This window comes from Streptomyces sp. NPDC042102 (genome assembly GCF_055582305.1).
Genome location: NZ_JBVJDL010000010.1, coordinates 57672 through 112361 on the forward strand (window position 1 = coordinate 57672; position 54690 = coordinate 112361).

Annotated in this window: 54 protein-coding genes, 4 tRNA genes, 1 other RNA gene and 1 pseudogene (2 of these 60 running past the window's edge); 28 read left to right on the top strand and 32 right to left on the bottom strand. The window is 73.4% G+C overall.

The features are described from left to right. The 5 genes from ACZ6KO_RS28995 to ffs form a co-directional block, all read right to left on the bottom strand. Positions 1-775: the 5' portion of a N,N-dimethylformamidase beta subunit family domain-containing protein gene (locus ACZ6KO_RS28995; RefSeq protein ID WP_469306969.1), read on the bottom strand. Its footprint begins 692 nt before the window's first position; 775 of the gene's 1467 nt are visible here — the first part of the coding sequence; it begins with the start codon at positions 773-775; the stop codon falls past the left edge of the window. 397 nt (positions 776-1172) lie between these two features. Further along, positions 1173-2795 carry a M48 family metalloprotease gene (locus ACZ6KO_RS29000; protein WP_469306970.1) on the bottom strand — a complete coding sequence of 541 codons (1623 nt, stop codon included), beginning with the start codon at positions 2793-2795 and terminating at the stop codon, positions 1173-1175. A 346-nt stretch (positions 2796-3141) separates the two neighbouring features. Beyond that, positions 3142-4404 (bottom strand): phosphoribosylamine--glycine ligase, encoded by a 1263-nt coding sequence (purD, locus tag ACZ6KO_RS29005; protein WP_469306971.1) that lies wholly within the window; start codon positions 4402-4404, stop codon positions 3142-3144. A gap of 60 nt (positions 4405-4464) precedes the next feature. Further along, the gene (locus ACZ6KO_RS29010; protein ID WP_469306972.1) at positions 4465-6708 is read right to left on the bottom strand and encodes a DNA polymerase III subunit gamma and tau; all 2244 of its coding nucleotides are present in this window, start codon (positions 6706-6708) and stop codon (positions 4465-4467) included. Positions 6709-6751: 43 nt separating this feature from the next. Next, an RNA gene (gene ffs, locus ACZ6KO_RS29015) (signal recognition particle sRNA small type) lies at positions 6752-6850 on the bottom strand. A gap of 97 nt (positions 6851-6947) precedes the next feature. Between ffs and ACZ6KO_RS29020 the strand changes: the two genes are divergently transcribed. After that, a tRNA-Ser gene (locus ACZ6KO_RS29020) sits at positions 6948-7035 on the top strand. Positions 7036-7156: 121 nt separating this feature from the next. Here the strand turns inward: ACZ6KO_RS29020 and ACZ6KO_RS29025 are convergent. From ACZ6KO_RS29025 to ACZ6KO_RS29035, 3 genes are all read right to left on the bottom strand, one after another. Next, complete coding sequence (locus tag ACZ6KO_RS29025) at positions 7157-7423, bottom strand: SCO5918 family protein (protein WP_469306973.1); 267 nt, start codon at positions 7421-7423, stop codon at positions 7157-7159. Positions 7424-7572: 149 nt separating this feature from the next. Beyond that, entirely contained in the window at positions 7573-7776 is a 204-nt protein-coding gene (locus ACZ6KO_RS29030; protein ID WP_401444454.1) for a cold-shock protein, read from the bottom strand. Positions 7777-8046: 270 nt separating this feature from the next. Further along, positions 8047-8376 carry a MerR family transcriptional regulator gene (locus ACZ6KO_RS29035; protein ID WP_469306974.1) on the bottom strand — a complete coding sequence of 110 codons (330 nt, stop codon included), beginning with the start codon at positions 8374-8376 and terminating at the stop codon, positions 8047-8049. Between the two features lie 229 nt (positions 8377-8605). Between ACZ6KO_RS29035 and ACZ6KO_RS29040 the strand changes: the two genes are divergently transcribed. From ACZ6KO_RS29040 to ACZ6KO_RS29050, 3 genes are all read left to right on the top strand, one after another. After that, positions 8606-8959: a YciI family protein gene (locus ACZ6KO_RS29040; RefSeq protein ID WP_469306975.1), complete on the top strand. Its 354-nt coding sequence runs from the start codon at positions 8606-8608 to the stop codon at positions 8957-8959. Between the two features lie 65 nt (positions 8960-9024). Continuing rightward, the gene (locus tag ACZ6KO_RS29045) at positions 9025-10269 is read left to right on the top strand and encodes an RNA polymerase sigma factor (protein ID WP_469306976.1); all 1245 of its coding nucleotides are present in this window, start codon (positions 9025-9027) and stop codon (positions 10267-10269) included. A 75-nt stretch (positions 10270-10344) separates the two neighbouring features. Then, positions 10345-10743: a TOBE domain-containing protein gene (locus tag ACZ6KO_RS29050; protein WP_469306977.1), complete on the top strand. Its 399-nt coding sequence runs from the start codon at positions 10345-10347 to the stop codon at positions 10741-10743. Positions 10744-10783: 40 nt separating this feature from the next. Here the strand turns inward: ACZ6KO_RS29050 and ACZ6KO_RS29055 are convergent, their stop codons facing one another. Next, complete coding sequence (locus tag ACZ6KO_RS29055; protein WP_469306978.1) at positions 10784-12307, bottom strand: helix-turn-helix domain-containing protein; 1524 nt, start codon at positions 12305-12307, stop codon at positions 10784-10786. A 244-nt stretch (positions 12308-12551) separates the two neighbouring features. Between ACZ6KO_RS29055 and ACZ6KO_RS29060 the strand changes: the two genes are divergently transcribed. From ACZ6KO_RS29060 to ACZ6KO_RS29070, 3 genes are all read left to right on the top strand, one after another. After that, positions 12552-13382 carry an FAD binding domain-containing protein gene (locus ACZ6KO_RS29060; RefSeq protein ID WP_469306979.1) on the top strand — a complete coding sequence of 277 codons (831 nt, stop codon included), beginning with the start codon at positions 12552-12554 and terminating at the stop codon, positions 13380-13382. Further along, positions 13379-16150, top strand: a complete 2772-nt coding sequence (locus tag ACZ6KO_RS29065) for a molybdopterin-dependent oxidoreductase (protein ID WP_469306980.1) — start codon at positions 13379-13381, stop codon at positions 16148-16150. Before ACZ6KO_RS29060 ends, ACZ6KO_RS29065 begins: the two co-directional genes overlap by 4 nt. 83 nt (positions 16151-16233) lie before the next feature. Next, complete coding sequence (locus ACZ6KO_RS29070; RefSeq protein ID WP_469306981.1) at positions 16234-16743, top strand: molybdopterin-dependent oxidoreductase; 510 nt, start codon at positions 16234-16236, stop codon at positions 16741-16743. On the opposite strand, the gene ACZ6KO_RS29075 is transcribed toward ACZ6KO_RS29070, so the two are convergent. Continuing rightward, positions 16709-17128 (bottom strand): TOBE domain-containing protein, encoded by a 420-nt coding sequence (locus ACZ6KO_RS29075; protein ID WP_469306982.1) that lies wholly within the window; start codon positions 17126-17128, stop codon positions 16709-16711. The genes ACZ6KO_RS29070 and ACZ6KO_RS29075 overlap by 35 nt on opposite strands. A 167-nt stretch (positions 17129-17295) precedes the next feature. Continuing rightward, positions 17296-17763, bottom strand: coding sequence for a DUF2000 family protein (locus tag ACZ6KO_RS29080; protein ID WP_469307070.1), 468 nt, complete (start codon positions 17761-17763; stop codon positions 17296-17298). 49 nt (positions 17764-17812) lie between these two features. On the opposite strand from ACZ6KO_RS29080, the gene ACZ6KO_RS29085 reads away from it, so the two are divergent. After that, positions 17813-18655, top strand: coding sequence for a helix-turn-helix transcriptional regulator (locus ACZ6KO_RS29085; protein WP_469306983.1), 843 nt, complete (start codon positions 17813-17815; stop codon positions 18653-18655). Here the strand turns inward: ACZ6KO_RS29085 and ACZ6KO_RS29090 are convergent. After that, positions 18612-19433, bottom strand: coding sequence for a VOC family protein (locus ACZ6KO_RS29090; protein ID WP_469306984.1), 822 nt, complete (start codon positions 19431-19433; stop codon positions 18612-18614). The genes ACZ6KO_RS29085 and ACZ6KO_RS29090 overlap by 44 nt on opposite strands. A gap of 87 nt (positions 19434-19520) precedes the next feature. Between ACZ6KO_RS29090 and ACZ6KO_RS29095 the strand changes: the two genes are divergently transcribed. Continuing rightward, positions 19521-20111, top strand: a complete 591-nt coding sequence (locus tag ACZ6KO_RS29095) for an HhH-GPD-type base excision DNA repair protein (RefSeq protein ID WP_469306985.1) — start codon at positions 19521-19523, stop codon at positions 20109-20111. Positions 20112-20207: 96 nt separating this feature from the next. Further along, positions 20208-20693: a cupin domain-containing protein gene (locus tag ACZ6KO_RS29100; RefSeq protein ID WP_469306986.1), complete on the top strand. Its 486-nt coding sequence runs from the start codon at positions 20208-20210 to the stop codon at positions 20691-20693. Here ACZ6KO_RS29100 and opcA read toward each other — a convergent pair. Together opcA and ACZ6KO_RS29110 are read right to left on the bottom strand one after the other, a co-directional pair. After that, the gene (opcA, locus tag ACZ6KO_RS29105; protein ID WP_469306987.1) at positions 20642-21574 is read right to left on the bottom strand and encodes a glucose-6-phosphate dehydrogenase assembly protein OpcA; all 933 of its coding nucleotides are present in this window, start codon (positions 21572-21574) and stop codon (positions 20642-20644) included. The genes ACZ6KO_RS29100 and opcA overlap by 52 nt on opposite strands. Before the next feature lie 99 nt (positions 21575-21673). Further along, positions 21674-23242: a helicase HerA-like domain-containing protein gene (locus tag ACZ6KO_RS29110; protein WP_469306988.1), complete on the bottom strand. Its 1569-nt coding sequence runs from the start codon at positions 23240-23242 to the stop codon at positions 21674-21676. Between the two features lie 88 nt (positions 23243-23330). Here ACZ6KO_RS29110 and ACZ6KO_RS29115 point away from each other — a divergent pair, with 88 nt between their 5' ends. Both ACZ6KO_RS29115 and ACZ6KO_RS29120 read left to right on the top strand, forming a co-directional pair. Next, the gene (locus tag ACZ6KO_RS29115; RefSeq protein WP_003955420.1) at positions 23331-23627 is read left to right on the top strand and encodes a type II toxin-antitoxin system VapB family antitoxin; all 297 of its coding nucleotides are present in this window, start codon (positions 23331-23333) and stop codon (positions 23625-23627) included. Positions 23628-23742: 115 nt separating this feature from the next. Beyond that, complete coding sequence (locus tag ACZ6KO_RS29120; protein WP_469306989.1) at positions 23743-24384, top strand: LytR C-terminal domain-containing protein; 642 nt, start codon at positions 23743-23745, stop codon at positions 24382-24384. Between the two features lie 69 nt (positions 24385-24453). On the opposite strand, the gene upp is transcribed toward ACZ6KO_RS29120, so the two are convergent. Further along, positions 24454-25089 carry a uracil phosphoribosyltransferase gene (gene upp, locus ACZ6KO_RS29125; RefSeq protein WP_401444492.1) on the bottom strand — a complete coding sequence of 212 codons (636 nt, stop codon included), beginning with the start codon at positions 25087-25089 and terminating at the stop codon, positions 24454-24456. Positions 25090-25241: 152 nt separating this feature from the next. Here upp and ACZ6KO_RS29130 point away from each other — a divergent pair, with 152 nt between their 5' ends. The 11 genes and pseudogenes from ACZ6KO_RS29130 to ACZ6KO_RS29180 form a co-directional block, all read left to right on the top strand. Next, complete coding sequence (locus tag ACZ6KO_RS29130; RefSeq protein WP_469306990.1) at positions 25242-26234, top strand: universal stress protein; 993 nt, start codon at positions 25242-25244, stop codon at positions 26232-26234. 110 nt (positions 26235-26344) lie between these two features. Then, a complete protein-coding gene (locus tag ACZ6KO_RS29135; protein ID WP_469306991.1) occupies positions 26345-26530 on the top strand; it encodes a hypothetical protein in 186 nt (61 codons plus the stop codon). Positions 26531-26777: 247 nt separating this feature from the next. Further along, positions 26778-27326 carry a tRNA adenosine deaminase-associated protein gene (locus ACZ6KO_RS29140; RefSeq protein WP_469307071.1) on the top strand — a complete coding sequence of 183 codons (549 nt, stop codon included), beginning with the start codon at positions 26778-26780 and terminating at the stop codon, positions 27324-27326. A gap of 77 nt (positions 27327-27403) precedes the next feature. Continuing rightward, positions 27404-27832 (top strand): tRNA adenosine(34) deaminase TadA, encoded by a 429-nt coding sequence (tadA, locus tag ACZ6KO_RS29145; protein ID WP_469307072.1) that lies wholly within the window; start codon positions 27404-27406, stop codon positions 27830-27832. 65 nt (positions 27833-27897) lie between these two features. Continuing rightward, positions 27898-27984 (top strand) — tRNA-Ser (locus ACZ6KO_RS29150). Between the two features lie 133 nt (positions 27985-28117). After that, complete coding sequence (locus ACZ6KO_RS29155) at positions 28118-28411, top strand: hypothetical protein (protein WP_469306992.1); 294 nt, start codon at positions 28118-28120, stop codon at positions 28409-28411. A 377-nt stretch (positions 28412-28788) separates the two neighbouring features. Next, positions 28789-28950, top strand: a complete 162-nt coding sequence (locus tag ACZ6KO_RS29160; protein WP_469306993.1) for a hypothetical protein — start codon at positions 28789-28791, stop codon at positions 28948-28950. Positions 28951-29180: 230 nt separating this feature from the next. Continuing rightward, positions 29181-30023: an RNA polymerase sigma factor SigF gene (locus tag ACZ6KO_RS29165; protein ID WP_469306994.1), complete on the top strand. Its 843-nt coding sequence runs from the start codon at positions 29181-29183 to the stop codon at positions 30021-30023. A 221-nt stretch (positions 30024-30244) separates the two neighbouring features. Next, the gene (locus tag ACZ6KO_RS29170) at positions 30245-31084 is read left to right on the top strand and encodes an RNA polymerase sigma factor SigF (RefSeq protein WP_401444507.1); all 840 of its coding nucleotides are present in this window, start codon (positions 30245-30247) and stop codon (positions 31082-31084) included. 46 nt (positions 31085-31130) lie between these two features. Further along, positions 31131-31943 (top strand): hypothetical protein, encoded by an 813-nt coding sequence (locus ACZ6KO_RS29175; protein WP_469306995.1) that lies wholly within the window; start codon positions 31131-31133, stop codon positions 31941-31943. 173 nt (positions 31944-32116) lie between these two features. Then, positions 32117-33688, top strand: a pseudogene (locus ACZ6KO_RS29180) (MDR family MFS transporter); the annotation flags it as partial. Between the two features lie 18 nt (positions 33689-33706). On the opposite strand, the gene ACZ6KO_RS29185 reads toward ACZ6KO_RS29180, so the two are convergent. The 9 genes from ACZ6KO_RS29185 to ACZ6KO_RS29225 form a co-directional block, all read right to left on the bottom strand. Further along, positions 33707-34366, bottom strand: coding sequence for a TetR/AcrR family transcriptional regulator (locus ACZ6KO_RS29185; protein WP_469306996.1), 660 nt, complete (start codon positions 34364-34366; stop codon positions 33707-33709). A gap of 89 nt (positions 34367-34455) precedes the next feature. Beyond that, the gene (locus tag ACZ6KO_RS29190) at positions 34456-36576 is read right to left on the bottom strand and encodes an ArnT family glycosyltransferase (protein ID WP_469306997.1); all 2121 of its coding nucleotides are present in this window, start codon (positions 36574-36576) and stop codon (positions 34456-34458) included. Beyond that, on the bottom strand, positions 36573-37850 hold the full coding sequence (locus tag ACZ6KO_RS29195; RefSeq protein WP_469306998.1) for a bifunctional glycosyltransferase family 2/GtrA family protein: 1278 nt from the start codon (positions 37848-37850) through the stop codon (positions 36573-36575). Before ACZ6KO_RS29195 ends, ACZ6KO_RS29190 begins: the two co-directional genes overlap by 4 nt. A gap of 25 nt (positions 37851-37875) precedes the next feature. After that, complete coding sequence (locus tag ACZ6KO_RS29200) at positions 37876-39414, bottom strand: sensor histidine kinase (protein ID WP_469306999.1); 1539 nt, start codon at positions 39412-39414, stop codon at positions 37876-37878. Between the two features lie 59 nt (positions 39415-39473). Then, a complete protein-coding gene (locus tag ACZ6KO_RS29205) occupies positions 39474-40220 on the bottom strand; it encodes a response regulator transcription factor (protein ID WP_469307073.1) in 747 nt (248 codons plus the stop codon). A gap of 170 nt (positions 40221-40390) precedes the next feature. Continuing rightward, positions 40391-41284: an amidohydrolase family protein gene (locus ACZ6KO_RS29210; protein ID WP_469307000.1), complete on the bottom strand. Its 894-nt coding sequence runs from the start codon at positions 41282-41284 to the stop codon at positions 40391-40393. Then, positions 41268-41606, bottom strand: coding sequence for an antibiotic biosynthesis monooxygenase family protein (locus ACZ6KO_RS29215; RefSeq protein WP_469307001.1), 339 nt, complete (start codon positions 41604-41606; stop codon positions 41268-41270). Before ACZ6KO_RS29215 ends, ACZ6KO_RS29210 begins: the two co-directional genes overlap by 17 nt. A 128-nt stretch (positions 41607-41734) precedes the next feature. Next, positions 41735-42619, bottom strand: coding sequence for a DUF2797 domain-containing protein (locus ACZ6KO_RS29220; RefSeq protein WP_469307002.1), 885 nt, complete (start codon positions 42617-42619; stop codon positions 41735-41737). Continuing rightward, positions 42616-43050: an Lrp/AsnC family transcriptional regulator gene (locus tag ACZ6KO_RS29225; RefSeq protein ID WP_469307003.1), complete on the bottom strand. Its 435-nt coding sequence runs from the start codon at positions 43048-43050 to the stop codon at positions 42616-42618. Before ACZ6KO_RS29225 ends, ACZ6KO_RS29220 begins: the two co-directional genes overlap by 4 nt. A 108-nt stretch (positions 43051-43158) precedes the next feature. Between ACZ6KO_RS29225 and ACZ6KO_RS29230 the strand changes: the two genes are divergently transcribed. After that, positions 43159-44073 carry an SMP-30/gluconolactonase/LRE family protein gene (locus ACZ6KO_RS29230; protein ID WP_469307004.1) on the top strand — a complete coding sequence of 305 codons (915 nt, stop codon included), beginning with the start codon at positions 43159-43161 and terminating at the stop codon, positions 44071-44073. Between the two features lie 41 nt (positions 44074-44114). Here ACZ6KO_RS29230 and ACZ6KO_RS29235 read toward each other — a convergent pair whose 3' ends face one another. From ACZ6KO_RS29235 to ACZ6KO_RS29245, 3 genes are all read right to left on the bottom strand, one after another. Next, positions 44115-44480, bottom strand: coding sequence for a PH domain-containing protein (locus ACZ6KO_RS29235; RefSeq protein ID WP_401444530.1), 366 nt, complete (start codon positions 44478-44480; stop codon positions 44115-44117). 112 nt (positions 44481-44592) lie between these two features. Beyond that, positions 44593-44665, bottom strand: a tRNA-Arg gene (locus tag ACZ6KO_RS29240). A 229-nt stretch (positions 44666-44894) separates the two neighbouring features. Further along, a tRNA-Ser gene (locus ACZ6KO_RS29245) sits at positions 44895-44985 on the bottom strand. A 180-nt stretch (positions 44986-45165) separates the two neighbouring features. Here ACZ6KO_RS29245 and ACZ6KO_RS29250 point away from each other — a divergent pair. The 3 genes from ACZ6KO_RS29250 (at position 45166) to ACZ6KO_RS29260 (ending at position 49884) form a co-directional block, all read left to right on the top strand. Continuing rightward, complete coding sequence (locus ACZ6KO_RS29250) at positions 45166-45588, top strand: SSI family serine proteinase inhibitor (protein WP_469307005.1); 423 nt, start codon at positions 45166-45168, stop codon at positions 45586-45588. A gap of 119 nt (positions 45589-45707) precedes the next feature. Then, positions 45708-49265 (top strand): response regulator, encoded by a 3558-nt coding sequence (locus ACZ6KO_RS29255; RefSeq protein WP_469307006.1) that lies wholly within the window; start codon positions 45708-45710, stop codon positions 49263-49265. A gap of 13 nt (positions 49266-49278) precedes the next feature. Continuing rightward, on the top strand, positions 49279-49884 hold the full coding sequence (locus ACZ6KO_RS29260; RefSeq protein ID WP_469307007.1) for an antibiotic biosynthesis monooxygenase: 606 nt from the start codon (positions 49279-49281) through the stop codon (positions 49882-49884). A 23-nt stretch (positions 49885-49907) separates the two neighbouring features. Here the strand turns inward: ACZ6KO_RS29260 and ACZ6KO_RS29265 are convergent, their stop codons facing one another. Continuing rightward, a complete protein-coding gene (locus tag ACZ6KO_RS29265; RefSeq protein WP_469307008.1) occupies positions 49908-51569 on the bottom strand; it encodes a long-chain fatty acid--CoA ligase in 1662 nt (553 codons plus the stop codon). On the opposite strand from ACZ6KO_RS29265, the gene ACZ6KO_RS29270 reads away from it, so the two are divergent. Further along, complete coding sequence (locus tag ACZ6KO_RS29270; RefSeq protein ID WP_469307074.1) at positions 51516-51710, top strand: hypothetical protein; 195 nt, start codon at positions 51516-51518, stop codon at positions 51708-51710. The genes ACZ6KO_RS29265 and ACZ6KO_RS29270 overlap by 54 nt on opposite strands. On the opposite strand, the gene ACZ6KO_RS29275 is transcribed toward ACZ6KO_RS29270, so the two are convergent. From ACZ6KO_RS29275 to ACZ6KO_RS29290, 4 genes are all read right to left on the bottom strand, one after another. Continuing rightward, complete coding sequence (locus tag ACZ6KO_RS29275; protein WP_469307009.1) at positions 51700-52233, bottom strand: SigE family RNA polymerase sigma factor; 534 nt, start codon at positions 52231-52233, stop codon at positions 51700-51702. The two genes, ACZ6KO_RS29270 and ACZ6KO_RS29275, sit on opposite strands and share 11 nt — an antisense overlap. A 135-nt stretch (positions 52234-52368) precedes the next feature. Further along, positions 52369-53535 carry a lipid-transfer protein gene (locus ACZ6KO_RS29280; RefSeq protein WP_469307010.1) on the bottom strand — a complete coding sequence of 389 codons (1167 nt, stop codon included), beginning with the start codon at positions 53533-53535 and terminating at the stop codon, positions 52369-52371. Continuing rightward, positions 53532-54038 (bottom strand): MaoC family dehydratase, encoded by a 507-nt coding sequence (locus tag ACZ6KO_RS29285; protein WP_469307011.1) that lies wholly within the window; start codon positions 54036-54038, stop codon positions 53532-53534. The genes ACZ6KO_RS29280 and ACZ6KO_RS29285 overlap by 4 nt, the downstream gene beginning before the upstream one ends. Further along, positions 54035-54690, bottom strand: partial view of an acyl-CoA dehydrogenase family protein gene (locus ACZ6KO_RS29290; RefSeq protein WP_469307012.1) — the 3' portion only. 376 nt of this gene lie beyond the right edge of the window; only the last 656 of its 1032 coding nucleotides appear in the window; its start codon lies beyond the right edge, outside the window; its stop codon occupies positions 54035-54037. The genes ACZ6KO_RS29285 and ACZ6KO_RS29290 overlap by 4 nt, the downstream gene beginning before the upstream one ends.

Consider the following 54690-nt stretch of genomic DNA (forward strand, 5'->3'; position numbering starts at 1 on the left):
AGCGCTCGGCCCAGCGGATGAAGTCGTAGGCGTGCCCGACGTGCAGGGGGAGGCCGGCACCGGCGTAGGGGCGGTCGAAGGACACGGTGATGGCCGCGTCCTTCTCGCCGAGGAGCCGGCCGTCCTCGTCCCAGGCGTGGTACAGGCTGGCGCCGGTGCGGCCGTCCTCGGGATAGAGGTTGTACGCCTGCCAGGTGATGTCGGGCAGGAGGAGCAGGAGGTCGGCGGGGTGGTCGTCGCGGACCGTGAAGGGGATGTGCGAGCGGTAGCCGTCGGCGGTGGTGAGGACGGCGACGTAGGCGCCGAGGTTCCAGTACGAGGGGACCTGGAGCCGCCAGGACAGCCACCAGTGGTGGCAGGAGACGGTCCGGTCGGCGGTGAGGGGGGCGGGCTGGACGATGCCGCTGAGCCGGGGGCTGGAGTGGATCTTGCTGGCGCCGTCGCCGCCGTAGTGGCCGATGCGGTAGACGTCGACGGAGAACTGCTGGGGCGGGTCGACGGTGACGTGGAAGTCGATGGCCTCGCCGGGGGCCACGGCGCCGGTGGAGGCGAAGCCCTTGATCTGGCGGTGCACGTCGTCGGCGGTCCGCGGGCCGCCGGAGTTGCGGTCGGCGCGGGGGCCGGGGATGTCGACGTACCAGGGCACGACCTGGCCGGTGTCGTCGAAGTACAGCTCGCTGCCCCGGAACCACGGCAGGGGGCCCTGCCCGAAGGGATCGCTCACCGCGTGGGCGAGCGCGCCCGACTCCCACCGCCGGATCTGGTCGGCACCCATACCGCTCTCCCCTCCCTGTCCCGGGCTCACCCGAACGCGGCCCGTCCGCGACCGGTCCCAGCACATCACATAACGCACGCAGTCCGTCACCGTTCGTCGCGAATTGACGCGACTGGCTCCACGGGTGCGGGGGGACGGGGCGCCCGCCGGGCGGGGGCAGGGGCTGCCCGGGGGGGGGCCGCCCCTGCCGGGTGGGGCGGCCCCTGCCGGGGCGAGGCGGATCGACCTGAGGGGCCGCAGCGGCCTGCCGGCCCGGCACGGCATGCCTCCGGACGGGCCGGCCGACGGCCCGGTGAAGGCCCTCCCCGCGCCTGGGGAGCGCGCGGCTGCCTGGGCCGGCTCGGCCGGGTGGGTGGGTGGGTCCCCGTGGGGGAGGTGGTGGGTCGGTCGGGGGCGGTCAGACCAGGCGGACCGGTTTTTCCGGGCGGACGCCGATTTCGGTCAGCCAGTCGCGCAGGGGGCCCGCGTCGCCGTCCTCGACCAGGGACAGGACGCGTGGGGCGAGGTCGGCGCGGCGTTCGCCGGCGACCAGGAGGACCGGGCCGTCCAGCCAGTCCAGGCCCGGCGCGGCGCCCGCCGAGTCGACCGCGGCACAGCACACCATCGCCGTGACGTGGTCGGCCAGCAGGTCCCGGCCGCTCCTGGGCGGCTGGAGGGGGAACAGCGGCACCGCGTCCGCCCCGCGCGCGTGCGCCTGCCCGGCACCGCCGGACCGCTCCTCACGCGCCAGGTCACCGCTCAGCCGCCCGGCGAGCGCGTCGCACTCCCCGCTCGTGGCCAGGTAGTCCAGCACCCGATCCAGCGTCGGCCCCGCGAACCCGTCCGCCGCCGACGGCGGCGCCGGCACCGGCGCGGCACCCGCCGGCACGGCCAGCGCGTCCAGCGCGTGGTGCAGCCGCGCCGCCTCCGTGCGCCACTTGCGGTCCACGACCTCCTCCGGGTACGCCGACCAGGCCACCGGCGACCAGTCCGGCCCCGGCTGGGCCGGGCCGCCGTGGAAGAGCCGTGCCGCCAGCAGCGACGCCGCCTCGTCCACCACGCCCGGTTCCTCCAGCAGGTCGCACGCCGGCCGCTCGCCGAGCCGGGAGGTGAACCCCTCGGCCAGGCGGTCCCGCCGGGACAGCTCGGTCAGCGCCGAGACCACGCCCGCGTCCAGGTGGGCCGGCCAGCGGCCCATCCGCCACGCGGGCAGCGCGACCCGGGTCAGCAGCCGGTCCCAGCCCGCGTAGGCCAGACCCACCTGCTCCTGGGCGACGATGCGCAGCCCGTAGTCCACGCTCTGCGCCCGCTCCGAGGCGGCCGCGGCCACCCCGCGCTCCATCTCGGCGGCGTCCGCGCGGCACAGCCGCAGCAGCAGCCGGGCCGGCCGGGCGATCCAGCCCAGCCCCCGCCCGTTGCCCACGTCCACCGCGGCGTCGAGCCCGCGGACGAAGCGCCGGGCATCGGCTATGTCGGGGTGCGCGGAAGGACCCGTACCGGCGACGACCGGGGCGAGGACCGCCCGCAGCTCGCCGACCCGCATCCACCACAGGAACGGGGAACCGATGACCAGCACCGGCGCGGCTCCCGGGTCCGCGGCATCCGATATGCCCCGGCGCCGGTGCGCGGCGTGCGTACGGTCCTCCAGCCAGCTGTCGCAGTCGGGCGTCAGCGCTATCGCGGACGGCGCCGGGACCTCCAGCCGCTCGGCCAGGTCACGCACCAGGCGGTAGAGGTCGGGGGCGGCCGCCTCGGACAGCGGCACCGTGGGTGTCACGGCCGGGCTCGCCCGCACCACCACCGCGGCGAAGATCCCGCCGGTCAGCAGCACCACGGCGCCGACGGCACAGACCACCAGGGTCACGACCGGCCAGGGATCCCCGGTCAGCCGTCCCGTCATACGCGCGGTGACCAGCACCACCGCGACGGCGGCCGGCAGCAGCACGAAGGCCAGCGCCGTGCTGCGCACCCGCAGCACGGCGAGGGCCCGCGAGCGCGCGGACCGCGCGCCCGCCTCCATGAACGAACCGGTTCCGGACACGACCGGACCTCACCCCCTCTGCCCTGCGGCGGCTTTGCTCACTCCCCCACTGTGACACCCGCCACCGACATCGCAATGCCGGTGGGCCAAGTGCCGGAATGCTTGCGCCGCACCCTAGTTGGGGTGTGCCCGGCCGTCAGGCGGACCGTGCATCGATCACCCGATGGAATGGCTTTGGGTAAAGCTGGCCGCGTCCGGCCCGCGGCCGGGCGCACCCGCCCGAGCACGCACGCGCGCGGGCCCGGGCGCACTGTCGGCGCTCCGGGCCCGCGGGGCTCGTTCCTGCACGTTCGTCCGGACCGGCCGCTCACACGGCCGCTCGCACGGCCGGTCCTGCGGCCGCCGCTCAGCGGCCGGCGGCCGCCTGAGCCGCCTGGGCGGCGATGTCGGTGCGGTGCTGCGAGCCGGCCAGCCGGATCCGCGCGACCGCCTTATACGCCCTCTCCCGCGCCTGTGCCAGGTCCGGACCGGTCGCCGTCACCGACAGCACCCGTCCGCCCGCACTGACGACGGCGTCACCCTCGCGCCGGGTCCCGGCGTGCAGGACGTACGCCTCGGGGGCGTCCTGCTCCGCGATCGCGTCCAGGCCCTCGATCGGGTCGCCGGTGCGCGGCGTACCGGGGTAGTTGTGGCTGGCCACGACCACCGTGACGGCCGCGTCGTCGCGCCAGTTCAGCGGCGGCTCGGCGTCCAGCGTGCCGTTGGCGGCGTTCAGCAGGACGCTGGCCAGCGGGGTGCGCAGCCGGGCGAGGACGACCTGGGTCTCGGGGTCGCCGAAGCGCGCGTTGAACTCGATCACGCGCACGCCGCGCGAGGTGATCGCCAGTCCGGCGTAGAGCAGGCCGGAGAACGGCGTGCCGCGGCGGCGCAGCTCGTCGACGGTGGGCTGCAGGACGGTGGCCATGACCTCGTCGACCAGCTTCGGGTCCGCCCACGGCAGCGGCGAGTACGCGCCCATGCCGCCGGTGTTGGGGCCCTGGTCCCCGTCGAGCGCGCGCTTGAAGTCCTGGGCGGGCTGCAGGGGCAGGACGGTGATGCCGTCGGTGATGGCGAAGAGGGAGACCTCGGGGCCGTCGAGGTACTCCTCGATGACGACGCGGTCGCAGGCCAGCGCGTGCGCGCGGGCCGCCTCGCGGTCCTCGGTCACCACGACGCCCTTGCCCGCGGCCAGGCCGTCGTCCTTGACGACGTACGGGGCGCCGAAGGCGTCGAGGGCCTCGTCGACCTCCTCGGGGTTGGTGCAGACGTACGAGCGGGCCGTCGGGACGCCGGCCGCCGCCATGACGTCCTTGGCGAAGGCCTTGGAGCCCTCCAGCCGGGCCGCCTCGGCGGACGGGCCGAAGACGGGTACGCCGGCCGCGCGGACGGCGTCGGCGACCCCGGCGACCAGCGGCGCCTCCGGGCCGACGACGACGAGGCCGGCGCCGAGCTCGGTGGCCAGGCGCGCGACGGCGTCGCCGTCGAGCTGGTCGACCTCCCGCAGCTCGGCCACGTCCGCGATCCCGGCGTTACCGGGGGCGCAGTACAGCGCGGTGACGTCGGGATCGAGGGACAGAGAGCGGCACAGGGCGTGTTCGCGGGCGCCGCCGCCGATGACGAGGACCTTCACGCCGCTCAGCCTAGCCCGCGCGGCAGGGTTCCCTTCGTGCGGGCACCCAACTCGGCGCCGCTACTCGTTCGTATATTCCTCCACCACGGTGGCTCCGAGCTCGCGCACGATCAGGTCGTGACCGCTGAGCGCGCTCTCGACCAGGTCCGGGTCGTCGTCCTCCGGTACGTCGTCCTCGGGGGCGACCGGCGGCGGGGCCGCGGCCTGCGGCGGCGGGGTCCGGTCGGGGGCGGGGGCCGCCTGGGGGGCCTGCGGGGCCGGGGACGCCGGCGTGTACGCCGGGGCGGCCGGCGCCGGCGGGGGGGTGTGGGCGGGGGCCGCGGGGGCGCCGTACGCGGGCGCCCCGCCGTACCCGGACGGGGCGGCCGGCGCGGGGCCGCCACCGCCCACGACGGCGTCGATCTTCCAGTTGACCTGGAACTGCTCGGCCAGGACCGCCTTGAGCACGTCCTCGCTGCCGCTGCTGGAGAAGTTGTCCCGGGCGCCGGGGTTGGGGAAGCCCAGCTGGAGGGTCGTGCCGTCGAAGCCGGTGACCTGGGCGTTCTGGCTGAGCAGGATCCAGGTGAAACGGCGGCGGTTCTTGACGGCCTCCAGGATCCCGGGCCACATGGCCTGCACCTGGCCGGCCCCGGCGGCCATGCCGGGGGACGCGGCCGCGGCCGCGGCGGGCCGGTCGGGCGCGGGGGCCGCCGGCTGCGGCGCCGGGGCCGGGGCGGCGGCGGGGACGGACCCGGGCGCTGCGGCGCTCGGCCACGCACCGGCCGCGGCGGGGGCGGCGGACCCGGGCGTCGCCGCACCCGGCCAGGCGCCGGGGGCAGGGGCGGGCGCGGAGGCAGGGGCGGGCGCGGGCGCGGCACCGGGCTGAGCGGCACCGGGCCAGGCGCCGGGGGCGGGGGCGGCCGGGGCGGCGGGCGCGGCGGCGACCGGCTCGTCCCGGACTGGGGCGGGCGCGGGTGCCGGTGCCGGCGCCGGAGCGGGCGGGGCGGCGGGCGCACCGGGGGCCCCGGTCCCCCGTACGGCGGCACGCGCCCCGGCCGGACCGTCAGCGGCCGCAACGGGACCGGCGGGCGGGACGGGAGCCATGCCGTGGGCCTCCGGCCCCGGGACGTACCCCATGACGGGCGCGCCCTGGGCGGCCATCACCACGCCGCCGCGCTCGAGCCGGTCGAGGCGGGCCTGGAAGGACCGCTCGTCGTCGAAGGCGGCCGGCAGCAGCACCCGCGCACAGATCAGTTCGAGCTGGAGCCGGGGCGAGGTCGCCCCGCGCATCTCCGTGAGGCCGGCGTTGACGAGGTCGGCCGCCCGCGACAGCTCGGCGGCGCCGAACACCGAGGCCTGCGCCTGCATCCGTTCGACCACGTCGGCCGGGGCGTCGATCAGGCCCTTCTCCCCGGCATCGGGCACGGCGGCCAGGATCACCAGGTCGCGCAGCCGCTCCAGCAGGTCGGCGACGAAACGGCGCGGGTCGTTGCCGCCCTCGACGACGCGGTCCACGACCTCGAAGGCGGCCGCCCCGTCCCCGGCGGCGAACGCGTCCACGACGGAGTCGAGCAGCGAGCCGTCCGTGTACCCGAGGAGGGAGGTGGCCATGGCATACGTCACACCGTCGTCGGCCGCGCCCGCCAGCAGCTGGTCCATGACGGACATCGAGTCACGCACGGACCCGGCGCCGGCCCGCACGACCAGCGGCAGCACCCCGTCCTCGACGGGGATGCCCTCGCGGCCGCAGACCTCACCGAGGTACTCGCGCAGCGTGCCGGGGGGCACCAGCCGGAACGGATAGTGGTGCGTGCGGGACCGGATGGTCCCGATGACCTTCTCCGGCTCGGTCGTGGCGAAGATGAACTTGAGGTGCTCCGGCGGCTCCTCGACGACCTTCAGCAGGGCGTTGAACCCCGCCGAGGTGACCATGTGGGCCTCGTCGATGATGTAGATCTTGTACCGGCTGCTCGCCGGGCCGAAGAACGCCTTCTCGCGCAGGTCGCGGGCATCGTCCACGCCACCGTGCGACGCGGCGTCGATCTCGATGACGTCGATGGAACCCGGCCCGTTGCGCGCGAGGTCCCGGCAGGACTGGCACTCCCCGCAGGGCGTGGGGGTGGGACCTTGCTCACAGTTCAGACAGCGGGCGAGGATGCGCGCACTCGTGGTCTTGCCGCATCCGCGCGGCCCACTGAACAGGTACGCGTGATTGACCCGGTTGTTGCGCAGGGCCTGCATGAGCGGAGCGGTGACATGCTCCTGCCCGATGACCTCGGCGAACGACTCAGGGCGGTAGCGGCGGTACAGCGCAAGGGACGACACGCTTACGAGCGTATCCGGGCCCACCGACAACGACGGCCACCGAACGCAAAGCGCCCCCCACGCACCCGCCAGAGCCCACTTACCCTTGCTGCCTTCCGGCCCTGGGGGAGTTGGGTGAGATAGCGCCACGTGAGGGGCTGGCCCCAGCGTAGCCGATGGACGGCCCCGGAATCGACCCGCTCCCCCACCCCGCGGATCACGTTCGCTAGCACCCCTCAGCGTCTTGTATTGTTTGCGGCGGAGGATTCGCCTAGAGGCCTAGGGCGCACGCTTGGAAAGCGTGTTGGGGGCAACCCCTCACGAGTTCGAATCTCGTATCCTCCGCCAGTGCCTCACCGGGCACGTTGTAGAAGGGCCCCGCTGCTTGCAGCGGGGCCCTTCTACGTATGCGGTGCGGCGCACGCACCAGGAGCAGAGCGGCCGACATGGACCACGTCACATCGTGGCGTCAGGCCTGGGAGAGGCCGGACGGGTCGGCGGTGGGCGTGGCGCGGCAGGTGAAGCCCAGGCGGACCAGGGCGCGGTAGACCTCGCCTGCGGTGAAGTCGCGGGGGTCCTGGCCGGTGATGATGCGGCCGACCTGCTTGACGGGGTAGACGCGGCCGTCGATGGTCGCGGACGCGTCGATGACGGGCTCGGGCACGACGCCCTTCATGGACGCCTCTACTCCGCCTTTGGTCAGTTCGAAGGGAAAGCGGGCGATCACGCAGCGCATGAGGGTTCCTCCGTGGCGAACGGGAACCCGCCGCCGGCCAGCGACGGGTAGAGGTCCATGGGGCGGCAGCCGGGCCGTGGGCCCTGGGGGAACGCGAACCGGGGCCCGCACCCCAAGGTGCGGGCCCCGGCCGGGCGTGCGTCCTGTGATCAGGCGGAGACGATGTTCTCAGCCTGGGGGCCCTTCGGGCCCTGGGTGACGTCGAACGACACCTTCTGGCCCTCCTGGAGCTCACGGAAGCCGTTGGAGACGATGTTGGAGTAGTGGGCGAAGACGTCGGCGCCGCCGCCGTCCTGCGCGATGAAGCCGAAGCCCTTTTCGGCGTTGAACCACTTCACGATGCCAGTAGCCATGAAAGATCTCCTCTAACGGGGCAGGTCCCGGGGTGGGCACTGTGCACACCCCGCGTCGCCGCGATGATTGCCCCGCCGGAAAAGACCGGTAATGCTCGACGCACTGGGAACCACAACTGCAACTTCTTTCGAAACTACCACAGCACCCCCGCGCCGCCCCGGAAACCATGGACAGGAAGACCGAATTCCTTCGAAGGAGGTTATTTCCCCTGCCGCGATTGCCGTAATTCTGTATCGGTCGGCATAGGGTTTCACCGGCTCCGGCGGGCGTCAGCGGCTTCGCAGGTCCCGCCGCAGTTCCTCGTTGTCCCGCAGGGCCTGGGCCAGCTGCCCCTCCAGGAGGACGATCCGGCAGGCCGCCTCGACCGGGGTGCCCTGGCCCACCAGCTCGCGCGCGCGGGCCGCGACGCGCAGCTGGTGGCGGGAATAGCGGCGGTGTCCGCCCTCCGACCGCAGGGGTGTGATCAGCCCCGCCTCACCCAGCGCCCGCAGGAACGCGGGGGTCGCGTCGATCATTTCCGCAGCCCGGCCCATCGTGTACGCCGGATAGTCGTCGTCGTCGAAACGGTCGGGGGTGCGGGCCGGGGATTTCGGGGTCACACAGACCTCTCACTTCAGCGGCAGAACACCGCGAAGTGTACTCCGGCCGCAGCAGATTTTCTCCGGGTGAGAGTACGGGGACGCGGGCGTACGGGACACGGGCGTACGGGGGCGGCTCCGGAGGATTCCCGGAAAGATTTCCGGGGGAGGTGTCGATCCGGCCGTCTCCCGTTCGACGCAGGGGTGAGAGACGGGGAACGAGCCCCGTCCTCCTGACCGAGGAGCCACCATGCCGCGCTACCTGACGCTGATCCGCATCGACGAGCAGAACCCGCCCGCCGACGCCCCCGGGCCCGACTTCGACGCACGCATGGGAGCGCTGTTCGAGGAGATCACCAAGGCCGGGGTCATGCTGGACACGGCCGGCCTGAAGCCGACCGCCGAGGCCACCCGGGTGACCTGGGCCGACGGGAAGGTCGGCTACACCGACGGCCCGTTCACCGAGACCAAGGAGGTCATCGGCGGCTACTCCCTCATCCAGGCCAAGGACAAGGCCGAGGCGGTCGAGTGGGCCCGGCGGTTCCTGGAGATCCACCCGCCGCACTGGACCGTGACGTGCGAGGTCCGCGAGATCGAGGGCTGAGCGAGGTCGGCCGTCCGTGCCGCCGGGTCGCGCTTGCCCGGCGGGACGGGCGGCTGCTCTGATGGGTGGCCGTGACGGCAGCGAGCGTGGCCCGGACGGTCGAAGCGGTGTTCAGGATCGAGTCCGCCCGGATCATCGCGGGCGTCACCCGTATCGTGCGCGACGTCGGCATCGCCGAGGAGATCGCGCAGGACGCGCTGGTCGCGGCGCTGGAACAGTGGCCGGCGGCAGGCGTCCCGGACCGGCCCGGCGCCTGGCTCATGGCCACCGCCAAGCACCGCGCGATCGACCTCGTCCGCCGCAAGGAGACGTACGCGCGCAAGCTGGCGGAGGTCGGGCGCGCGCAGCCGGACGCGGTCGCGCCGCCGCCCGAGCCCGCCGACGCGGACGACATCGACGACGACCTGCTGCGGCTGATCTTCACGGCGTGCCATCCGGTCCTGTCGACGCAAGGCAGGATCGCGCTCACGCTGCGCCTGCTGGGCGGGCTGACGACGGAGGAGATCGCGCGGGCGTTCCTCACGTCCGAGCCGACGGTCGCGCAGCGGATCGTCCGGGCGAAGCGGACGCTGGCGAAGGCCGACGTGCCCTTCGAGGTGCCGTACGGCGCGGACCGCGAGGCCCGGCTCGGTTCCGTCCTGGAGGTCATCTACCTGATCTTCAACGAGGGCTACGCCGCCACCGCCGGCGACGACCTGGTCCGGCCGGCCCTGTGCGAGGACGCCCTGCGGCTGGCCCGGGTGCTGGCGGGCCTGATGCCCGGGGAGGGCGAGGTGCACGCGCTGGCGGCGCTCCTGGAGTTCCAGGCCTCGCGGATCCCGGCCCGCACCGGGCCCGACGGCGCGCCGGTGCTCCTCGCCGACCAGGACCGCTCGAAGTGGAACCGGCTGCTCGTCCTGCGCGGGCTCGAGGCGCTGCAGCACGCGGGCCACGGGCCGTACGCCGTCCAGGCCACGATCGCGGCGTACCACGCGCAGCCGGTCCGGTACGAGGACACCGACTGGCCGGCGATCGCGGCCCTGTACGGCCGGCTGATGGCGCTGACCCCGTCCCCGGTCGTGGAGCTGAACCGGGCGGTCGCCGTGTCGATGGCCGAGGGCCCGGCGGCGGGGCTGGCGCTGGTGGACGCGCTGGCGGCCGAACCGGCCCTGAAGGACTACCACCTGCTGCCGAGCGTGCGCGGGGACCTGCTGGAGCGGCTGGGGCGCAGCGCCGAGGCACGGGCGGAGTTCGAACGGGCGGCCGCGCTCACCCGGAACGCCAGCGAGCGCCGGCTGCTGCTGGCACGGGCGGCCCGCGCCGGGTCCTGAGCGCACGTCGGCTCCTGAGCGCACGCCGGTCCCGCAGGGGCGCCCGACGGGGCGGGCACCCCCTAGAGTGCCTACGTGCCGCAGTACACCATCGGGCAGGCCGCCGGCCTGCTGGGCGTGAGTCCGGAGACCGTCCGGCGCTGGACGGACGCCGGGCGGCTGCCCGCCGTCCGGCAGGACGACGGGGTCCGCAGCATCGACGGCGCGGCGCTCGCCGCGTTCGCCCAGGAACGGGCGGCCGGGATGCACCCGGTTCCCGAGAACAGCCCGGCCACCTCCGTGCGCAACGCCTTCGCCGGCATCGTGACCGGCGTGAGGGTGGACGACGTGGCGGCGCAGGTGGAGATCCAGTCGGGCCCGCACCGCATCGTGTCCCTGGTGACGCGCGAGTCGGTCGAGGAACTCGGCATCGAGGTCGGCGTGACGGTCACCGCGCGGGTGAAGTCCACCAACGTGCACATCGACCTGGGCTGAGGCTTCGGCCGAGGCGCATGCCCCGGCAGCGCGCCGGGGGTCACAGGCAGCGCAGCGCCGCGTACAGGTCCAGCTTGTGGTCCAGGCGGGAGAGGTCACGGCCCGTCAGGGACTCCACGCGCTCGATCCGGTAGTGGACCGTGTTCACGTGCAGGTGCAGTGCCTCGGCCGTACGGGTCCAGGAGCAGTTGTTCGCCAGGAACACCTCCAGCGTCTCGCGCAGCATCCCGTCCCCGAGCGCTCCCAGCACCCGGGTCCGGTACACCGTGCGCACCTCGGCCGGCACCCCCGCCAGCAGCTCCGCCAGGGTGCCCAGTTCCGCCACCTCCCGTACGGGTGCCCGCTCGTCGGTCGCGGCGCGGGCGAACAGGGCCCGGGTGAGCGCCGCCCGCAGCCCGGCGGGGCCGGCCGCCGGGCCGCCGATGCCCACCCGCAGGTCGGCCTCCGGCCGGCAGGCCCGCAGCAGCGGCCACAGCGCGCGCAGCCCGGCGCCGAGCCGCGCCTCCGGTACGCCGCCGCGGTCGCCCGCACAGTCGCCGGCATCGCCCACGGAGCCGCCGGCATCACCCGCGTCGCCCGCGAGGGCCACGACCGCCACCGTCTCCCCGACGGCCGCGGCGGTCACGTCCGTCCCCGCGGCCTCCGCGTGCCGCAGCGCCTCCACCAGCGCGTCCCCCGAGGTCGCCGCCAGCACCAGGTACCGTCCGGCCGCCGGCAGGCCGGCCGCGACCAGGGCCTCCTCCAGGACGCCCGGTTCCACCGCGGGCGCCTCCAGCAGGCCGGCCAGCCGTTCCCCGGCCGCCCGCGCCGCCGCCGCCCGCCGCGCCTGCCCGTCCCGGTACTGCGCCAAGACCTCGGCGATCTCGTGCAGGACCCGCGGCGGCGCCGCGTCCGCGTCCGGCACGTGCAGCTGCCACGCGTCGTACGGGGAGCTCTCGGCCTCGATCCGCAGCGTCAGCCCGGTCAGCACGCCCGCCGCCCGCTGCGCCGGGATCGCGGGCGCCGACGGGGTACGGGCCACCGTGCGGCCGCTCGTGGTCAGCAGGTAGCAGGGCACCCGGCCCAGGTGCGCGCACGCCCGGTCCAGCAGTTCGGCCGGGCCGGCGTCGTCCTCCAGCAGCCGGCTGAGCTCGCTGCGCACGTTCTCCGGCAGCGCGAAGAGCCGGGTCGGGCGGCGGCTCAGGTCGCCCCACTGCCGCAGGTAGACCGCCTCGGTCACCGCGCGGAAGCTGGTCCGTGCCGGCACCGCGATCACCGGCACCCGGTACGCGCGGCAGGCCGCGACGAGCTCCTGCGGGACCCGCCCGTGGGTCTCCTCGCCTGCCAGCAGCGCGGTGGCCCCGGCGTCGGCGAGCGCCGCGACGAACCGGTCCGCCTTCGCCAGGTCGCCGTCCGTCCACCACACCAGCCCGCTGAGCACGATCTCCCCGGGGCCCAGGAACCGGCGCGGGTCCTCCAGGTCGGTGGCGGTGACCCCGCTGACCTCCTGGCCGAGAAGGGACGGTTCGCCCCACAGCAGGGTGAGGCCCAGGCTCTCGGTCTGGAGCAGGTCGAGGACGTGCATGGCGGGGACTCCTTGCGGTGGGTGGCGGCCCGGCAGCCCGGGGCAGGGCCGCGATCACGCCCACATTCGCGAGGCGGATGCGAGATGTTCCATCGTAAATGCAAGGCGAACCGGCTGGGCAGGGTCTTGGATGATCCACCAGGGGCGGCTGCCGCGCGCCGGGGCTTTTCCGTGTCCGGGACCAGTCGATCCGCCCCGGCCCCCGTTGCTTCACTGGCCGTACCCGACCGAGGAAGTGGCGGAAATGGATCTCAACACGGTGCTCGACGTGCGCGATGCGCGCCGCCGTGAGCCCTGGCGGCCCGGCGATGCCTACCTCGGCGGCGGCACGTACCTCTTCTCCGAGCCGCAGCCCCGCATACGCCGTCTGATCGACCTCTCCCGGATGGGCTGGGCGCCCCTGTCCTGGCAGGACGACGGCTCCCTCGACATCGCCGCGACCTGCACCATCACCGAGCTCTCGCGCTTCGGCCGGAGCCTGTCCGCCCTCGCCGCCCCGCTGTTCGAGCAGTGCTGCCGCGCCTTCCTCGCCTCGTTCAAGATCTGGAACATGGCGACGGTCGGCGGGAACCTCTGCAACGGTCTGCCCGCCGGGCCGGTCATCTCGCTGACCGCCGCCCTCGACGGCGTCTGCCTGCTGCTGGGCCAGGACGGCGGCACCCGGCGCGTGCCCGTCACCGACTTCATCCGCGGCGCCGGCGTCAAGGACCTGCGCGAGGGCGACCTGCTGCGCTCGGTCACCCTGCCCGCCCGCGCGCTGGGCTGCCGTACCGCCTTCCGGCAGGCGTCCCTGTACGGACTCGGCCGCTCCGGCGCGCTGGTCATCGGCACCTCCGACCCGCAGGACGGCTCCTTCGCCCTCACGGTCACGGCCGCCACCACCCGCCCGTTCCGCTTCTGGTTCCCGCTGCCGCCGACCGCGGCCGAGCTGCGCGACGCCATCGACACCACCGTCCCGGCCGCGGACTGGTTCGACGACATCCACGGCCTCCCCGCCTGGCGCCGCCACATGGCGCTGCGCCTGGCCGAGGAGATCCGCCGCGAACTCACCCTCACCCAGGAGGCCGCGCGATGAGCTACGAGATCGAGATCAACCGGCAGCGCTTCGACACCGAGCCGCGCCCCGGCCAGTGCCTGCGCACCTACCTGCGCGACCGCGGCTGGTTCGGTGTGAAGAAGGGCTGCGACCAGGGCGACTGCGGGGCCTGCACCGTCCACGTCGACGGCAGCCCGGTGCACAGCTGCCTCTACCCCGCCGTACGGGCCGGCGGCCGCAGCGTGACCACGGTCGAGGGCCTGGCCCGCCCGGACGGCGAACTGCACCCCGTCCAGCAGAAGTTCCTCCAGGCCCAGGGCTTCCAGTGCGGCTTCTGCACGGCCGGGTTCCTGATGACCACCGCCGCCCTGGAGGCCGAGCGGGGCACCGCCCACGACGACGGCAAGCTGGCGGACCTGCCGCGCGCCTTCAAGGGCAACATCTGCCGCTGCACGGGCTACCGCGCCATCGAGGACGCCGTCCGCGGCGTCCAGCACGTCGAACGCCCCTGCGCCGGCGAGGCCGTGGGCCGCAGCCTGGGCGCGCCGGCCGGCCCCCAGGTCGTCACCGGCACCGCCCGCTACACCTTCGACGTCGAGGTCCCGGGGCTGCTGCACATGAAGCTGCTGCGCTCCCCGCACCCGCACGCCCGGATCGTGGGCATCGACACCTCCGAGGCCCTGGCCGTGCCCGGCGTGCACGCCGTCCTCACCCACGAGGACGCCCCGGACGTGCTGTACTCCTCCGCCCGCCACGAACACCCCACCGAGGACCCCGACGACACCCGGGTCCTGGACAGCGTCGTGCGGTACGTCGGCCAGCGCGTCGCCGCCGTCGTCGCCGACACCGAGGGCGCGGCCGAGGAGGGCTGCCGCCGGATCCGGGTCACGTACGAGGAACTGCCGTACGTCATCGACCCCGAGGAGGCGATGGCCGAGGGCGCGCCCGTCATCCACGCCGGAAAGGGTCCCGAGTCGCGGATCGCGCGGGTCGGGAACAACGTGGCCGGCGAGGTGCACGGCGAGATCGGCTGCGTCGCCGACGGCTTCGCCGAGGCCTCGGTGATCCACGAGGAGACGTACCGCACCCAGCGCGTGCAGCACGCCAGCCTGGAGACGCACGGCTGCGTGGCCTACTTCGAGCCGAAGGAGGACGGCACGGGGGAACGGATCACCGTCCGGTCCTCCACCCAGACCCCGTTCCTGACCCGCCGCGCGCTGTGCGCCCTGTACGGCCTGCCCGAGGACGAGGTCCGCGTGGTCGCGGGCCGGGTGGGCGGCGGGTTCGGCGGCAAGCAGGAGATGCTGACCGAGGACATCGTGGTCCTGGCCGCGCTCAAGCTGCGGCGGCCGGTGAAGCTGGAGTACACCCGCGCCGAGCAGTTCTACGGCGCGACCACCCGCCACCCGTTCACGATCACCATCAAGCTGGGAGCCCGCGCCGACGGCACCCTGACGGCGATTCAGATGCGGGTGGTCTCCAACACCGGCGCGTACGGCAACCACGGCCCGGCCGTGATGTTCCACAGCGTCGGCGAGTCCTTCGCCGTCTACCGGGCCCCGCACAAGAAGGTCGACGCCTTCTCCGTCTACACCAACGCCGTGCCGGCGGGTGCCTTCCGCGGGTACGGCCTGGGCCAGGTCACCTTCGCCGTCGAGTCCGCCATGGACGAGACGGCCCGGCAGCTGGGGATGGACCCGCTGGTGTTCCGGGAGAGGAACATCATCGGCGCGGGCGAGCCCCTGGAGACCCCGATCGGGCACGAGGAGGACCTGTTCATCGCCTCCTACGGCCTGGCGCAGTGCCTGGCGGTGGTCCGCAGGGCCATCGAGGAGGACACCAGCGCCGAGCAGGTCCCGCCGGGCTGGCTCACCGGCCAGGGCACCGCCATGTCGATGATCGCCACCGGCCCGCCCGGGGGCCACTACGCGGACGCGACCGTCAGTCTGATGTCGGACGGCACGTACGACATCGCGGTCGGCACCGCCGAGTTCGGCAACGGCACCACGACCGTCCACAAACAGATCACGGCGGGCGCGCTGGCCACGACCGCCGACCGGATCGCGATCCGCCAGTCCGACACCGACGTCGTACGGCACGACACCGGCGCGTTCGGCTCGGCGGGCACCGTGGTCGCGGGCAAGGCGGTGCTGCTGGCGGCGACCTCGCTGGCGGAGCGCCTGAAGACGTTCGCCGCCCGGCACACGGGCGTGGCCCGCCACCTGTGCACGCTCGGCGCCGAGGCCTTCGACTGCGCGGGCCGGGTCGTCACGCTCAAGGAGCTGTACGAGGCCGCCCACGCGTCGGGCCGCGCCGCCGAGATCAGCGCGGAGGGGCACTGGGGCGGCAGCCCGCGCTCGGTGGCCTTCAACGCGCAGTGGTTCCGGGTGGCCGTCGACCCCGGCACGGGAGAGATGAAGATCCTGCGCAGTGTGCACGCGGCGGACGCGGGCAAGGTCATGAACCCGATGCAGTGCCTGGGGCAGGTCGAGGGCGGTGTCGCGCAGGCGCTGGGGGCCACGCTCTTCGAGACCGTACGCGTCGACGAGCGCGGCGAGGTCACGACGGCGGCCTTCCGCCGCTACCGGCTGCCGCAGTACGCCGACGTCCCGCGCACCGAGGTGCACTTCATGGAGACGTCGGACGCGATCGGGCCGCTGGGCGCGAAGTCGATGAGCGAGAGCCCCTTCAACCCGGTGGCGCCGGCGTTCGCGAACGCGCTGCGGGACGCGACGGGCGTGCGGTTCACGGAGCTGCCGGTGACCCGGGACGTGGTCTGGCAGAAGATGCAAGCCGACGTGTCGTAACGCTCACACATCTGCCAGCCACATCGTGAGATGTGGCTGGCAGATACGTTTCCGGCCGGGAGGTGTCCGGGCATGCCCTGGTCATGGCCACACTGATGCTGCACGGCGACCTCGACCACCCGGCCTCGCTCAGCGTCGCCGACCTGCGGGAATGGCGGTGCCACCGGGCCGCGGTGACGTTCGACTGCGCGACGAACGGGCCGCAGGAGCACGTCTTCGAGGGCCCGCTGCTGCGCGAGGTGGTGGCGGACGCGGGCCCGGCCTTCGACGCCCGCCGCCGCAAGGACCGCTCGCGGTTCCTGCTGGCGGTGACCGGGGCGGACGGCCACCACACCGTGCTGTCGTGGGCGGAGCTGGACGCCGACTTCGGCGGCAGCCCGGTCCTGCTGGCCACCCGGCTCGACGGGGCGGACCTCGACGAGGCGGGCAGCCAGCTGGTGGTGCCGTCCGACCGCTGCGGGGCGCGCTACATCAGCGCGGTCACGCACGTCTGGTTCGGCGCGCTGGCGGCGCCGGCGCGGGAGCCGGAGAGCGCCCCGGCCCGCACGCCCTACGCCGTCACGCGGACCGGAGGGACACCTCGGTCGACTTGATCAGGGCGACGACCGAGGACCCGGCGGTCAGGCCGAGCGCCTCGACGGCGTCCTTGGTGATGGCGGCGGTCAGCCCGCCGCCGTTCACGTCCACCTTGACCGAAGCCATCGCGCCGCCGGCGGCCACGTCGACGACGGTGCCGGCGATCTGGTTGCGGATCGACAGCCCCTCGACGGGCCCGGTGGCCAGCGCCACCTCGGTGGCCTTGACCAGCGCGGTCACGGCGGAACCGGAGGTGATGCCGAGCTCCTTGACGGCGTCGGCGGTGATGGCGGCGGTGATGTCCTGACCGCCCTCCAGACGGACCTTGACGGTCGCCATGGCCTCACCGGTCGTCACACCCGTGACGGTGCCGGGGATCTGGTTGCGGATGCTCAGGCTCATGCAGGTCAACCTCTTACGTAGATCTCGGCACGGCCCGGACACGGACCGCACGGGACCGAACGTAATCCGCTTTCCGGCGGCGCGTGTTCGACCCGTCGCATCCGCCACCCGCTGTCCCCCGACCGGCTGGCCCCTGCGGCCGGATTGACCTGACCGGCCCCGGAACGTCACGGGTGCATCCGCGCCCCCTTGAGCACTTTGTCCACCGCGTTGCGCGGCCCGTACACGGCCAGCCCCACCAGGTCCAGGGAGTCCCGGCCCACGGCGGCGACCGCCGCCCGGTTGTCCCGGTCGTTGCCCGTGGTGAAGAGCTCCGACGTGAAGACCGACAGGGGCAGCGACCGGGCCAGGGCGCGGGTGTGGGCCGCGGTCAGCGTCTCCTCGGTGCCTTCGAAGACCAGGACGGGCTGGCGGAACATCGGCAGGTACGCGGTGCCGTCCGCGTCCGCGTACGGGGCGCCGATCACCTCGGGTTCCGCCGCCCCGAGGCCGCTGACCAGGAACGCGGTCACGTTCAGCCGCTGCCACGTCTCCAGGTCCGCGCGCAGCAGGACGGCGATCTTGGTGTCGAAACGGACGGGGGCGGCGTCCGCGGGGGCGTGCGGCGCGATGCCGGCGGTGGTGTCGGTGTTCATGATCCGAGACTGCCGGTCCGGCCCGGCGGCGGTCTTGTACATTCCTTGCATGGTGGACGGGCAGCAGGTTTCCGCGTGGCGCCCGCCCGTCCCCGGGGTCGTGGAGGTCTTCCACGCCCACTTCACCGAGCACGCCTACCCGATGCACGTCCACGACGTGTGGACCCTGCTCATCGTCGACGACGGCGCGATCCGCTACGACCTCGACCGCCACCGGCGCGGCACACCCGGCGACACGGTGTCCCTGCTCCCGCCGCAGGTGCCGCACAACGGCTCGCCCGCCACCGCGTCCGGCTTCCGCAAACGGGTCCTCTACCTCGACCTGACCCAGCTGGACGAGACGTTCATCGGCCCGGCGGTGGACGGCCCTGACCTCCTCGACCCGCTCCTGCGCCGGCGCGTGGCACAGCTGCACACCGCGCTGGCGGCCCCCGGTGACGAACTGGAGGCGCAGAGCCGCCTCGCCCTGGTCCGCGAGCGCCTGCGCACCCGGCTGCGGCCCCGGGTGCTCCCGCCCGGCCCCCGGGTCCCCGACCGCGGTGTGGCCCACGACCTGCGCGAACTCCTCGACGCCCGGCTGGTCCGGGGGGTGACCCTGGACGAGGCCGCCACACTGCTGCACGCCCATCCCACGCACCTGGTACGGGCGTTCAGCGCGGCGTTCGGCATCGCCCCGCACCAGTACCTGATGGCCCGCCGGGTCGAGCGCGCCCGCCGCCTGCTGCTCGACGGGCAACCGCCCGGCCAGGTGGCGGCCACAGCCGGTTTCTACGACCAGTCGCACCTGGCCCGCCACTTCAAGCGCCTCGTGGGCACCACACCGGGCCGCTTCGCCCGCCCGCCCGGGATCAGGCGGGCGTCGTCGGGGGCACCTCGCCCGTCGTCCGGCTGAGGTCGATGACCGCGAACGCCGCTCCCTGCTGGTCGGTGAGGGCGGCGAACCGCCCGAACGGGCTGTCCATCGGGCCGAAGTGCAGCGTGCCGCCGTGCCCCCGCGCCTTGGCGACGGCGTCGTCGCAGTCGGGGACGGCGAAGTAGATCTGGACGTACGCCGGCAGGTCCGGCGGGAAGTCGTCGTCCATCTTCATCCGGCCCAGGACCGGGTGCTCGGGGCCGCCGAGACTGAAGATCTTGAAGTCCATCGCGGACGGCCCGCCCTCGTCACCCGCCTCCATCCGCTCCACCCGGTAGGGGAAGACCCGCTTGAGGAAGTCGTCGGCCCTGTCCGGCTCGCGGGTGAAGATCTCGGCCCAGCAGTACGCGCCGTTCTCGCCCATCTTCTCGAAGCCCTTGTGCTCGCCCGGCTGCCAGACCCCGAACACCGCACCGCTGGGCTCCTTGGCGATGGCCATCGAGCCGAAGGGACCGACCTGCATCGGCTCCATCAGGAGCGCCCCGCCCGCCTCCTTGATCTTCTCGGCGGTCCGGTTCACGTCGTCCGACGCGAAGTACAGGCACCAGGCGGACGGCGCCTGCTCCGCGCCCGGCATGGGAGGGACGACGGCGGCGACGGCCTTGCCGCCGGAGTAGGCCTGCGTGTAGTCGCCGTACTCGGTGGACGCCTCACCGAAGGTCCAGCCCAGCACGTCCCCGTAGAAGGTCTTCGCCCCTTCGACGTCCTTGAACATGGCGTCCGCCCAGCAGGGCGCGCCTTCCGCGAAATCTGTCATGGTATGACTCACTCCTTCCCACTCCTCACGCTAGGCGCGCGGTGTGCCGGGCGCGCGGGGAACGCGGTGGCGCGGCAGGCTGGGTGCATGGAACACACGATGCGGCTGGCCCAGGATCCGGAGGCGGACGCGCTGCTCGGGCGCAGCCCGCTGGCGCTGCTGGTGGGAATGCTGCTGGACCAGCAGGTGCCGATGGAATGGGCGTTCTCGGGGCCGTGGACCATCGCGCGCCGGATGGACTCCGACGACCTCGACGCGCACGCCATCGCGGCGTACGACCCGGAGGCCTTCGCGGCGCTGCTCTCGCAGAAGCCGGCCGTGCACCGCTACCCGGGGGCGATGGCCAAGCGGGTGCAGCAGCTGTGCGCATACCTGGTGGAGCACTACGGAGGGGACGCCTCCGCGCTGTGGAGCGAGGTGGGGACCGGCGCCGAACTGCTGGCGCGGCTCAAGGCCCTGCCGGGGTTCGGCGAGCAGAAGGCGAAGATCTTCCTGGCCCTGCTGGGCAAGCAGTGGGACGTGCGCCCCACGGGCTGGCGGGAGGCCGCGGGCGCGTACGGCGAGGCCGGCGCCCACCGCTCGGCGGCGGACATCACCGGCCCGGAGTCCCTGGCCCGGGTACGGGCGTACAAGCAGGAGGCGAAGGCGGCGGCCAAGGCCGCGAAGCGGGGCGGGTAGCCCGGGAACGGACGTCCCGCGCAGCTGAATTGACCGGGAAAGCTGCCATGAAAATGACTTCTGAAACCGGTCGATCATCGCCATAGGATGGGGGACATGAAGACGAACGAGAGCGCGCACCTCACCCGGAACGCCACCGCCGAGACCATCTCCGACGCCCCCGGCAGCCTGATCACCCTGCTCGCCGACCAGGCCGGACTGACCTGCAACACCGCCACCTTCGAGGAGGGCGCGGCCGGGGCGCCGGTGCACTTCCACACCCGGGCCACCGAGTTCTTCTTCGTCGTCGACGGGCAGCTGGACGTGCTGGTGGACGACGAGGTCACCACGCTCGGCAAGGGCGACTTCCTCGCCGTACCGCCCGGCGTGAAGCACGCCTTCGCGCCCGCCGCGGGCCACACCGCCCAGGTGTTCGTCGGGTTCGCGCCCGGCATGGAGCGCTTCGACTACTACCGGCTGCTGGGCCGGGTGAACGCGGGCGAGGCCACCGTCCAGGACATCAAGGACTCCTCACCCGTCTACGACAACCACTACGCCGAGAGCGCCGTCTGGAGCGGCCGCCGGCGCAGCGCCGAGCCGTAGATCACGTCCGCGTCGAGCCGGCGCAGCTCCTCCGCGATCAGCTCCGCGTTCGTACGGATCTTCAGCGCGACGGGCCGGTCCGGCCGGCCCGGCACGGAGAGCGTCGCGACCGCCCCCGCCGGGCGGTCGATACGGATCTCCCCGTCCGCGGTCTCCAGCCGGACCCGCGTGATCACCGGACCCTGCGTGGCGACCCGCTCCACCGGTACCCCGAGCCGGTCCTCCAGCCAGCGGGCGAGCAGCTCGGCACTCGGGTTCCCGGCCTCGCTCTCCACCCCGGCCCCCGTCACCGGGAGCCCGCTCTGGTCCAGGGCCGCCGCCAGCAGCGCCCGCCAGGGCGTCAGCCGCGTCCACGCCAGGTCGGTGTCACCGGGCGTGTAGGCGGCGGACCGCTCGTCCAGCACGGCGACCGGGTCGGGCGCGGACTGCGCGTCCGTGATGCGGCGCTGGGCCAGCGCGCCCAGCTCGTCGTGGGCCGGCCGGTCCGGCGCGTCGGCCGGCCACCAGGCGACCACCGGCGCGTCCGGGGCCAGCAGCGGCAACACCACCGAACCCGTGTGACCGGTCAGCTCCCCGTGCAGGCGCAGGATCACGATCTCGCCGGTCCCGGCGTCCGACCCCACGCGCAGCTCCGCGTCCAGCCGCGTCTCGCGCAGCGTGTGCGGACCGCGCGAGGTCCGCTTGATGACGACGATGATCCGGCACGGGTGCTCGCGCGCGGCCTCGGTCGCCGCCCGCACCGCGTCGTACGCGTTCTCCTCGTCGGTGGCCACGATCAGGGTCAGCACCAGCCCCGTGGTGTGACTGCCGACGGCGCGGCGGGCGGCGAGGAGCGCCCGGTCGATCTTGCTGGACGTGGTGTCGGTGAGTTCGGTCCGCATGGCATGAGTCTGTCAGCCGATGGCCTGACGGGGGACGGTGGTTGCCTGGATTTCCCCTCGATCCCGGTCCCGCGTCCGCCTCGTCCCTCTCATCGCCGCCTACCTCCGCCGCCGCGCCGTACCGAAGACCGACCGGGAGATCTCCCGGCCGAGCTGGGTGCCGATCGAGCGGGCCAGGGAGCGGAACAGCCCGCTGCCCACGACCTGTTCGGCCAGCGACTGGTCCTTCGGGGCCGCCTTCGCCGTCCGCGCCTCCGCCCTCGCCTGCTTCTCCGCCTCGGCCTCGGCCGCCGCCTGCTCCGCCGCCGCCTCCGCGGCCGCCTGCTCGGCGCTGATCTTCTCGTACGCCGACTCCCGGTCGACCGCCTGCGCGTACCGCCCGTACAGCAGTGAGGACTTCACCGCCGTCTCCAGCGCCACCGCGTCGATCGGGCCCATCAGCGAGCCCGGCGCGCGCAGCCGGGTCGCCGCGACCGGCGTCGGCGCGCCGTTCTCGCTCAGCACCGTCACGACGGCCTCGCCGGTGCCCAGTCGGGTCAGCAGCTCCTCCAGGTCGTAGTCCGAACGGGGGAAGGTCCGCACCGTCGCCTTCAGCGCCTTCGCGTCGTCCGGGGTGAAGGCGCGCAGCGCGTGCTGGACCCGGTTGCCGAGCTGCGCGAGCACGTCCGCCGGCACGTCCTTCGGGGTCTGCGTGACGAAGAAGACGCCGATGCCCTTGGACCGGATCAGCCGCACCGTCTGCGTGATCGCCTCCAGGAACGCCTTCGACGCGTCGTTGAAGAGCAGGTGCGCCTCGTCGAAGAAGAAGACGAGCTTGGGCCGCTCCAGATCGCCGACCTCCGGCAGGCCGGTGTAGAGGTCGGCCAGCAGCCACATCAGGAAGGTGGAGAAGAGCTGCGGCTTGTCCTGTACGGCGGGCAGTTCCAGTACGGAGACCAGTCCGCGCCCGTCCGGCGCGGTCCGCAGGAATTCGCTGGTGTCGAACTCCGGCTCGCCGAAGAATTCCCCGGCGCCCTGCTGCTCGAATGCGGTGAGCGCGCGCAGAATGACGCCCGCCGTGACCGTCGACAGCCCGCCGATTCCCTTCAGCTCCGCCTTTCCCCGGTCGGAGACGAGAAAGGCGACGACCGCCCGCAGGTCCTTGAGGTCGATCAGCTCCAGGCCCTTGGAATCGGCGTAGTGGAAGATGAGCCCGAGCGACTGCTCCTGCGTCTGGTTGAGCTGGAGCACCTTCGACATCAGCACCGGCCCGAAACTCGTCACCGTCGCCCGCAGCGGAATACCGGGCCCGATGCCGCCCAGCGCGTAGAACTCCGCGGGGAATCCGGCGGGCTCCCACTCCTGGCCCACCTCCCGGGCCCGGCCGCCGACCTTGTCGTTCGCCGCGCCCGGCGCCGAGATGCCGGAGACGTCGCCTTTGATGTCCGCGAGGAACACCGGCACGCCGGCTCCCGACAGCTGCTCGGCGACGAGCTGGAGGGTCTTGGTCTTTCCGGTGCCGGTCGCGCCCGCGACCAGTCCGTGCCGGTTGAGCATCGACAGCGGGATGCGGATCTGCCGGTCCGGCAAGCAGGTTCCGTCCCACAGCAGCGCCCCCAGGTCGAGCGCGGGGCCGGTGAAGGCGTACCCGGCGGCGATCTCGTCGGCCGCGGCGGTGCTGTCGCTCATCTCTCACTCCCGGAATAGACCTGTTTGTCACCTTTCCATCAACACCACGAGGCTGCGCCCGCAGGCACGGGACCGGTAGGCTTTCCGTGTGATCTTCAAGCGCATCGGAAACGGGCGGCCGTACCCCGACCACGGCCGGGAAAGCACCCGGCAGTGGGCGGACGTCGCGCCGCGCCCGGTCCGGCTCGACCAGCTGGTGACGACCAAGGGCCAGCTGGACCTCGAGACGCTGCTCGCGGAGGACTCGACCTTCTACGGCGACCTCTTCGCCCACGTCGTGAAATGGCAGGGCGACCTCTACCTGGAGGACGGGCTGCACCGCGCCGTGCGCGCGGCCCTGCAGCAGCGCCAGGTGCTGCACGCCCGCGTCCTCGAACTGGGCTGATCGGCCGGCCGGTCAAAACAGCTGATCAAGGGCCGGTTGCGCCTTTCGGGTCAGGCTTGCCCGATCAGCAGATCATTTAGTAGGCATCGTCACCGGGCCGCACTACGCTGCGCCCATGAGCATGCTCACTCCCCCCGGCATGGGCGGAAAGTACCGCGTCACGGGAGCCGCGTACCCGCGCATGAGCCGCCGCCGCAGTCGTCGCCGCCTGGTGTTCACCGCCCTCGGTTCGGTCCTGGTCCTCGCCCTGCTCGGCTATGGAACCTTGCAGCTCATCGACGTTTTCGGCGGTGACAAGGACAAGCGCGACGCCGTCGCGACCAAGAACTGCGGCACCAAGGGCAGGCCGGCCTCGGCCAGCACCGCCGCGCAGCCGCCGGTGCAGCTCCCCCAGCCCGGCACGATCACCGTCAACGTCTACAACGCGACCCCGCGCTCGGGGCTCGCCAAGGCCGTCGGCGACGAGCTCAAGAAACGCGGCTTCACCGTCGCCAACGTGGGCAACGCCCCCGCGGACTTCGACAAGAAGGTGCCCGGCACCGGGATACTGCTGGGCTCCCCCAAGACCGACAAGGCCGCCTACTCCGTGCTCGCCACGCACCTGGCCGGCACCACCCAGCAGGCCGACGCCCGCGAGGGCGCGGACATCGACCTGATCCTGGGTGACGCGTTCAAGGAGCTCAGCACGGTGCAGGAGGCGGAGAAGGCGCTGGCCGCCCTGACCAGCCCGCAGCCCCTGCCCGCGGCCACCTGCTGAACCGGTGGCCGCGCGGCGGCTGACGGCGCGTGAAGGCGTGACGGCGCCTGACGGGGGTACGGCTCGGGCCTACTCGGCCGAGCCGTACATGCGGTCGCCCGCGTCGCCCAGGCCCGGCACGATGTAGCCGTGCTCGTTGAGGCGCTCGTCGACCGCCGCCGTGACGACGGTCACCGGCGTGCCCGCCAGCTCGCGCTCCATGACCTCGACGCCCTCGGGGGCGGCCAGCAGCACCACGGCCGTCACGTCGTCGGCGCCGCGCTTGATCAGCTCCTGGATCGCCGCGACCAGCGTGCCGCCGGTGGCCAGCATCGGGTCGACGACGTAGACCTGGCGGCCGGAGAGGTCCTCGGGCATGCGCGTGGCGTACGTGGAGGCCTCCAGGGTCTCCTCGTTGCGGACCATGCCCAGGAAGCCCACCTCGGCGGTCGGCAGCAGCCGCACCATGCCGTCGAGCATGCCCAGACCCGCGCGCAGGATCGGTACGACCAGCGGGCGCGGGTGGGAGAGCTTCACACCGGTCGTCGGGGCGACCGGCGTCTCGATGTCGGCCTGCTCGGTGCGGACGTCGCGGGTGGCCTCGTACGCGAGCAGGGTCACCAGCTCGTCGGCCAGCCGGCGGAAGGTGGGGGAGTCCGTGCGCTTGTCGCGCAGGGTGGTCAGTTTGTGCGCCACCAGGGGGTGATCGACGACCTGCAAACGCACAACATCCTCCAAGGCTCAGCTTCAGGGTTTTGACCTGCGACAACGGACGCAAGACGCGACCCGCGCCCAAAAGGCTACGCGGTACGGGCCACGCACGCGGCAACCCCGGGCGCGCGGCTGCGGGAAGCCGTCGCCGATGCCACCCTGGAACCATGATCGATGGACCTGTCGTGGCGGCGGTCGACGGATCGGACCACAGCCTGAAGGCGCTGGAATGGGCCGTGGCGGCCGCCGGACGGCACCACGCGGAACTCGTCGTCGCCCACGTCCTTCCCGATCACGTCCAGTTGTACGCCGGCCGCCGCGAGGCGCTGGGCGGCGCCACCGAGCCGCCGGACCCCATCCGCGCCCTGGTGCCCGAGGGCGCCCGGTACCGGGCGCTGGAGGGCTCGGTCCCCGTCGCGCTGCGCGGCGCGGCCGAGGGCGCGGGGATGCTGGTCATGGGCTCGCGCGGCCGCGGCGGCTTCGCCAGCCTGCTGCTGGGCTCCACCAGCCGGGCGGTGTCGACGACCGCCGCCTGCCCCGTGGTGGTCGTCCCGCACGACGCCCGCACGGAGGGACACGGCGGGGCCGATCCGGGCGCCGGCCCGGCGGCCGACCGCGACGCCGACGCCACGGCCGCCCACGACACCGACGCCGACGCCGCGGCCGACGCCGACCGGGTCGTGCTCGGACTGCACGCCGCCGAGACCGCCGACGAGGTGATCGCGTTCGCCTTCGCGGAGGCCGCGGCGCGCCGCGCCGCCGGCCGGCCGGCCTCCCTGCGGGTGGTCTCCGCGTACGCCGTCCCGCCCTCGCCGCTGCTGCTGATCGACGCCCCCTTCGGCGTCGTACCGCCCGAGGCGCTGCCCGACGTCCTCGCCGACACGGACCGGGCGCCGGCCGAGCGGGAGATGCTGCGGACCCAGGGCGAACGGCTGGCGCCGTACCGCACGCGGTACCCGGACCTCCCCGTGGACCAGGTCGCCTCACCCGGTGACGCGGCCGGGCTGCTCGTGCAGGCCGGCGCGCACAGCGCCCTGGTGGTCGTCGGCCGGCACCACCGGCGGCTGGGACGTGCGTTGCTGATGGGGTCGGTGGCCAACGCCGTCCTGACCCACACCCCCTGCGCGGTGGCCGTCGTACCAGCTCAGGAAGGTGAATGACGCGAGCCGGAGGGGTGGCATCAAGTGACCGTGAGGGGGGAAGGTGGGGAGCGGGGGGACTGCTTCGCGACGCGGAGGAGGACGAGCGGACCAGCCTGGGACGGTGGCCGATGCCCGACGACCAGCCGACAGCGGAAGACGACTCGGCGGAAACGGCGGCGCAGCGCAGAGCGCGGCGCGCGCAGTTCCTGCGCGACCTGAACGAGGCCCGCGAGCTGCGCGACCGGGTCCAGCCCCGACGCGCCCGTGCGGCCCGGATGCGCCAGCAGATGCGGATGCGTACCTTCCGCTGGTGACGGATGCCGTGCGCGGGCCCCTCCGAGGGCCTCTCCGAGGGCCCCCGAGCAGCACCCGTTCAGCCAGCGCGGCGCACGGCGCGGCACGACGCAAGCGCGGAAGACCTCTCGCAAAGCCGCTGTTTCTGCCACGATGCCGATGGGGAGGGGCTTGAGCGGCCAGCAGCACAGCCGTTCCACCCCCCACCCCAACCTCCGGCCGGGGGGACCTCCAACCGGCACGCCTATGACCAGTGGGAGAGTCACGGTGTACTTCGCCGCACTGCTCGCGCGCACCGAAGACGGGTGGGAAGCGAGCGACATGGAACTCGACGGAGTCGAGTCGCTGACGGATCTGACCGATCTCGCCCGTGCCGCCGCTGTCGAAGACGACACGGTGGTCGCCCTCATCGAGCAGGAGGACGCCTGGTTCGGCGTCGTCCGCGTGGACGGCGAGGAGGACCCGCGGATCTTCGTCTCGAACGCGGTCCTGGCCTCGCGCAGCTCCTACGGCTCGATGCTGACCGACGAGCTGCTGGGCAGCGACGACGAGGAGGACAACGAACTCGACGAGCTCGACCTGGACGGCACCGAGGACGGCGAGGAGGACGCGGTCGCGGCGTTCGCCGACGCCGCTGACGAGGACGACGAGGGCGCGGGCGGGGCCGAGCCGGTGCCGTCGGGGCCGCTCGGCGACGCCCGGCTGCTGGACGACCTCGGAGTGAACCACCGGGAGCTGCTGGCCCTGGACGGGGACGCCCTCGCGGAGATCGCCGACGCCCTCGGCGCCACCGAGGTCCTGGAGGCCGTCCGCTAGTGATCGCCACGCACGACCCCGGGCGCGTACCCGGGACCGTACGGACGGATCCCGTGCGCGACCCGTGGCAGGAGGCCATGCGCCGGGCGCTGGCGGAGGCGGCCCGGGCGGTGCCGGCCGGCGACGTACCGGTCGGCGCCGTCCTGCTCGGCCCGGCCGGCGACGTCCTGTCGACCGGGTACAACGAGCGCGAGGCGACCGGTGATCCGACGGCGCACGCCGAAGTGCTGGCCGTCCGGCGGGCGGCGGCCGCCCTCGGCGAATGGCGGCTTCCGGGGTGCACCCTCGTGGTCACCCTGGAGCCGTGCGTGATGTGCGCGGGGGTGCTCGTGCAGTCGCGCCTCGCCCGGGTGGTCTACGGGGCGCGCGACGAGAAGGCGGGCGCCGCCGGTTCGCTGTGGGACCTCGTACGGGACCGCAGGCTCAACCACCGGCCCGAGGTGATCCAGGGCGTGCTGGAGGAGGAGTGCGCCCGGCAGCTGACCGAGTTCTTCCGCGCGCTGTGACGGATCGCGTGCCGTGACGGATACGGATTTCAGAGCACGGGCATCTGTGGGCTAAGCTCTCTCTCGGTAGCGTGTCCGAGCGGCCGAAGGAGCACGCCTCGAAAGCGTGTGAGGGGGCAACTCCTCCGTGGGTTCAAATCCCACCGCTACCGCTCTGATCGAGAGCCCCGCCCCGCAAGGGTCGGGGCTCTCGGCGTTTGCGGCGTATGCGGGGGCCGCCGCAGCGGCTACTCCGATCAGAACTCGCGCCGTGACCGCCCCGGGCGCAGGCCCGTTGAGCACGGCATGACCAAGACCCAGCGCCTGCTGGCCGCCGTCGCCCTCGCGGGTGCCGCCGCCGGCTTCGCCGCCCCCGCCGCCTCCGCCGCCGTCCTGCCGCAGGGCCCGCTGACCCTGCCCGACCTGCCGTCGGCCGCGCCGGGGATGCCCGAGGGCGCGACGCCCGGCTCGGTGCAGGAGATCGGCGCCAAGCTGAACGAACTGAACCAGCTCAACCAGCTGACGGCGCTGCCGGACCACCTCGCGCCGGTGATCGCCCCGGTCGAGCCGGTGCTGGGCCTGGCGGGCGCCGTCCAGTAACCACGGCCACCGGGTCCGTCCCGGACACGGCGAAGGCCCCGACCGAGGTCGGGGCCTTCGTCCACCCGGGACGGGGGAAGCGGCAACGGGGGGACAAGCCGCTTCCCCCGGGGAGGACGGGACCGTCCGGTCCGGCCGCATTCAGGGGGGAAGCATGCGGCCGGACCCCGCAGTGAGGCCCTGTCCCTGCGCCCTCCGGTTTCCTGCCAGAACCGGTGGGCTCGTCATCAATTCTGCTCTCCCCGCAACCGGGGCGGCCCCGGCGAAGGGCCCCTCGTGCCGGGTCATTGGTCCATAAAGGACAGGTGAGAGCCACCGGCCGACCGGCTAGACTCACGCGAGTTTGCACGTACCGGCAGGGGAGGCCGAAAGCGCTCGTGGACACCAAGAAGATCGTCGTGGGCGCGCTCGTCGTGTTCGTGCTCTTCACGATCATCACCCAGCCGGTCAAAGCAGCGGAGATCGTCCAAATTGGCTTCCAGGGCATCTCGGATGCCGCCAACGGAATCGGCGAGTTCATGACCGAACTGGTGCGCTGAACCCGTACGCCGAAGCGGTTCCACGCCTTTCCGGCCCCCTGCTCCGAGGAGCGGGGGGCCTTCTGTGTATCAGGCGCGCCCACCACGGCCCGGCCTCCCTCGGACCACCCTCGTCAAATGTCCAACTTGCCCTCAACACGGCGATATACGGTGCTTGCACACAGTGCACATCTCTTGTGATGCTATGACCGCTTTTAATGAATGCATTGACATGAAGGGGTGGCGTGACCGTGCCGGCCAGTACTGCGCCTCAGGTGCCACCCCAGCAGGATCCCCAGAACGACCCCGCACCCGCCGCCCGGCCCCAGAACCGGGGCGCGGACACCCGGGCGCTCACCCAGGTCCTCTTCGCCCGCCTCAAGGGCCTGGAACCGGGCAGCGGCGAGCACGCGCGGGTGCGGGGGGCGCTGATCGAGGCCAACCTCCCGCTCGTACGCTACGCGGCCGCCCGCTTCCGCAGCCGCAACGAGCCGATGGAGGACGTGGTCCAGGTCGGCACCATCGGCCTCATCAACGCGATCGACCGGTTCGACCCGGACCGCGGGGTGCAGTTCCCGACCTTCGCCATGCCGACGGTGGTGGGCGAGATCAAGCGGTACTTCCGCGACAACGTCCGCACCGTCCACGTACCGCGCCGGCTGCACGAGCTGTGGGTCCAGGTCAACGCGGCCACCGAGGACCTCACCACGCTGCACGGGCGCACGCCCACCACCCCGGAGATCGCCGAACGGCTGCGGATCACCGAGGAGGAGGTGCTCTCCTGCATCGAGGCCGGCCGGTCCTACCACGCGACCTCGCTGGAGGCCGCCCAGGAGGGCGACGGACTGCCCGGCCTGCTCGACCGGCTCGGGTACGAGGATCCGGCGCTGGCCGGGGTCGAACACCGCGACCTCGTGCGCCATCTGCTCGTACAACTGCCCGAGCGCGAACAGCGGATCCTGCTGCTGCGCTACTACAGCAATCTGACGCAGTCGCAGATCAGCGCGGAGCTCGGGGTGTCCCAGATGCACGTCTCCCGGCTGCTCGCCCGGAGCTTCGCCCGGCTCCGGTCCGCAAACAGGATCGAGGCGTAACCGGATCGGGTGGAGATCGCTCCCCGCGTTTCCCGACAGATCAGGCTCATTCCGGTCTGTCGCTGGAGTTATATGTCGACTTGGCGCTACAGCGCGTTGCCGACATGTGACATTCTGCTGGAACCGCGTTTGCCGCAGCCCCGCCTCCGGTATTCAGGTGGAGGCTGCGTTCCTCCGACGGGCGCGCCGTACGCGACCGTCCGCGACCTCAAGGGGGTGGCATGTCCGAAGACCAGGGCAGCTCCAAGGTGCTCACGCTCGAGAAGAGCGAGGCGCCGGCTGTGGCCGACCGCTCGGAAGCCATCGACACCCGCACCCTCTCCCGCTCCCTCTTCCAGCGTCTCGCCGCCCTGGACGCGGACAGCCCCGAACGGGCGTATGTACGCGACACCCTGATCGAGCTGAACCTGCCGCTGGTGCGCTACGCGGCGGCCCGGTTCCGCAGCCGCAACGAGCCGATGGAGGACATCGTCCAGGTCGGCACGATCGGCCTGATCAAGGCGATCGACCGGTTCGACTGCGAACGCGGCGTGGAGTTCCCGACGTTCGCGATGCCGACCGTCGTGGGCGAGATCAAACGATTCTTTCGCGACACGTCCTGGTCGGTGCGGGTCCCGCGGCGGCTCCAGGAACTACGGCTGGCGCTGACCAAGGCGAGCGACGAGCTGGCGCAGAAGCTCGACCGCTCCCCGACCGTGCCCGAACTCGCGGCCGTGCTCGGGGTGTCGGAGGAGGAGGTCGTGGACGGCCTCGCCGTCGGCAACGCGTACACCGCCTCCTCGCTCGACTCGCCCTCCCCGGAGGACGAGGGCGGCGAGGGCTCGCTCGCGGACCGGCTCGGCTACGAGGACAGCGCCCTGGAGGGCGTCGAGTACCGGGAGTCGCTCAAGCCGCTGCTCGCCAAACTCCCGCCCCGGGAACGGCAGATCATCATGCTGCGATTTTTCGCCAACATGACGCAGTCGCAGATCGGCGAGGAGGTCGGCATCTCGCAGATGCACGTCTCGCGGCTGCTGACGCGCACGCTGGCGCAGCTGCGGCAGGGGCTCATCGGCGAGTAGCCGCCATCCCCTGGTGATTTGACGCAGCGTCAGGAACACTGGCGCGATGCGAAAGGGATCGCTCACGCTGCTCGCCCTGTGCGCGGCCGCCGCCCTGACGTCCGGATGCGGCGGCCCCGCGCGGGACGGCTACGTGGCCGTGGGCGCCGCGGCGGCGGGCCCGGAGCGGGGCGCGGGCGAGCTCGTGCCGCCGAAGGGCGCGGTGGAGCTCCAGCCGCTGCCGCCGGGGCCGTCGGCGGCCGGAGCCGCCGGCTCCGCACCCGGCGGCACGGCGAGCGCGTCGACGACACCCGTGGCAGGCACGGCCGAGACCCCTGGCGCTCCCGGTTCCGGCGGCGCCGCCGGCGCTTCCGGTTCCGGCGGCCCTTCCGGATCCGCCAGCACTTCCGGCGCCTCCGGCACTCCCGTCCCGCCCGGCGCGCCCGTCCCGCCCGGCGCCTCCGGCGGTCCCGGTGCTCCGCAGCCCCCCGGCGGTACGCCGCCCTCCGATACGCCGTCCACGGGCGGCCCGGGTACGCCGTCCAGGCCGCCCGGTACGACGCCCCCCGCCACCCCGGCCGCACTGCTGCTGAGCAACCCGACCCGGGCGGCAGCGGCCGAGCGCTGGTGCGAGCAGGTCACGGTGACCTTCGCCAACACGGGCGGCACGGCGGCCCGTTCGGGCACGGTGACCTTCTCCACCCACATCATCGGCGCCCTCGGCGTGGACTGGGCCACGGTCACCACGACCCAGCCACTGCCCGCCCCGATCGCGGGCCTGTCGGCGAAGACGCACGTCTACACGGTGTGCGTGGAGGCCTGGCGGGTCCCCTTGGGCATGCACGTCGAGACCCAGAAGGTCACCGCCACCTGGAGCTGAGGGCCGCCGGCGCCCGGCGGGAGGCCGGGGCTGCACGGTTTTCCGATTCCTTTACCGCCCAAACGTCCCGATTCGTTTGCCTGTAGCAACCACCCACTCCTATGGTTGCCCTAAGCAACAAGATGGGGAGGGCTTCCGTGCCGGCCACCACGACCACGTCCGACGGCGCACCCATGACACACCCGCAGATCATGAAGGCGCTGTCGGGGCTCATGCTCGGCATGTTCGTGGCGATCCTGTCCTCGACGATCGTCTCCAACGCGCTGCCGCAGATCATCAGCGAGCTCGGCGGCACCCAGTCCTCCTACACGTGGGTGGTCACCGCCGCCCTGCTGTCGATGACCGCCGCGACACCGCTGTGGGGCAAGCTGGCCGACCTCTTCAGCAAGAAGCTCCTGGTCCAGATAGCCCTCGTCATCTACGTCCTCGGTTCGGTCGTGGCGGGCATGTCCCAGAACACCGGCACGCTCATCGCCTGCCGCGTCGTCCAGGGCATCGGCGTCGGCGGCCTCTCCGCGCTGGCGCAGATCGTGATGGCCGCGATGATCTCCCCGCGCGAGCGCGGCCGCTACAGCGGCTACCTCGGTGCCGTGTTCGCCGTCGCCACCGTCGGCGGCCCGCTGCTGGGCGGTGTCATCACCGACACCGCGTGGCTGGGCTGGCGCTGGTGCTTCTACGTCGGCGTGCCGTTCGCCGTCATCGCGCTGATCGTGCTCCAGCGCACGCTGAAGCTCCCCGTCGTACGCCGGGACGTCAAGGTCGACTGGCTGGGCGCCTTCCTGATCAGCGCCGCGGTCTCGCTGCTGCTGATCTGGGTCACCCAGGCCGGCGACTCCTACGACTGGGTCTCCTGGCAGACGTACGCGATGGTCGGCGGCGCGGTGGTGCTCGGCGTGCTGTTCGTGCTCGCCGAGGCGCGGGCGAGCGACCCGATCATCCCGCTGCGGCTGTTCCGCAACCCGACCATCAGCCTGGCCTCGGCCGCCTCGCTCTTCGTGGGCATCGCGATGTTCTCGGGCACGGTGTTCTTCAGCCAGTTCTTCCAGCTGGCCCGGGGCGAGTCCCCGACCATGTCCGGAATCCTCACCATCCCGATGATCGGCGGACTCTTCGTCTCCTCCACCGTCTCCGGGCAGGTCATCACCAGGACCGGCAGGTGGAAGGCGTGGCTGGTCTCCGGCGGTGTGCTGCTGACGGCGGGCCTGGGCCTGCTCGGCACCCTGCGCCACGACACCCCGTACGGGAGGATCGCCCTCTTCATGGCGCTGACCGGTCTCGGCCTCGGCATGATGATGCAGAACCTCGTCCTCGCCACCCAGAACCAGGTGGCCCCCGAGGACCTGGGCGCGGCCAGTTCGGTGGTCACCTTCTTCCGTTCGCTCGGCGGCGCGATGGGCGTCTCCGCGCTCGGCGCACTGATGGCGCACCAGGTCACCGGCTACGTCACGGACGGCCTGGCCGCGCTCGGCCCGAAGGCCGCCGCACTGGACCACGGCGGCACCGGCGGCGGGGCCATCCCGGACCTCGGCGCGCTGCCGGCGCCGGTGCGCGAGGTCATCGAGTCGGCGTACGGGCACGGCGTCGGCGACGTCTTCCTCTGCGCCGCCCCCTTCGCGCTGCTGTCCCTGCTGATCGTGGTGTTCATCAAGGAGGTCGCCCTGCAGTCGAAGCCGATGGCGGGGGCCCCGGCCGCCTCCCCGGCCGCCTCCTCGGCGGACGAGGACCGGACCACCGCGACCCCGGCCACCGCGGACCGGTAGACCCTAGGGGTCGATCTGGTCCGGGATCGTCCCGCCCGCGGCGGCCTTGGCCTCGATGCCCGCGATCAGAATGTCGAGCGCGAGGCCGAAGTCGGCCTCGGGGGCCCGGCGGACGGTGCCGGCGCCCCCACAGCCGTGCAGGAACTGCGAGACGGCCAGGTGGGCGCCGGTCCGGCCGGCATCGGTCAGGCCGGTGGCGTTTAGCAGCCTCTTCAGCGCCGCGTCGAGGGCGCGGGCGTGGGGGCCGATGTTGGGGTACTCGGCGGCCAGCGGGGCGACCCACGCGTGGTCGGCCAGCACCCGCCGGTAGCCCCGGGCCAGCGCCCGCAGCCCGCCCGGCCAGCCGCCGGGAGCGCCGTCTCCGGGGGTGCCGTCGCCGGGCAGGGGCAGCTCGCCCAGGGCGCGGTCCAGGGCGAGTTCGAGCAGATCGTGCCTGGTGTCCACGTACCAGTACAGGGACATCGCGGTCACCCCGAGCCGGCCGGCGAGGCGCCGCATGGAGAACCGGCCGAGCCCCTCGGCGTCGAGCAGGTGGACGGTGGCGGCGGTGATCCGGTCCCGGTCCAGTCCGGATGGCGCCGCGTCGGTGCGGCGCCGGGTCGCGGGGGCGGGCCTGACCGCCAGCCACACACTGGTGCGTGCCGCACCGGCCGCAATCGCCATCGGAGCACCCTCCTCGCCCGCCGGAGCGTCCCGGTATGCCCGGTCCGCCCTTCTTGATGCTAGAGGGTGCCTCTCGCCCGGTGGCGGGTTCAGGCCTTCGGGGCGGTCAGGTCGTAGAGCGTGGTGCCGCCGACCGTGACCTCGGTGAAGTTCTCCTGGACCCAGCTGGAGACGGCGCCGCTGGTGTCGCCGCCGGGGCCCATGCGCATCCCCGAGCCGCCACCTATGTAGTAGTGGATCTTCCCGGCCTTCACGTACGCCTGGAACTGCGCCAGCGTGGGGGACGGGTCGCTGCCGTTGAAGCCGCCGATCGGCATCACCGGCTCTCCGGTGGCGAGTTGGTAGCTCGCGGCGTTCTGCGCGCCGGTGGTGGCGGCCACCCAGGTGTAGCGGCCGGAGTCGGCGGCGAGCGCCTTCTTCACGGCGGCGTCGACGCGGGTGCCGTTCAGCAGACCGCCTGCGCCGCCCGGACCGCCGGGGGCCATCTCGCCCCGGCCGCCGGGGAACTGGCCCGGCCCGTCAGCGCGCTTGCGCCCGTCGGTGGCCTGGCCGCCCGGCGCCTGACCGTTCGGCGCCTGACCGTCCGGGCCCTGACCGTTCGGCGCCTGGCCGTTCGGTGGGGGCACGAGGGCCGCGCCCGGCGGGAGTTCGCCGCCCGGACCCAGACGCATGACGCCGCCCGGGCCGCGGCCGCCGGCGACCGCCGGACCCGCCGTCACGATGGAGCCGGCGTGCGGGGTGTTCACCGTCGTCAGGCAGTACGCGAACGGTCCCGCCAGCGCCGTACCCAGTCCCAGCACGACCGTGCCGCGCACGAACCGGCCGCCCAGCCGCCCGCCGGCCAGCAGCCCGGCGGCCGCCAGGATCCCGGCCACCAGCACCGCCCAGCGCAGCCACGGCACGTACGACGGCGCCCGGCCGAGCAGGACGTACGACCAGAGCGCGGTCAGCGCGACGGTGCCGGCGAGGGTGGCCGCCGCGAGCGGGGAGTGCCGCTCCTCCCACAGGACGGCGACGCCCATGCCGACGAGCGCGGCCACGAAGGGCGCGAGCGCCACCGTGTAGTACTCGTGGAAGATGCCCTGCATCCAGCTGAAGACGACGGCGGTGATCAGCAGGCAGCCGCCCCAGGCGAGGAAAGCGGCCCGGGCCATGCCCTCCAGGGAGTCCGTGGCCCGCCGGGCCCGCCAGGTGATCACCAGACCCGCGACCAGCAGCACCAGCGCGGCCGGCAGCAGCCAGGAGATCTGACCGCCGATATTGGCCGAGAAAAGCCGGTCGATGCCGGTCTCGCCCCATCCGCCCCCGCCCCGGCCGGCGCCGCCGCCCGGACCCGCGCCGCCACCGCCCACGCTGCCGGTCTCGTTGCCGTTGATCCGGCCGAGGCCGTTGTAGCCGAGGGTCAGCTCCAGGAAGGAGTTGGTCTGCGAGCCGCCTATGTACGGGCGGGAGGCCGCCGGCCACAGCTCGACGACCGCCACCCACCAGCCGCCGGTGACCACCATCGCCAGCCCGGACAGGGCCAGCTGGCTCAGCCGCCGCAGTGGGCGGGCCGGCGCGCAGACCGCGTACAGCAGGACGAGCGGCGGGAGGATGACGAAGGCCTGCAGGGTCTTGGTCAGGAAGCCCACGGCGACCGCGATCCCGGCGTACACGAGCCACCTGGTGTGCGCGCCGTCGAGGGCGCGCAGCACGCAGTACACGGTGACCGTCAGCAGCAGCGTCAGCAGCGCGTCGGGGTTGTTGAAGCGGAACATCAGCGCCGCGACCGGGGTCAGGGCGAAGACCGTACCGCTGAGCAGGCCGGCGGCCGGCCCGAACTGGCGGCGTACGGCGGCGTAGAGGACCGCGGTGGTCGCCACGCCCATCAGGGCCTGCGGGACCAGGATCTGCCAGGCGCCGAGCCCGAAGAGCCGGACCGACAGGGCCATCGGCCACAGGGCGGCCGGGGGCTTGTCGACGGTGATGGAGTTGCCGGCGTCGGAGGAACCGAAGAAGAAGGCCTTCCAGCTCTCGCTGCCGGCCTGGACGGCCGCGGAGTAGAAGGAGTTGGCGTATCCGGAGGCCCCCAGGTTCCACAGCAGCAGCACGGCGGTGCCGAGCAGCAGGACGGCGAGCGCGGGACGCTCCCAGCGGGGCCGGACGGCGCTCGCGGCGGCGGCCCGTGGCGGGAAGGCGGGTGGGACGGCGGCGAGGGGGGCCGTGGTCATCGCGTGGTGTCCTTCGCGTGGGGGGCCGGGCGCTCCGGGAAGACCCAGCCGCGGAAGAGCAGGAAGCGCAGCACGGTCGCGGCGAGGTTGGCGGTGATGAGCACGGCCAGCTCGGTGCTGTGCGCCGGGTGGGCGGTGGCCGCGTCGAGCGCGGCCAGCGAACCGGCGGTCAGGGTCAGACCGATGCCGAAGACGAGCAGCCCCTGGGCCTGATGGCGCAGGACCCGCTCGCGGCCGCGGACGCCGAAGGTCAGGCGCCGGTTGGCGGTGGTGTTGGCGATGGCGGAGAGCAGCAGGGCGGCCGCGTTGGCCGCCTGGGCGCCGGTGCCGAGCCGGAAGAGGGAGTAGAGGGCGAGGTAGCAGAGCGTGGACAGCAGGCCGACCGCGCAGAAGCCCAGCAGCTGGCGGGCCAGGCCGCGCGGCACCCCGGTCAGGGCCCGGTCGCGCGGGTCGTCGCCGAAGGGCCGGGCGAGGCGGTCCAGCGGCAGCGCGCCCACGGCCAGTGCCCGGCCCACCCGCCACATGCCCTTGAGGTCCTCGACGGCCGTCCCCAGGATGTGGACGGTGGAGTCGGGGTCGTCCACCCAGTCCACGGGCACCTCGTGGATGCGCAGCCCGGCGCGCTCGGCGAGTACCAGCATCTCGGTGTCGAAGAACCAGCCGGTGTCCTCCACCAGCGGCAGCAGCCGTTCGGCGACGTCGCGGCGGATGGCCTTGAAGCCGCACTGGGCATCGCTGAACCGGGCGGCGAGGGAGGAGCGCAGCAGCAGGTTGTAGGCGCGGGAGACGAACTCCCGCTTGGCGCCGCGCACCACCCGGGAGGAGCGCGACAGCCGGGTGCCGATGGCCAGGTCGGAGTGGCCGGAGATCAGCGGGGCCACCAGCGGCAGCAGCGCGTTGAGGTCGGTGGACAGGTCCACGTCCATGTAGGCCAGGACGGGGGCCTCGGAGGCGGCCCAGACGGTCCGCAGCGCCCTGCCCCGCCCCTTCTGGTCCAGCCGGACGCTGCGGACCCCTTCGACACCGGCGGCGAGACCGGCGGCGACCTCGGGGGTCCCGTCGGTGCTCGCGTTGTCGGCGATGGTGATGCGGAAGGGGTAGGGGAAGGTCCGCGTCAGGTGCTCGTGGAGGCGGCGGACACAGGGTTCGAGGTCCTTCTCCTCGTTGAAGACCGGGATGACCACGTCCACGACGGGTGTACCGGACCCGCCGGGGCCCAGGACGTCGAGCGGGGTGCGCGCCGGGAGGGCTCCCGGTGAGATGTCGGTTGGCATGCCCCGATCTTCTCCGAGTGAGCTGTCACCGTGGTGTGGCGGCCCTGTGCCCGTGCTGTGAGTCAGGCCACGGCACCCGCCCTGCCGCCGGGGGAAGTTGTACGTCGCCGTGCCCCGCCGGGGGAAGTTGTACGTCGAACCGGGTGCACCCCGCTTCACTGTGTACGCCGACCAGCCCGCCGTGTGCCACGACGACGGCGCGGACGATGGCCAGACCCAGCCCGGTCGACCCGGCGTGCCGGGAGCGGGAGGCGTCACCGCGCGCGAACCGCTCGAAGACGTGCGGGAGCAAGGCGGCCGGGATGCCCGGGCCGTCGTCCTCGATCTCGACGCGGACGGTGTCGGGGCCGGACCGGACGCGGGCCGTGACGGTGGTACCCGCCGGGGTGTGGGTGCGGGCATTGGCCAGCAGGTTCACCAGGACCTGCTGGATCCGGGCGGGGTCGGCGTGGACCCCGGCGGGCCCGTCGGGCAGTTCCAGCCGCCAGTGGTGGCCGGGGCCGGCCGCGCGGGCGTCGCTGACGGCGTCCACGACCAGCGGGGCGAGGTCGGTGTCCTCGCAGGACAGCGGGCGGCCCGCATCGAGACGGGCCAGCAGCAGCAAGTCCTCCACCAGGCCGGTCATCCGGGTGGCTTCGGACTCGATGCGGCCGAGCGCGTGCCGGGTGTCGGGGCCGGGCTCCTCGCGGCCCCGGCGGGTGAGTTCGGCGTACCCGCGGATGGAGGCCAGCGGGGTCCGCAGCTCGTGGCTGGCGTCCGCGACGAACTGACGGACCCGCATCTCGCTCTGCTGGCGGGCGGTGAGCGCCGAGGAGACATGGCCCAGCATCCGGTTGAGGGCGGCCCCGACCTGGCCGACCTCGGTGCGGGGATCGGCTTCGGCGTCGGGGACCCGCTCGTGCAGGGCGGGCTCACCGCTGTGCAGGGGGAGTTCGGAGACCCGGGTGGCGGTGGCGGCGACCCGGCGCAGCGGGCGCAGGGCGACGCCGACCAGGGCCTGGCCGGCCAGGGAGGCCGCGATCAGTCCGGCGAGGGTCACGCAGACCTCGACGGCGACCAGGGTGCCCACGGTGGAGTGCACCCGGTCCAGCGGGAAGGCCAGGACGACGTTCCCCGTGGGAAAGGTGCGCGCCAGGTAGGCGCCGCGATCGGGCAGGTCGACCTGGACCGGGTTGCCGCGGCCCCGGCCGGCGGCGGCCGCCAGCGCGCGGGCCTGCCGGTCGCTGAGCGATTTGATGACGGCGTACTCCGGTGCGTCGTCCGGCTCGCTGCTCGCGCTCTCCCGGATCGTGCCGTCCGTGTCGAGGAGCACCGCGGCCGCACGCATCGGCGCGCCGGGGGCCACCACGAAGCCGAGGCGGTGTCCGTAGAAGAGCCGTTCGCCGCTCTTGTCCGCGGGCTTGCCCGGTGCCGGCGGCCTGGACGCCATCTCGACGGCGGTCCGCAGCTGGTCGTCGAGCCGGCCCATCAGGTAGGAGCGCAGCGCCAGGGTGGTGACCGTACCGATCACCGCGCCGACGACCGCGATCAGCGCGACCGAGGTGACGACGAGCCGGGTCCGCAAGGACCACGGCCGTGCGGGTCGGGATGTTTCACGTGAAACACGCGCCCGGCGCCTGCGCACTACTCCCCCGGCTTGATCAGATAGCCCGCCCCGCGCCGGGTGTGGATCATCGGGCTGAGGCCGGGGCCGCTCTCCAGCTTGCGCCGCAGGTAGGAGATGTAGAGCTCGACCACATTGGCCTGGCCGCCGAAGTCGTAGGACCACACCCGGTCCAGGATCTGGGCCTTGCTCAGCACCCGGCGCGGATTGCGCATCAGGAAGCGCAGCAGCTCGAACTCGGTGGCGGTCAGGTGGATCTCCCGGCCGCCCCGGCTGACCTCGTGGCTGTCCTCGTCCAGGCGCAGATCGCCGACCTCCAGGACGGACTCGCCGCGCGCGGCCTGGGCGGCGCCCGAGCGGCGGATCAGCCCGCGCAGCCGGGCCACGACCTCCTCCAGGCTGAAGGGCTTGGTGACGTAGTCGTCGCCGCCGGCCGTCAGGCCCGCGATGCGGTCCTCGACGGAGTCCCTGGCGGTCAGGAACAGCACCGGGACCTGCGGGATCTCGCGCCGCAGCCGCCCGAGGACGGCCAGCCCGTCCATGTCGGGAAGCATGATGTCGAGCACCACGGCGTCCGGGCGGAACTCCCGGGCCGCCCGGACCGCGCTCGCCCCGTCGCCCGCGCTGCGGACCTCGCAGCCCTCGTAGCGCAGGGCCATGGACAGCAGCTCGGACAGCGCGTGCTCGTCGTCGACGACGAGCACCCGGCAGGGTCCGCCGTCGGCGCGGACCAGGGCCGCGGGGGAGGCGGTGGACGTGGCGGACATGGACGCGTGGGATGTGGTCGTCGCAGTCATGCCGACCAGGCTGGCGAAGGCCTCTGAGAGCCCTCTTGTCGGTTTCTGTGAATCTCCTGAGAAAGGAGCCGCGCGGAGGGGCGGGTGCCGGGCGGGGCGCGGGTGCCGGGCCGACCGGAGCCCGGCCAGGCGAGGCCCGGTCAGACGGGGCCCGGTCCGCGGAGCCCGAAGAGCCGGGCCGCGTTGTCGTGACAGACGGCCCGCAGCCAGTCGTCACCCAGGCCGAGCCGGTCGAGGGCGTCGAGCTGGTGCTCGTAGGGATAGGGGATGTTGGGGAAGTCGGTGCCGAGCAGGATCCGGTCGCCGAGGTCGGCCAGCCGGCCACGGTCCCCGGCCGGGAAGCCGGTGAGCCGCTCGGCGAAGTCGGTGAAGGCCATGGTGGTGTCCAGGCGCACCTCGCGGTAGCGGTCGGCGAGGTCGAGGAAACCGGCGTACTCGGGCATCCCCATGTGCGCGACGACCAGCGGCAGCCGGGGGTACCGGGCCAGCAGCCGGCCGACCGGCCCGGGCCCGGTGTACGGGCCCGCCACCGGCCCGGACCCGCAGTGGATGACGATGGGGATGCCGGCCTCGGCGAGCAGCCCCCACACCCGGTCCAGCCGCTCGTCGTTCGGGTCGTACCCGCCGACCTGGAGGTGCGCCTTGAAGACGCGCGCCCCGCCCTCGACGGCCTGCCGCACGTACGCCGCCACCCCGTCCTCGGGGAAGAACGTGGCGGTGTGCAGGCAGTCCCGTGTGCGGGCGGCGAAGTCGGCGGCCCAGGAGTTCAGCCAGGCGGCCATCGCGGGCTTGTGCGGATACAGCATCGACGTGAAGGCGATCACCCCGAAATCGCGCAGCAGCGCGACCCGTTCCTCCTCCTCGTGCCGGTAGGTGATGGGCCACTCGACGCCGGTCAGCGGGCCGACGGCGTCGAAGTAGTCCCACACCTTGGCCAGGACCCGCTCCGGCATGAAGTGCGTGTGCACGTCGATCAGTCCGGGCAGCGCGAGCCGCTCACGGAAGGCCCGGACCGCCTCAGCCGTTGCGGGCAAAGCCGTGGCTCCGCTCTACGGTCGCGACGTGCAGGGTGTAGCTCTCGTACCAGTGGGCGCGGCCCCGCGCCATCGCCGCCTGGTGCTCCATGTCCTGGCGCCACACGTCGAGCGACGCGTGGTCGCGGAAGTAGGCGACGGTGATCCCGAGGCCGCCGGGGGTGCGCGCGGACTCGTAGCCGAGGAAGCCGGGGTTGGCACCGACGATCTCCTGCATGCGGGCGTTGGTCTCGGGATATCCGCTCTCGTCGGGGGTGCGGACATTGCTGAAGACGGCCATCACATAAGGCGGTTGGAACGCCTGAACGGGCTGGATGCTCATGGCTCCACCCTCGGCGGGCGGGCCCCGGCATGTCCACCTCGAACGGCCCCGGAAGCCCAAAGGGATCCAAGTTTTGACCTTGCCCGCCGGAACGCCCCTCTCCGGCGTGCCAGCTCAGAACAGTCCGCTCAGAACAGTCCGCCCTGCTCCACCGGGGGCAGCCCCGGGCCGGTCCCGGCCAGCGGCACGTCGGTGACGGCGGCCGCGGCCGCGACGCCCAGCCCCCAGCCGGCCAGCAGCCGGGTGTCCAGCACGAGCCCGTCGGCGAAGTGCAGGTCCGGCCCGGCGACCGCGGCGAGCCGGCCCGCGACCGTCCCGCCGGGCACCAGCTCGGTGACCACCCGGGCCGGGTCGGGCAGCCCATCGGGCCAGAACACCGCGGCGTGGTCGGCGACCTCGCACGCCAGTCGCCCCAGCGACTCCGGCCAGCCGGGCAGCGCCGCCGCCCGCGCGTGCAGCTCGGCGACCTCCCGGGCCCGCTCGGGGCCCGGCGGCAACTGCGCCCGTACCGCACGCTTGCGCGCGTACGCGATGCGGTCCGGCACCCCGAGGGCGGCCCGCAGCAGCTCCTCGGTACGCCGGGCCGCCATCAGGGGCCCGCGGCCCAGCCAGGTCCAGGTCACCGCGCCCTGCTCCAGCAGCCGCGCGGACCCGCGCTCCTCGGCGGTGATCCCCACCTTGACCATCCCCGGACCGAACCAGGCCAGATAGACCCGGTAAGGGCGCGGATCACCGGCGTTGGTGTCGGCCGCCACCGAGAAGGACCGGTCGAGGCGGGCGCACTCGGGGCACTGGGCGCTGCCCGCGCGGCCCGGCACGGTGCCCGCCGTGGGGCACGGGGTCCGCTTCCCGGCCCGCCACACGCCGAGGCAGCGGCGCGCACCGCCGTCCACCGTGAACAGCAGCGGGGCCCCGTACGTCAGTCGGCTGGCGGTCTCCTGGCCCAGCGGGCCGTACCAGCCGATGGCCGGCCCGTCTCCGGTCCACCGCAGTCCGGTGCACCGCCAGGTCACAGCGGGAGCGGTCGCTCGAAGAAGGTGTCGAGCACGACGGTCGCCTGGGTGCCGCTGACCCCGTCGATGGCGTACAGGCGGCGCAGTACGTCCTGCAACTGCGCCGTGGTGGCCGTACGCACCTTGACCAGCACGGAGGCACTGCCCGCGATCACGTGCGCCTCCTGGATCTCGGGGATCTCCTCGAAGGCCGCGCGGGAGTCGCCCATCCAGGCGGTGGAGTCCACCATCACGTACGCGAGCACCCCGCTCCCGACCGCCGCCGGGTCCACGTCGACGGTCGTACGCCGGATCACCCCGCGCTCGCGCAGCTTGCGTACGCGCTCGTGCGCGGCTCCCGCCGACAGACCGACGGCCGCGCCCAGCACGGCGTAGGACTGACCGGCGTCCTGCTGCAGACGCAGGACGAGGGCCCGGTCGATGTCGTCCACGCGCTCTCCTTACCCCAGCTTCTCCCCAACCCCTTGCGAAGACCGTACCGCATCCTGCAATGTCACCAGCGACCCGAACAGAATTCGGCACACACCTAACAAGGGAGAATGGTGTCCCCCGTCGCGGACCCGAACCTGTACGAGATCCTGGACGAGCGGTTCCGGACCGGCCGCTGCGCCAACGGCGACAGCCGCCTGGAGCGGCTCTACGACGACTGCCGCTGGGCCGAGGGGCCGCTGTACCTGCCCGCCTGGCGCCAGCTGGTCTTCAGCGACATACCCAACGACCGCCTGCTGCGCTGGGACGAGGCGACCGGCACGGTCGGCGTCCTCCGCTCCCCGGCGGGATTCGTCAACGGCAACACCCTGGACCGGCAGGGCCGCCTGATCAGCTGCGAGCAGGGCAACCGCCGGGTGACACGCACCGAACCGGACGGGACGGTGACGGTTCTCGCCGACCGCTGGAAGGGCAGGCGGCTCAACAGCCCGAACGACGCGGTCGTCCGCTCGGACGGCTCGGTGTGGTTCTCCGACCCGGACTTCGGCATCACGAGCGACTACGAGGGCCACCGCGCGGAGAGCGAGATCGGCGCCTGCAACCTCTACCGGGCGGACCCGGCGACCGGCGAGGTCCGGCTGGTCGCGGACGGCTTCCTCGGCCCGAACGGCGTGGTCTTCTCCCCCGACGAGCGCGAGCTCTACGCCGCCGACACACGGGCCGGCCACATCCGGGCCTTCACCGTCCGCGACGACGGCACCCTCACCGACGACCGGGTCTTCGCCGACTGCCCGCAGGTGGACAACATCCGCTTCGACGACACGGGCCGGCTGTGGGCGGCGGCGATGGAGGACGGCGTGCGCTGCTACGCGGCCGACGGCACCCTGATCGGCCGGATCCGGGTACCGGAGCCCGTGTCGAACATCGCGTTCGGCGGCCCGCGCAACAACCGCCTCTTCCTGACCGCCACGACATCCCTGTACTCCCTGGTGATGTCGGTGACGGGCCTCCCGCGCGTGCGGTGATGCCCGCGCCGGCCGGGTGCCGGCCGGCGCGGGCCTCGCGCCTAGCGGGCGACGAACTGCGTCAGGATCGCCTGCACCTGGTAGATGTCCACGCCCTTGGTGAAGGTCTTCTGGACCGGCATCTGGCTGCCCGAGATCCAGATCTTCAGCTCGGCGTCGAGGTCGAAGGTGCCGGCGGTCTCCACGGCGAAGTGCGTGATGCTCCGGTACGGAATGGAGTGGTACTCCGTCTTCTTCCCGGTGATGCCCTGCTTGTCGACGAGCAGCAGCCGCCGGTCGGTGAACAGGATGGTGTCCCGCACCAGCTGGAAGGCCGCGTGCACCTGCTCGCCCTGCCCCATCAGCCGCGCGTAGTCCTGCTGCGCCTGCACCGGGTCGACGGTGTGCGCGTTTCCGAACAGCCCCATGACATCCCCCTTTGAAGATCGAACGATCTTCAAACCCTATCCAGCCCCCCGGACCTCCTCAAGGGACCAAACGAAAGAGGCCCCCCGGTGAACCGGGGGGCCTCTCAGGCTGTGCACTCGGCAGGATTCGAACCTGCAACCTTCTGATCCGTAGTCAGATGCTCTATCCGTTAAGCTACGAGTGCTTGGGCTTCCCGGGGTTTTTCGCCCCGTTGGCCTTGCGAGAACAACAATACATGGACCTCGCCGGGACGCGAAATCCATTAGCCACACGCCGCCTGACCTGCGGAAACACCCCTCCGGACCCCCCTCTCCGAGCGGTCTGGGCGGATGTGACCTGGCGCACCGCCGTCGGGAAAGCGCGCAGCACACGACGAAGCCCCGGTCCATACGGACCGGGGCTTCGGCAAGGTGCGGAGGCGGAGGGATTTGAACCCTCGATGGACGGTAAAGCCCAAACCGCATTAGCAGTGCGGCGCCATAGACCGGACTAGGCGACGCCTCCAGCGCGCCCTCGCGTACGAGGGTGCGTGCAGATGATGACACAGGCGCGGGGCCGGTCACCAATCCGCTCTCACGGTACAAGGAGCGGCACCCGCAGAGCAAAGGCTTACGGCGAGGAACGTCCGGGCGGGCGCGTCGTTGGGCACGGCGTACGACGTACGGACGACCTGGAGTGATCTTGATGCGTCTCGCCGCCCTCGCCGTCACCTCCGCCCTGGCCGCCGCGGCCGCCGGCCCCCTGCCCCCGCTCCCGCTCGGCCGGCTGCTGGCCCCGCCCGACCGCCTCACCCTCACCGTGGCCCACACCGGCAATCCGCACACGGACGGCGAGTACTGGCTGGCCTGCGACCCCGCCGACGGCACCCACCCCAAGGCGGACCGCGCCTGCGCCCGGCTGGCCGAGCTCGCCCGGGACGGGAAGGACCCCTTCGCGCCCGCTCCCCGCGACGAGATGTGCACGATGACGGACGGCGGGCCGGCCACCGCCCGCGTCCGGGGAACCTGGCAGGGCCGCGAGGTGGACACGACCTTTCGGCGGCGCAATGGCTGTGAGATCAGGCGATGGAATGAGTTGGAACCTCTGCTTCCGGGTCGGTCCCGCTGACCTGGGAGGATGAGGAATATGCCGTGGATGAGCCGTGCATCCGCCGTCCCCCGCCGGGCCGGTGCCCTTAGACTCCTCCCGTGACATGCCGGTAGTCGTGGTCAGGGAGGAAGCTCGTCGTGAGCAGCAGGCCATCCCGAGGCGCTGCTCGCCTCGCAGCAATACTCGACGCGCTTCCCGATGCGCTCCTGCTCGTCAACGCCAACGGCACGGTGGTGAACGCCAATTCCATCGCCCTGGCCGCGATGGAGAGCCCGGGCACGGGACTGGTCGGGCGGGGCGTGCTGGACCTCCTGCCGCAGTTCGACTCCAAGCTCATCCCCGGCTCCATGCGGCGGCCCGGTGAGGACGACGAGGGCCGGACCAAGCCGACGCGGATGATCGCGCGCCGTACGGACGGCAGCGAGTTCCCCGTCGAGGTGACGAGCGCCAACCTCGACGGGCGCGACGCCTACCGCGAGCCCCAGCCCGGCTACACCGGCGACGAGTTGCTCATGCTCGTGGTGCGCGACCTGTCCGACACCGTGGACACCGAGGCCGAGCTCGCCCGCTCCCAGCGGCAGACCGAGATGATCCTGCGCGCCGCCGCCGAAGGCGTCGTCGGCACCGACACCGAGGGCCGCGTCGTCCTCGTCAACCCGGCCGCCGCCCAGATCCTCGGCTACCGCGCCACCGACCTCGGCAACCGCGAGCTGCACGGCCTCATCCAGCACTCCCGTGCCGACGGCTCCCCCTTCCCCTTCGAGGAGTCCCCGCTCGCCGACACCCTGCGCAGCGGCCGCAAGCACCGCGTACGCGGCCAGGTGCTGTGGAACAAGGCCGGCCGGCCCGTCTCCGTCGACATGACGACCTCGCCGGTGCGCGACGGCGACCAGCTCGTCGGCGCGGTCATGACCTTCACCGACCGCCGCCCGTACGACGCCCTGGCCGCCCGGCACGCCCAGCTGCTCGCGGTGCTCGGCGACGCCCTGCGCGGGCCGCTGGAGGAGCTGCGCGGCGAGCTGGCGACGCTGGCCGCCGACGACGCCGGCCAGCTGTGGCCCGAGGCCAACCAGCTGCTGCACCACCTGGCCGCCGGCTACTCGCGGATGACGACCCTCGTCGACAACGTGCTGGGCTTCCAGCGGCTGGACGCCGGCAGCGAGAAGCTCGCCAAGAAGAAGGTACTGATCAACGGCGTCGTGACCGCCGGTGTCGACGGTGCGGTCGAGCTGATCGGGCCGGGCCGGGCGCAGTTCGCGGTGCACGCGCCGACGATCGAGGCCGAGGTGGACGCGGAGCGGATCGCGACCGCGCTCGCCCATCTGATCGCGGACGTCGCCGGTGTCGACGCCACCGGCAAGACCCCGCAGGGCAGCGGGTACATGGACTCCACGATCGTGGTGGCGGCCGCCCAGCGCGGCGATGTCGTGCGCATCGAGGTGCGCGGCCCCTACGACGGCGGTAACCCGGTGCACGAGCCGATCGTGCGGGGCATCGTGACCGCGCACGGCGGTGTGCTCCAGACGGTCGAGGTGCCTGGCGCGCCCGGCGGGGCGTACGTCCTGGAGCTGCCGCTCGGCGCGGGCGCCGGCACGGTGACACTGCCCGACCCGGAACCCGAGCCCGAGCCGGAGCCGGAGCCGGAGGCACCGAAGGGGGCCGGCGGCACGGCGGACGAGCAGGGCAAGGGTGAGGGCGCGGCGCGGCCCGGCGGCCGGCGCGCCCGGCGCGGTGTCGACGCGTTCCTGGAGGACGAGGCGGCCGCCGGCGCCGGTGCTGCCGGCGGTACGCCGGCCGGTGCCGACGCCGCCGCGGGTGCCGGTGGTGCGCTGGCACTGCCGTCCGGGCGGCGGCGGGCCGGCACGGCCGCGCCCGAGCTGGCGCAGGCGCCGGTGCACCCGGCGGGTCTGGGAACCGGACGGCGCCGCGGCCGCGACGGCGACGGGGCCCCCGAGGGCGCCGCCGGGCGTCCGGTCCCGCCGCAGGGCATGCCGGCGCTGCCGCCCGTACCGCCGTCCCTGCCCACGGGCGCGGCCCCGGCCGCGCCGGTGCCCCCTGGCGCGCCCGTACCTCCCGCGCCTCCCCTCGCTCCCGCGTCTCCCGTCGCTCCCGCGTCCGCGGTGCCGCCGGTGCCGGCCGCCGAATCGCCGGCCGGGCGCCGCCGGGCGCTGGCGCCGGCGCAGGAGGTCCCGGGCCGGCCGTCGCCGCCGCAGACCGGTGGCCCCGTACCGGCGACGGGCCTCGGTCCCGTGCCGGGGCCGAACGGCGCCCGCCCGGCCGTACCGCCCGCACCGGCCGCTCCCACGGCCCCCGTGCCCCCGGCCACGGCGCTGCCCCTGCCGTCCGGGGCTCCGCAGCCCGGCCCCGCCCGGCCCGTACCGGGTCCGGACGCCGCGCCCGGCACGGGCGGCCCCGCCATGGCCGCCGCCACCGCCGGCCCCGCACCCGTGGGCGACGCCGCCGTCGCGGAGACCGCCGGACGCCGCGGCCGCCGGGCCCTCGGCGCGCCCGCCGCCGCGGAACCCGCGCCCGAGACCCCCGAGACCCCGGAGCCCACGGTGCCCGCGCAGGACGGCCCCACCGGCCGCCGCCGCGCCCTGCCCGCGACCCCGGCGTGGCCCGTGCCCGCCGCCCGGACCGCGCCCGAGCAGGAGGCGGCCGAGCCGGTCGCGCTGCCCGGCGCCCGGCAGCCGCAGGACAACACCGCGCAGCCGATCAGCGTGCGCACCCTCGGCCAGGGCATCGACACCTCCGCCATGACGGCGCCCGGCACCGGCACCGACACCGGAGCGGGTGCCGGAACCGGCTCGGGCCGTCGGCGCCGGCTCGCCGAGCCCGCGCCCCAGGGCCGCGCCTTCGCCATAGGGGCCCCCGAGGCGGGCGCCGCCGAGGGACCGGAGCCGCTGGACGGTCCCGGTGGCGCCGTCGAGGTGGTCAACCGCCCCGCGCCGCAGCCCGTGGACGACGAACTCCCGCCGGAGCCGCTGGACAACCCGCGCCGCCTGCTGGTGTGGCCGGCGCCCGACGTACAGACCCAGCAGGCGCTCAGCGAGCGCGGCTACCGCCCGGTGATCGTGCACTCCCGCGAGGAGGTGGACGCGCAGATCGCCGCGTTCCCCGCCGCGCTGTTCGTCGACCCGCTGACCGGGCCGATCACCCGCACGGCCCTGCAGTCGCTGCGGCAGGCGGCCGTGGCCGCCGAGGTGCCGGTCCTGGTGACGGCGGGCCTCGGCCACGCGACGCGCGAGGCGGCGTACGGCGCCGACCCGGCCGTCCTCCTCAAGGCGCTCGCTCCGCGCGACAGCGAGCAGCACCCCTCGCGGGTGCTGCTGATCGAGGAGAAGGACGAGATCGCCACCGCGCTGACCGCCGCCCTGGAACGGCGCGGCATGCAGGTCGCGCGGGCGGGCGCGGACACGGACGCCGTGGAGCTGGCGAGCCGGATGCGGCCCAACCTGGTGGTCATGGACCTGATGCAGGTACGCCGGCGGCGGGCCGGGATCGTGGACTGGCTGCGCGCCAACGGGCAGCTGAACCGCACCCCGCTGGTCGTCTACACGACCGCCGGCATCGACCCGGCCGAGCTGCCCCGGCTCGGCTCCGGCGAGAGCGTGCTGTTCCTCGCCGAGCGGTCCACGACCGCCGAGGTGCAGGGCCGCATCGTGGACCTGCTGGCGAAGATCGGCACCAATTAGCGACTCTGTACGGATGGCCCTCACCACCGGAACCACCGAACACAGCGTCCCCGCCGACGACGGGGAGGTGACCCTCCTCATCGCCCGGCAGGTCGAGCCGGGCTACGAGGAGGCGTTCGAGACGTGGGCGCGGGGGATCCTCGAGACCGCCGCGACCTTCCCGGACCACCTGGGGTACGGGCTGTTCCGTCCGGCGGCCGAGGGCGCGCCCTGGTTCCTCGTCCACCGCTTCCGTGACCATGCGGCCTTCGAGGCCTGGCAGGCCTCGCCCGAGCGGGAGCGGTGGTTCGCGAACTGCGAGGGCCACCACCACACCGAGACAGCCCGGCGCGAACTGCACGGCATGGAGACGTGGTTCGCGAAGCCCGGAACGACCCGGCCCGCGCCCCCGCGGTGGAAGATGGCGATCAGCTCGGGGCTGGCCATCTTCCCGATCTCGCTCGCGGGGAACGCGCTGCTCGGGCCGTTCCTGATGGACTGGCACGTCGTCCTGCGGACCGCGGCCTTCGCGGTCGTCTTCAGCACGCTGATGACCTATGTGGCGATGCCCGCGGTCAGCAGAGTGCTGCGGCCCTGGCTCACGCGCGGCCAGCCGGACCGGGCGGCCCGGCGCGGCTAGCCGGACCGGGGCGCCCGGGCACCTCAGTCGAGCAGGGTGACCTGGAGCTCGCCGTCCGCGTACTGGCGCCTGATGACCTTCTTGTCGAACTTGCCGACGCTCGTCTTCGGCACCGCGTCGACGATCGTCCAGCGCTCGGGCAGCTGCCACTTGGCGATGGACCGGGCGAGGAACGCGCGCAGCTCCGTGTAGTCCGCGCCGGCCCCGTCCTTGAGGACGACGGTGGCCAGCGGGCGCTCGCCCCACTTGTCGTCGGGGACGGCGATGACCGCGGCCTCGGCGATGTCGGGGTGCGCCATCAGCGCGTTCTCCAGCTCGATGCTGGAGATCCATTCGCCGCCGGACTTGATGACGTCCTTGGTCCGGTCGGTCAGGGTCAGGAACCCGTCCGCGCTGATCGTTCCGACGTCGCCGGTCCTGAGCCAGCCGTCCGCGCTGAACTTGTCCTCGGGGCGCAGCGGTTCGCCGGTGGGCCCGTTGTAGTAGGCGGCCGCGATCCAGTTGCCGCGGACCTCCAGCTCGCCCGCCGACTGCCCGTCCCACGGCAGCAGGTCGCCGCCGGGGCCGATCAGCCGCGCCTCGACCCCGGCCGGGAAGCGGCCCTGGGTGACGCGGTAGGGCCACTCCTCCTCGGGGGTCAGACCGGCGGGCGGGTGGGCCATGGTGCCCAGCGGCGAGGTCTCGGTCATGCCCCAGGCGTGGCACAGCCGGACGCCGAGCTTGTCGTAGGCCTCCATCAGTGAGGGCGGGCAGGCCGAGCCGCCGATGGTGACCTGCTTCATGGAGGACAGGTCGCGCGGGCTGGTCGTGACCTCGGCGAGCAGGCCCTGCCAGATGGTGGGGACGGCCGCCGCGTGCGAGGGCTTCTCGCGCTCGATCATCTCGGCGAGCGGGGCGGGCTGCAGGAAGCGGTCCGGCATCAGCATGTTGATACCGGTCATGAAGGTGGCGTGCGGCAGACCCCAGGCGTTGACGTGGAACTGCGGGACCACCACCAGGGTGGTGTCGCGGTCGGTCAGGCCCATCGACTCGGTCATGTTGACCTGCATGGAGTGCAGGTAGATCGAGCGGTGGGAGAAGACGACGCCCTTGGGGTCACCGGTGGTACCGGAGGTGTAGCACATGGCCGCGGCCTGGCGCTCGTCCAGCTCGGGCCAGTCGTACGAGGTGGGGCGGCCCGCGATCAGCTCCTCGTAGTCATGGACGCGGAAGCCGCGCTCCTGGGCGAGGGCTTCGAGGCCCGAGCGGTCGCCGATGCCGGAGACGACGACGTGCTCGACGGTCGGCAGGTGCGGCAGCAGCGGGACCAGCAGGGGCAGCAGCGTGCCGTTGACCAGGACGACCCGGTCGGCCGCGTGGTTGACGATGAAGACCAGCTGCTCGGGAGGGAGCCGCAGGTTGAGCGTGTGCAGGACCGCGCCCATCGAGGGGATCGCGAAGTACGCCTCGACGTGCTCGGCGTTGTTCCACATCAGGGTGCCGACCCGGTCGTCCTGCTGGACCCCGAGCTCGTCGCGCAGCGCGTTGGCGAGCTGGGTGGTGCGGGCGCCGACCTCGGCGAAGCTCCGGCGGTGCGGCTCGGCCTCCCCCGTCCAGGTCGTGACCTGGGACTTTCCGTGGATCGTCATCCCGTGATGAAGGATGCGGGTGACGAGGAGCGGGACATCCTGAATGGTGCTCAGCAAAGCGTCCTCCCGGGGGCGCTGCGGCGCTGCGGCGGCTTCGGTTCGAAGCCGATTCTGCGCACGTACCGCCTGGTCTGTCACTACCCGGAGCGGCCGGTGTTTCACGTGAAACACCGCGGCGTGGAGGGGATCAGCCGGTGAGGGCGAGCTCCGGATCCTCGCGGAGTTTGCCCAGGGCGCGGGAGACGGCGCTCTTGACGGTGCCCACCGAGACACCGAGCAGCTCGGCGGTCTGCGCCTCGCTCATGTCCTCGTAGTAGCGCAGGACCACCATCGCCCGCTGCCGTTCGGGCAGCCGGGCCACCGCCCGCCACATCGCGTCGCGCAGTGCCTGCGCCTCGGCGGGGTCGGTCACCGGGGGGTTCGCGACCTCGGGCAGCTCGTCGCACGCGAACTCGTCCACCTTGCGCTTGCGCCACTGCGAGGTCCGCGTGTTGACCAGGGCTCGGCGCACGTAACCGTCGAGGGCCCGCTGGTCCTGTATCCGGTCCCAGGCGACGTACGTCTTGGTCAGGGCGGTCTGCAGCAGGTCCTCGGCGTCGCACGGGTCGGCGGTCAGCGAGCGTGCGGTGCGCATCAGGACCGTGCCGCGGGTCCGTACGTACGCCGAGAACGACGGATACAGCAGCGGGTCCGAGGCGGACGTGCACACAGGCGTGGTCATACCCCCACGCTAGGAGCGCGGGACGCGCCGGGGATCGCCCCCAGGTGCCGAAGCCGCCTCCGTCTCAGGTTGTAGTGCGGGGGTTTCCCCCACCACCTGAAGGTGGAGGTGCTCTCGTCGCGCCGGACGGGCCCCCTAGCCGTCCGCACCCAGGATCAGGCCGGAGGTCGGGACCCCGGTACCGGCCGTGACCAGGACGTGAGTGGCGCCGGCCCGCTGGTTGACCGAGCTGCCGCGCAGCTGGCGCACCGCTTCGGCGATGCCGTTCATGCCGTGCAGGTACGCCTCGCCGAGCTGGCCGCCGTGGGTGTTCAGCGGCAGCCGGTCCTCGGCCACGAAGGCCGCCGCCTCACCCGGTCCGCAGAAGCCGAACTCCTCCAGCTGCATCAGGACGAACGGGGTGAAGTGATCGTAGAGGATGCCCACGTCGATGTCGGCGGGGCGCAGTCCGGAGGTCCGCCACAGCTGGCGCGCGACCACGTCCATCTCCGGCAGCCCGGTCAGGTCGTCGCGGTAGAAGGAGGTCATGCCCTCCTGGCGGCGGCCCGCGCCCTGGGCGGCGGCCGCGATGACCGCGGGCCGCTGCCGCAGGTCGCGGGCGCGCTCGGTGGTCGTGACGACGACGGCCTGGCCGCCGTCGGTCTCCTGGCAGCAGTCCAGCAGCCGCAGCGGCTCCACGATCCAGCGCGAGGCGGCGTGGTCCGCGAGGGTGATGGGCTTGCCGTAGAAGTACGCGGCCGGGTTGGTGGCGGCGTGCCGGCGGTCGGTGACCGCGACATGGCCGAAGGCGTCGGGGGTCAGGCCGTAGGCGTGCAGGTACCGCTGGGCGGCCATGGCCACCCAGGACGCCGGGGTCAGCAGGCCCCAGGGCAGCGACCAGCCCAGCGCCGCGCCCTCCGCCGAGGGCTCGCGCTGCTGGACGCCGGAACCGAAGCGGCGGCCGGAGCGCTCGTTGAACGCGCGGTAGCAGACCACGACCTCCGCGACCCCGGTGGCGACGGCGAGGGCGGCCTGCTGGACGGTGGCGCAGGCCGCGCCGCCGCCGTAGTGGATCCGGGAGAAGAAGGACAGCTCCCCGATGCCCGCCGCCTGGGCGACGGTGATCTCGGGGCTGGTGTCCATGGTGAAGGTGACCATCCCGTCGACGTCGGCGGGGCTCAGCCCGGCGTCGTCGAGGGCGGCGTGCACGGCCTCGACGGCGAGCTTCAGCTCGCTGCGCCCGGAGTCCTTGGAGAACTCGGTCGCGCCGATGCCGGCGATGGCGGCGCGGCCGCCGAGCCCGTCACGGCTGCGCACGCTCATGCGGCCGCCTCCCGGCTCACGGTGGCCGCGGCGGTGGCTCCGGCGGCCGCGGGGGCCGGAGGGGGGCCGCCGAGGGTCGCGGTGACCGTGCCGGTGACGTGGTGGCCGAGGCCGTTGGCGCCGACGACGCGGATCTCGACGGTGTCCCCCTCGACCGCGAGGACCGTGCCGGTGAGCACCATGGTGTCGCTGGGGTAGTTGGGGGCGCCGAGCCGGATCGCGACCTTGCGCAGCCGCGCGCCCGGCCCCAGGCGATCGGTGACGTACCGGCCGACCAGGCCGTTCGTCGTCAGGATGTTCATGAAGATGTCCGGGGAGCCCTTCTCCCGCGCGAGCTCCGCGTCGTGGTGCACGTCCTGGTAGTCGCGGGAGGCGATGGCGCCCGCGACGATCAGCGTGCGCGTGACCGGTACCTCCAGCGGCGCCAGGGTGTCGCCGGTCGCCGGAAGGCCGCCGGGCGGCGGGGTGCCACCGGGCGGCAGCGGGGTGTCGCCTGTTCTCATGCCGTCTCCTTCGCGAGTGAGGCGCCCAGTTCGGCCAGCAGCTCGGCCCCGCAGCCCAGGTACGCGTCCAGCTGGCGGCCCCACAGGAAGTGCCGGTGGACGGGGTGGTCGAGGTCGGCGCCCATGCCGCCGTGCAGGTGCTGGCCCGCGTGGACCACGCGCTTGCCGGCCTCCGAGGCCCACCAGGCGGCGGTCAGCGCGTGCTCGTACGCCGGCAGGCCCGCGTCGATGCGCCAGGCGGCCTCGTACGCGGTGACCCGGATGGCCTCGGTGTCCATGTGCGCGTCGGCCGCCCGGAGCTGGACACCCTGGTGGGTGGAGAGGGGCCGGCCGAACTGCTCGCGGGTGGAGGTGTGGGCGACGGCGCGGGCGAGGGAGCCGGCGCAGACGCCCGCCTGGAGACCGGCGAAGGCCGTCCGGGCGGCGGCGAGGACCGGCTCGTACGCCTCGGGGCCCGCCAGCGGCTCCGCCTCCGCGCCGGCCAGGGTCAGCCGGCCCGCCGACCACGGGGCGGTGGTCTCCACCGGCTGCGTCCGGACCCCCGGCGCGTCCGTCCTGACCAGCCACAGGGCCCGCCCGTCGTCGGGCACCAGGACATGGGTGGCATCGCGCAGCCAGGGCACGACGGGGAGGGTGCCACTGAGCCGGCCGC

Excerpts from the sequence above, each read along its gene's own strand:
- ACZ6KO_RS29060 (WP_469306979.1), top strand. The coding sequence starts at position 12,552 with ATGGATCTCAACACGGTGCTCGACGTGCGCGATGCGCGCCGCCGTGAG.
- ACZ6KO_RS29235 (WP_401444530.1), bottom strand. The coding sequence starts at position 44,480 with ATGGGGCTGTTCGGAAACGCGCACACCGTCGACCCGGTGCAGGCGCAG.
- tadA (WP_469307072.1), top strand. The coding sequence starts at position 27,404 with ATGCGCCGGGCGCTGGCGGAGGCGGCCCGGGCGGTGCCGGCCGGCGAC.
- ACZ6KO_RS29230 (WP_469307004.1), top strand. The coding sequence starts at position 43,159 with ATGGTGTCCCCCGTCGCGGACCCGAACCTGTACGAGATCCTGGACGAG.
- ACZ6KO_RS29085 (WP_469306983.1), top strand. The coding sequence starts at position 17,813 with ATGGTGGACGGGCAGCAGGTTTCCGCGTGGCGCCCGCCCGTCCCCGGG.
- ACZ6KO_RS29215 (WP_469307001.1), bottom strand. The coding sequence starts at position 41,606 with ATGAGCATCCAGCCCGTTCAGGCGTTCCAACCGCCTTATGTGATGGCC.
- ACZ6KO_RS29100 (WP_469306986.1), top strand. The coding sequence starts at position 20,208 with ATGAAGACGAACGAGAGCGCGCACCTCACCCGGAACGCCACCGCCGAG.
- ACZ6KO_RS29205 (WP_469307073.1), bottom strand. The coding sequence starts at position 40,220 with ATGTCCGCCACGTCCACCGCCTCCCCCGCGGCCCTGGTCCGCGCCGAC.
- ACZ6KO_RS29080 (WP_469307070.1), bottom strand. The coding sequence starts at position 17,763 with ATGAACACCGACACCACCGCCGGCATCGCGCCGCACGCCCCCGCGGAC.
- ACZ6KO_RS29175 (WP_469306995.1), top strand. The coding sequence starts at position 31,131 with ATGCGAAAGGGATCGCTCACGCTGCTCGCCCTGTGCGCGGCCGCCGCC.
- ACZ6KO_RS29275 (WP_469307009.1), bottom strand. The coding sequence starts at position 52,233 with ATGACCACGCCTGTGTGCACGTCCGCCTCGGACCCGCTGCTGTATCCG.
- ACZ6KO_RS29260 (WP_469307007.1), top strand. The coding sequence starts at position 49,279 with ATGGCCCTCACCACCGGAACCACCGAACACAGCGTCCCCGCCGACGAC.
- ACZ6KO_RS29195 (WP_469306998.1), bottom strand. The coding sequence starts at position 37,850 with ATGCCAACCGACATCTCACCGGGAGCCCTCCCGGCGCGCACCCCGCTC.
- ACZ6KO_RS29075 (WP_469306982.1), bottom strand. The coding sequence starts at position 17,128 with ATGAGCCTGAGCATCCGCAACCAGATCCCCGGCACCGTCACGGGTGTG.
- ACZ6KO_RS29025 (WP_469306973.1), bottom strand. The coding sequence starts at position 7,423 with ATGCGCTGCGTGATCGCCCGCTTTCCCTTCGAACTGACCAAAGGCGGA.
- ACZ6KO_RS29190 (WP_469306997.1), bottom strand. The coding sequence starts at position 36,576 with ATGACCACGGCCCCCCTCGCCGCCGTCCCACCCGCCTTCCCGCCACGG.
- ACZ6KO_RS29155 (WP_469306992.1), top strand. The coding sequence starts at position 28,118 with ATGACCAAGACCCAGCGCCTGCTGGCCGCCGTCGCCCTCGCGGGTGCC.
- ACZ6KO_RS29170 (WP_401444507.1), top strand. The coding sequence starts at position 30,245 with ATGTCCGAAGACCAGGGCAGCTCCAAGGTGCTCACGCTCGAGAAGAGC.
- opcA (WP_469306987.1), bottom strand. The coding sequence starts at position 21,574 with ATGCGGACCGAACTCACCGACACCACGTCCAGCAAGATCGACCGGGCG.
- ACZ6KO_RS29090 (WP_469306984.1), bottom strand. The coding sequence starts at position 19,433 with ATGACAGATTTCGCGGAAGGCGCGCCCTGCTGGGCGGACGCCATGTTC.
- ACZ6KO_RS29185 (WP_469306996.1), bottom strand. The coding sequence starts at position 34,366 with ATGGCGATTGCGGCCGGTGCGGCACGCACCAGTGTGTGGCTGGCGGTC.
- ACZ6KO_RS29280 (WP_469307010.1), bottom strand. The coding sequence starts at position 53,535 with ATGAGCGTGCGCAGCCGTGACGGGCTCGGCGGCCGCGCCGCCATCGCC.
- ACZ6KO_RS29065 (WP_469306980.1), top strand. The coding sequence starts at position 13,379 with ATGAGCTACGAGATCGAGATCAACCGGCAGCGCTTCGACACCGAGCCG.
- ACZ6KO_RS29110 (WP_469306988.1), bottom strand. The coding sequence starts at position 23,242 with ATGAGCGACAGCACCGCCGCGGCCGACGAGATCGCCGCCGGGTACGCC.
- ACZ6KO_RS29250 (WP_469307005.1), top strand. The coding sequence starts at position 45,166 with ATGCGTCTCGCCGCCCTCGCCGTCACCTCCGCCCTGGCCGCCGCGGCC.
- ACZ6KO_RS29135 (WP_469306991.1), top strand. The coding sequence starts at position 26,345 with ATGCCCGACGACCAGCCGACAGCGGAAGACGACTCGGCGGAAACGGCG.
- ACZ6KO_RS29120 (WP_469306989.1), top strand. The coding sequence starts at position 23,743 with ATGAGCATGCTCACTCCCCCCGGCATGGGCGGAAAGTACCGCGTCACG.
- ACZ6KO_RS29285 (WP_469307011.1), bottom strand. The coding sequence starts at position 54,038 with ATGAGAACAGGCGACACCCCGCTGCCGCCCGGTGGCACCCCGCCGCCC.
- ACZ6KO_RS29055 (WP_469306978.1), bottom strand. The coding sequence starts at position 12,307 with ATGCACGTCCTCGACCTGCTCCAGACCGAGAGCCTGGGCCTCACCCTG.
- ACZ6KO_RS29070 (WP_469306981.1), top strand. The coding sequence starts at position 16,234 with ATGGCCACACTGATGCTGCACGGCGACCTCGACCACCCGGCCTCGCTC.
- ACZ6KO_RS29030 (WP_401444454.1), bottom strand. The coding sequence starts at position 7,776 with ATGGCTACTGGCATCGTGAAGTGGTTCAACGCCGAAAAGGGCTTCGGC.
- ACZ6KO_RS29095 (WP_469306985.1), top strand. The coding sequence starts at position 19,521 with ATGGAACACACGATGCGGCTGGCCCAGGATCCGGAGGCGGACGCGCTG.
- ACZ6KO_RS29040 (WP_469306975.1), top strand. The coding sequence starts at position 8,606 with ATGCCGCGCTACCTGACGCTGATCCGCATCGACGAGCAGAACCCGCCC.
- ACZ6KO_RS29130 (WP_469306990.1), top strand. The coding sequence starts at position 25,242 with ATGATCGATGGACCTGTCGTGGCGGCGGTCGACGGATCGGACCACAGC.